Raw genomic sequence first — 54455 nt, forward strand, 5'->3', positions numbered from 1 at the left:
GATCTCCGCTTCACGCAGCTTGCCGATGATCTCTTCCGGCCTGTGCTTCCTTGCCATTCCATTCCTCCTTCGTGACCAATTCTAAAATAGAAATTGGGCCACTCAGAAGGGGGCAGATCATTCGGACCTGCAAAAAGCGACGAAGTCCTGCTGGTCAAGCTTGGCTACGGGCAGCACCACCTGATGATCTCATTCGGAACTGACGAGGTCATCCACGCCCATGCCGGCCTTGGCCGGGTCGTCCGCCATCGGCGGGAAGCCACCAACAACATCTGCGCCAGATGGCGTTTGCCCTCTTCGACAAAAGGCTAGTCTCATGGCGACATTGCTACTTACTGCCCTCGGCACAGCCGTCGGCGGGCCGATTGGCGGTGCCGTCGGCGCGTTTATCGGCCAGCAAGCGGACGCGCTGGTTTTCGGCGGCGGTTCGCGTCAGGGCCCCCGGCTACGCGAACTCAGCGTGAGCACGTCGAGTTACGGACAACCAATCGGACGCCATTTCGGGCGGATGCGCGTTCCGGGCACCATCATCTGGTCTACCGAGCTGATCGAAAGCAAGAACAAGCAGAAAGGGCGCAAGGGACAGCCGTCGACTGTCGTCTATTCCTATTCAGCATCTTTTGCCGTTGCCTTGTCGAGCACGCCAATCGCAAGGCTGGGACGAATCTGGGCCGACGGCAATCTGTTGCGTGGCACGCTGGACGATCTCAAGGTGGCAGGTAAGCTGCGCCTTTATCAGGGCCATGGTGACGATCCGGTCGACCCACTGATTGCCGCAGACAAGGGCATCAATGCTCCTGCTTTCCGCGATTGTGCCTATGTGGTTTTCGAAAGCCTCGATCTGGGGGACTTCGGCAACCGGATTCCGGCTTTGAGTTTCGAGATCTTTGCCGATGGTGGGGACAGCGCGGTATCCCTGTCGCGGTTGATCCCGGGCGCGGAAACAGGGTCGGCAGACGTGGTCCCCGGCGCACGCGGTTTTGCGGACGAAGGGGGATCCCTGGCTGCGACGCTGGCGGCAATCGACGAAGTGATCCCGCTTGTGTGTACCTCAGGACGCGATCGGCTGCGCGTAGCGCCCCGGAGTATCGCGCAAAACACCGTTCAGACCTTGCCCGAAGCATTGGCGGCAGGCGGGGGCTCTGCGGAAGAAAGGCGGCGCAAGCAGCGCGCCGGCGTACCAGGGCGGGCCCCGGCGGCACTTCGGTACTATGATGAGGAACGGGACTATCTGCCAGGGGTCCAGCGCGCGTCGGGATCGCGGCGATACGGGCGGGAATTGATGGTCGATCTACCCGTAACCCTCAATGCGAGCGGCGCCAGGCAACTCGCCAATGAACGCGCCAATCGCGCGCGCTGGCAAAGCGAAACAGTCGTTTGGCGGATTGGTGAAATGGACCCGCGACTGCAACCTGGTGCAATTGTGCGATTGCCAGAGTCAGCAGGCCTATGGTTCACGCGAAGTTGGGAATGGTATGATGAAGGTATCGAGCTTGTTCTCGATAGGCTGACCCCGCACCAGATGGGCCCCCAAACCTCCGATGCCGGACAAGCCAATAGGCCCGCCGATCAGATCATTCCGTCAACAAGCCTGTATGCTCTGGAAGTGCCGGCTGACGGCAGCATCGGGGCGGCAACGCCAGCGCTCTACGCTGCGGTTTCAGCCGAAAACAGCGCGTGGCGCGGCGCGGCGCTCTATTCCGTTCAGGGCAACGGGCTCGTTGCGCTGGGGAGCTCGGGTTCGCAGCGCGCGGTCTTTGGCTCGCTGATCGAGCGTCTGGAACCATCGCATGCAATGCTGTTCGAGCCGGAAGCCTGCTTGATCGTCGAACTGGTCGGCGACGATCTGGGCTTCGAAGATGCCGATATGGCGGGCCTCGCTGAAGGCGCGAACCGGGTTATGGTGGGTAGCGAAGTCGTACAATTCGCGCAGTCAATACCTCTCGGAAACCGTCGCTGGAAGTTGCAAGGCCTCTTACGAGGGCGTGGTGGTACCGAGCATGACGCAGCGCTAGGTCACGATGTGCAAACCAGCGTCGTTCTACTCGACGACAGTCTCGTTTCTCTCGATCCGGCAGAAGTGCCCCCGCTGGGCACATCGCGAATCGCAGCGATCGGCATAAGGGACGAAGAGCCTGTCATTGCGACTCTTGCCAATGCGGGACTTTCGCGGCGCCCGCTGACCCCGGTTCATCCCAGTGTTGAAGTGGCGCCAGACTCTACGAGCGTGTGGTGCTGGACACGCCGTGCACGAGGGCAATGGAGATGGGATGATCCCGTCGATGTTCCGTTGATTGAAGAAACGGAAGCCTACCTAGTCGGTTACGGCGCAGTTGCAGCCCCGTTCGCGGCATGGTCCGTTTCGGAATCGCGGTTCAGGCTTAGCCAGCAAGAGCGTCTTTCGCTTGTTACGGCCTTCGGCCCCGCCCCTCTGTGGGTCTGGCAGATAGGTACCTTCGGCAATTCGCACCCGCTGCTGCTGGACGAAATCAACTGAACCCAAGGAGTCTCGAATGACCGAACCCATTGCCTTTCCTTCGAGCACATCCAATGTCGGACTGCCCCTGCTTTTCGCCGGACAAGCGCAGAAGGAATTTTTCGTCAATCAGGCACTTGTGCTCGTGGATGCGCTTTCGCCCAAAGCCGTTACGGGGTCTATGGCCAAACCACCTGTTAATGTGACGGATGGCGAGTGCTATCGTGTGACGGCTCCGTCGGCGGAACCATGGAGCGCTTATCCTGATCACATCGCAATCGCGATAGGCGGTAGCTGGCACTTTGTCGCGCCAACCGAGGGCATGATGGTGTTCGAACGTTCAGCCGGGCACTGGCTTTGCTACAGAGCTGGCTGGAAAAGCGCCCCCGCCCCGGCGATTCCAGCCAATGGCGCGAATGTCGATGTCGAAGCGCGGGCGGCGCTGCAGGAACTGATCGCTGCCCTCCAGACGCTCGGCCTTTTGGCCCCCGCTACGCTGTGACCCAGAGTTGCCGAGTCGCGACATTCAAGGCGCTCGAGAGGCAGATTTGGCATTTATTCACGATCAGCCGATAGAGGCATTCTTGCAACACTCGGCCGCTATTGACCGCTTGCCTCTTGTTCGGGGAAAAGATAGAGACCGTCGGTGCCTCAAGTCGATAACAAAGGGGAATTTTAGAATGCGCAAACTCGTCATTGGGATGGCGATGGCTTCGACCGCGCTGACATCGCCCGCCGTGGCCCGCGAAGGCCAATGGTACATTCAGGGTGACGGCGGTGTCATGATCGTCGAAGACCAGAGCATCGATGTGAACGGCGTGGACGGCGACGGCCAAGCCGATAGCGGAACCGGGTATGATTTCGGTGCACTGGTCGGTTACGACTTCGGTGCCTTCCGCCTCGAAGCTGAAGCCAGCTACCGCTCGGCTGCCGTGGATGAACTGACTGCAGGTGGGCAAGGTTTCCAGATCGATCCGATCGGTCAGCCCGGCGGTCGCAATGGTCGCCTGACGAACCAGTCCGCCCCTGTTCTCGGAGACGTTAACGCGCTCAGCTTCATGCTGAACGGCCTCTTCGATTTCGGCAAGGATGATGGCCTTCAGGCTTTTGCCGGCGGTGGTATCGGTGTCGCCCGCGTTGATATGGATGCGAACTACGACCTTAACGGTCCGGGCGCATATGACGATTCCGACACCGGTTTGGCGTGGCAGCTGCTTGCGGGTCTTCGCGCTCCGATCAGCAAGTCCTGGGACCTTGGCCTGAAGTATCGTTACTTCAACGCGCCGGACATCAACCTGGTTGATACGCTCGGCCGGACGCTCGACACCAAGCTGAGCACGCACTCGCTGCTGGGGACCATCACCTACAACTTCGGTGGTGAAGAGGCTCCGCCGCCGCCGCCGCCGCCGCCGCCGCCGCCGCCGCCGCCGCCGCCTCCCCCGCCGCCCCCGCCTCCGCCGCCGCCGCCGCCGCCGGCGCCGTGCAACACTGGGCCGTACATCGTGTTCTTCGACTTCGATAAGTCGGACATCACTGCCGAAGCTGCGACCATTCTCAACAACGCGGTTACGGCCTATGCCAACTGCGGTACTGCCAGCGTGATGCTGGCCGGTCACACCGACCGCGCCGGTAGCGTGAAGTACAACATCGGCCTGGCCGAACGTCGTAACGCATCGGTGCGCAGCTACCTGAGCGGTCGCGGCATCCCTGACGGTCGCATCACCAGCGAAGCGTTCGGTGAATCGCAGCCGCGCGTTCCGACCGCGGACGGTGTGCGTGAAGCGCAGAACCGTCGCGTGGAAGTGACCTACGGCCCGGGTTCGGGCATGTAAGTCGACGCTTCAAGCGAACTACAAAGGAGGGGCTGGAGAAATCCGGCCCCTTTTTTGTTTGTCGGCCACTGGCGCCAGTTCAAACTGGTTACTGCGCCCATATTACGCGGGCTTGGTTGAACGAGACACAAACGCGCTCCCTCATGATCGATAGCGATACGGAAATTTCCGGTCACGAAGAGGCTGCTAGCTCGTGATATCCAGCAATCAGGGCAATCAGCTTTGCCTCAGATCGGCCAAGAATTCAGGCAGTGGCGAAGGCAAAGCTTGGCCGCGAATGGCCGGCAGCCGAACGGTCAAAACGGCCCGCGCGCTCCAAACTCAATGCTTTGATCTGACCGCTCGAGGAAGCCCTAGCCGTGGCCTCCGCCTACGCTGGCCGCATTCACGCGCCCGCTGCCGCACGAGCACGCTGATCTATTGTTGCTTCCGCCTCGGGCAGGACGCGATAAGCGTAGATCAGCAACGCAAGCGAGATTGGTGCGACCCCTATCAGCGAGAGCACACCAATCCTCATGCTTCCGGACAGCTCCGAAATCTGTCCGACCATGTATGGTCCGATCGCCAAACCAACGAGAGTAGTCGCCAGAAAGAAGGAGGCGGTGGCGGTGCCGCGCATACGCGGCAAAACCAGGTCCTGTGTTGTGGCAGCAGCAGCGCCCAGTGCGGTCGCCGCGAACATGCCCGCAAGAAAATTCATCGCATAAAACAGCAGCGGGTCATCGGTGGTGAATCCCAGCCAGATCGGAACAACCGGGGCAAGAATGCCGAACATAATGACGACGATTCGACCCGAGGGATTACGCGACCGCAGCCAATCCGACATACGCCCGCCGAGGATCACCCCGAGAAAGCCGGAGACCGCACCGCTTCCGCCGAGTACAAACGCCAGCTCGTCTTTTGGCAGCTTGAGCACGGTCTCGGCATAAGGCGCAGACCAGAACGCCAAGGCGTAGGCACCGAGCGACACAAGCCCATAGCCCAACGCCGTACAAATGAAGGCGGGAGTACCCCATATCAAACGGAAGGTCGCCGGATCATGGCGCCGAAGCGTGGCCGCCCACGAAAACACGGCATAATAGCCAAATGCCATGGCCGACCACTGCGGCAGATTTCCCGTTAGTTCGATCATGATTATCGCCAAGCCAAACATGGCCGCCGCCATTGCCAGATTCGCGAATGCAGCCATTGGACCCCGTCTGATCGCATGAAAAAGCGTGAAAGGCGGCAGCAGCATCGAAAGGTCGACGAAGAAGTCACGCAGCGGGCTATTGCCGCTGGGGTTTTCTTCGGGCGGACGCACAGGTTCACGCAACGAAGCTACCCATAGCGCCAGAAGCACCCCCGGCAAGCCAACTGCTAGAAAGGCGGCCTGCCAGCCCACTAGGCCGGCAACTCCGCCTCCCGGATAGGTCGCGTCCCACACTTGCGAGATCTTCGCTCCGATCAGCAGCGAGACCCCGCCACCAATATAAAGACCGGAAGAATAGATAGCGAGTGCTGTGGCACGCTTGCGGGCCGGGAAATAATCCGAAATGAGCGAATAGGCCGTCGGGCTCGCCGTTGCCTCGCCAACACCGACTCCCATCCGTGCAAACGAAAGCGAGACATAATTGCGAGCCATCCCCGATATCGCGGTCATGGTCGACCACAGCACCAGTCCAATTGTCAGCAGACGCACCCGGTGCCACCGGTCAGCCAGTCTGCCTAGTGGCACTCCGAACAACGCATAAAATACTGCGAAAGCCGCGCCCCCCAGAAACCCAAGCTGGTCATCGGTCAGATCGAAGTGCCGCTTGATGTCGACGGCAAGGATTGAGAGGATCTGTCGGTCGATAAAGTTGAGGATGTAGACGACTACCAGCACGCCGAGCACATACCAGCTGTAGGCAGGCACTGTCTCATCGCTGCGGTCCTTCGCCGCGATCATTTCCTCGCTCAATCCCGATCCCCTATATCTTATGTACGATCCCGCTGCGACGCGCGGGCCGGTCAGACCTTATAGCGCGTGCTATCGACAATCCCCGCCTCGGCAAAACCCTTTTTCCTGAGGCGACAGGAATCGCACAGTCCGCAGGCGAGACCCTCCGATGTGGGATCGTAACACGACCAACTCCACGCCGGATCAAGACCAAGCCGTGCGCACTCGCTGGCAATATCCGCCTTTGTCATGTGCTGCAGCGGCGCATGGATTGTGAATGGCATACCTTCGGCGCCCGCCTTAGTGCCGAGCCGCGCGGTCTCTGCAAAACTGGCGATGAATTCAGGGCGGCAGTCGGGATAACCCGAATAATCGAGCGCGTTGACGCCGATGAACACATCGCGCGCGCCAGCAGCCTCCGCACAGGCAGTCGTCAGGGCGAGGAACACGAGATTGCGGGCAGGCACATAAGTAACCGGAATATCCTCGCCAACACCGCTCTTGGGGACGTCGATCGCGTCGGTTAGCGCCGACCCGCCGAAGGCTCTGAGATCCAGCGCAATCTCGGTGTGCCTGACCAACTCCAGCCGTGCCGCAATCCGTCGGGCAGATTCCAGTTCAAGCCGGTGGCGCTGGCCGTAATCAACGCTCAATGCATGGACCGCAAACCCCTGCTCCTTCGCGAGAGCTGCCGTAACCATGGAATCGAGTCCGCCGGAAAGCAGGACGACGGCAATGGGAGCGGTCTTGGCATTTTCTGGCGGGGGCATGCCACGGCCCTATCATGCCCGCAGGCAAAGGCAATCCACGCCTATCAGCACGACCCGGTGCGACGGGCTTCGGCAATGAACTGGAACGGCAAGCCGGCATGAATCCCCTGGCTTTCCAGCTGGACGAGTGCCGGGGTTTCCCTCCGGATGCTGGTGCGCCCATAGCCATTGCCCTGACAGGTATATTGCACAGTGACCTTGGCCGCACCGTCCTCGACAACGAACCGGTTACAGCCGCTTTCACGGTGACGGAGCTGGATCAGCTCTTCTCCGCTGCGGACGCAGATCCTGCGATCGGGGGTGCCGTCGCGATACTTGACGGTCCATTCACCCTTGGTCAGCGTGCCGAGCATGGCGAGACCGTCGCGCTGCGCAAGACCCGGCATCGCCACGCAAGCCAGCACACCGGCCATAACGCCGTACAGCGCAATGGCCCGGAAATGACTGATAGAGAGGTTTTTCATCGGTTTCTTATGCCTGCTTGTTTCGGCGCTGGCTTGCATATTCTGGCCATTTGAAGGGCATAGGCACGCGGTTTTCGACCAGCGTCTACACCGCGAGCTCGAACAGGCGTGAACAGAACGCACAATCGACCACGACGACGCCATCATCGTTGCGCATTGCCTGCTGCTCTTCCGGGGGGAAGCGCGCAATGATTGTCGCGTAATGCTCGGCACTGCAGCGGCAGCCACGTGTCAGGCCAGCGCCGGATTGCACCCGCACCTCCTGTTCTTCATGGAACAGGCGCCAGACGATAGCTTCGAGCGAAAGGTCCGCGTCAAGCAGCTCGTCGTGGCTGATCGAGCCGGCCATTACCGCAACATGCTCCCAATCGGGATGATCCATCCGAACATGAAGGCGCTCGCGGCCCTCCTCGCCGTCGGCGAGATGCTGCACCAATAATCCTGCCGCCGTGCGGCCTTTGGCCCCGGCACGGCTGGCGACACGGATCAGCGTCGGGATCTGCTCCGACTGGCTGAAATAGGTTTCGCAAGCCTCAGCAAGACTGTCGCCCTCCAGTGGAACGATGCCCTGATAGCGCTGGCTCCCTTCGGTCTCGAAGGTCATCGCGAGATAGCCTTCCCCGAACAGCGCCGAAAGCGACGGATTTGCGCCCAGACTGCCGAGCCGCTCCGCATCGAAATCGCAATAGCCGCGCACCGCGCCGCCACGATAATCGCACACCAGCAAGCTGACGATGCCGCCATTGGTCTGCGCTTGCATGGTCATCTGCGCGGCCTCGCCCTTGAGCAGCCCGCCCATCAGCGCGCCGAGCGTCAGTGCCTCTCCCAGCAAATGGGTGATTGGCGCTGGGTAATCATGCGCCGACAACACTTGCTCCAGCACGCTGTCGAGCCTGACGACGCGCCCGCGCGCGCTACGCCCAGGCACGGTGAAGCCCATCAGCTTGTCGGAATAGGTTTCTGAAACGTCTTGCATGGCGCTTATATGGGGGCACACCTTGCCGGCGCAAACCCCAGACTGCGAGCAACCTAGCTGCCGAGCAGCCCGAAGCTCCAAAGCAACACCGATTTCTGCGCGTGGATGCGGTTTTCGGCCTCGTCAAACACCACCGATTGCGAGCCTTCGAAGACGTCTTCGCTTACTTCTTCACCGACGTGAGCGGGCAGGCAGTGAAGGAACACTGCATCAGACCTCGCTTCTGCCATCAGCGCGGCATCGACCTGATAGGGTGCCATGGCCGCCTTCTTCTCGGCAGCATCGGCCTGACCCATGGAAATCCATGTATCGGTGACCAGCACATCCGCTCCGCGGGCCGCAGCCTTTGCATCCTGTGTCAGCGTAACCGTCGCCCCGCCTGCGCGAGCCTGTTCGACAAACCCCGCGTCGGGCTCAAAGCCCGCAGGCGTCGCCACGCGGACGTTGAACTTGAAAAGTTCGGCAGCCTCGAGGATCGAGTGCAGGACGTTGTTCCCGTCACCGAACCACGCCACCTCAAGCCCCGGCAGAGCCTTGCCGTGTTCTATCACGGTCAGAAGGTCGGCAACGATCTGGCACGGGTGCGAACGATCGGTAAGCCCGTTGATCACCGGAACGCTCGCATGGCGGGCCATTTCCTCGATCTTGGCGTGATCGTCGGTACGCAACATGATGCCGTCCACCATCCGGCTAAGCACCCGCGCGGTGTCTGCGATGGTCTCCCCCCGGCCCAGCTGGCTCGATCCGGAGTCGAGAATCAGGACGCTGCCGCCCAGCTGTCGCATCGCGATGTCGAAGCTGACACGGGTGCGGGTCGAATTCTTCTCAAACACCAACGCCAGCACGCGGCCGGCTAGCGGGGCATCGGCATCGACAGCGCCCTTTGGCTTGTCCGCCCGCGCAGCCTTACGATCAATCGCGTCGGCAATCATCGCCGCAATGTCGTTCGCTCCGGCGTCCCCGAGATCGAGGAAGTGGCGAAATGCCCCACCGCTCCCGGTCATGCCGGTTCCGGAACCTTGAAGCTGGCAGCACCGGCAGACAGCTTGTCGAAGAACTCGTCGATCTCGGCATCGCCGATCACCAGCGGCGGGATGATGCGGATCGTGTTGTCGCCTGCAGCCACGGTCAGCAGCTGGTGATTGTCGCGCAGATGGACGAAGAACGGGCGGCTCTCCATCTTCATCTTGAGACCGAGCATCAGGCCCTTGCCGCGCACCAGTTCAAACAGTTCGGGATAATTGCCGATGAACTGTTCGAGCCCTTTGCGCAGGCGCTCGCCCTTCTCGCGCACTTCGCCGAGGAATTCCTCGTTCGCGACAGCCTCCATCACCGCGGTCCCGGCGGCCATGGCAAGCGGGTTGCCGCCATAGGTCGATCCGTGGGTGCCGAAGGTCATCCCTCGCGCGGCCTTTTCGGTGGCGATACAGGCACCGAGCGGGAAGCCGCCACCGATGCCCTTGGCGGTGGCCATGATATCGGGCTCGATCCCGTAGTGCTCATAGGCATAGAGCTTGCCGGTGCGCGCGACCCCGCACTGCACCTCGTCAAGGATCAGCATCAGGCCATGCTCGTCGGCGAGTGCGCGCAGACCCTGCATGAATTCCTGCGAAGCCGGACGAATGCCACCCTCGCCCTGAATCGGCTCGACCAGGAAACCCGCGGTCTGCGGCCCGATCAACGCCTTGGCGGCTTCGAGATCATCGAAGGGCGCATATTTGAACCCTGCGAGCAGCGGCGAGAAGCCGTGGTGCATCTTCTCCTGGTTCGAGGCGCTGATGGTCGCCATCGTGCGACCGTGAAAGGCGTTGTGGAATGTGATCAGCTCGAAGCGGTTCTTGTCCCCCGCATCGCCGGCGTTCTGGTGATAGGCGCGCGCGGTCTTGATCGCCGCCTCGACCGCTTCTGCCCCCGAATTGGTGAAGAAAACCGTGTCGCCGAAGGTGCTGTCGACCAGCATCTGTGCGAGCCGTTCGCCCTGCGGGCTGCCGTAAAGGTTCGACACGTGCATCAGCGTCGCCGCCTGCTTCTGGATCGCCCCGATCAGGCCCGCATGCGAATGGCCGAGCAGGTTAACCGCGATTCCGCTGGCGAAATCGAGATAGCGGGTGCCGTCCTCGTCGATCAAGTGACAGTGCTCGCCGCGCACCGGCCGGACACCGCAACGCGGATAGACGGGCATGAGCGGGGTGATCGACATAAGATGCTTCCTGATTGGTGGACGCTAAGGGGAAAACGCAAATGGCGGCCCCGCAACAGAGCCGCCACCCGCTATTTTTAGGCTTCCCGCACCCGCGCGTCAAATCGCACGCAAGCCGGGAAAGGCGTTGTCAGCCCTCGACCGGGACGAGGTTGACCGCCGAGTATTTGCCTCGTCGGTCGACCTCGAGATCGAATTCGTAGCGTTCGCCTTCGTTGATGCCGGTCAGGCCCGAACGCTCGACTGCGCTGATGTGCACGAACGCATCCGGCTCGCCATCATCACGGACGAGGAAGCCAAAGCCCTTCATCGCGTTGAAGAACTTGACCGTGCCCTTGGTCCGCTCACCGGTCAGCTCGCGCTGCGGAGCAGCAGGCTTCTGCGGCGCCGCGATCACATCGCCGACAATCTGGAGATCCTGCGCCGACACCTTGCCGCCGCGATCCACGAGATTGTACTGGAGCTCCTGGCCTTCGGCCAGACCTTCAAGGCCTGCACGCTCCACCGCGCTGATGTGCACGAAGACGTCTTCTCCGCCACCTTCCTGCTGGATGAAGCCGAAGCCCTTCTGGGTGTTGAAAAACTTTACGGTACCCTTGCCGGTCCCGACGACCTGTGCGGGCATGCGGCTGAAACCGCCGCCACCGCCGCCGCCAGGGCCACGGGGGCCACCGCCGCCGCCGCCGCCGCGCGGACCGCCGCCGCCGAAGCGATCGCCGCCTCCGCCACCGCCGAAACGGTCATTGCCGAAGTCGCGCGGGGGCGGGAAACCGTCATTCCCGCCGCCAAAAGGATCGAAACCATCTTCGCCGAAACCGTCGCGCTTGTCGCGGCCGCGCCGGCGTCCCCTATCGTAACCCATATATCAGAACGTACCTTGCCACACTGCCCGCCCTCCGATGTGCCGATGGCGTGGACAGTGAGCCGCACCGGACACAGGCGCGCCGAACTCATGAACCGGCGCGCACTTAAGGGCTCAGCATAGCGCACAACGAGTTGCTTTGCGAACGATTTTACCGGAGCGCGGGAAGGACACTGCCAAGCCGGTGGTCCGTGGGTCCCGGCAATGCTTGTGCCTTCTGCTGCTCTTCGGCAAGAACCGGAGGGTAGAGGGTTTCGGAGGCAGGATCAGATTATGAGCGCTTTTCGCAAATTGACAGATAATATCTATGTAAGTCAGCAACTTGTGCTGGACGATGTCGCCACGGCAGCGGCTGAGGGAATGGCGATGATCGTCAATAACCGCCCCGACGGCGAGGATCCGGACGCTCCGCAAGGGGCCGATATCGGTGGGGCCGCGGCGCAGGCCGGGCTCAATTATGTCGAAATCCCGATCGGGCATGCAGGCTTCAGCGAACCGCAGATCGACGCCATGATCGACGCAATGGAACAGGCAGAAGGGCCGATTCTCGCCTATTGTCGTTCGGGCACCCGATCGACCTTTCTTTGGGCGCTCGCCAGCGCAAAGCAAGGCGGCGATCCCGATACCATTGTGCGGGCGGCGATGCAGGCCGGGTATGATGTCAGCCCGATCCGCCCGATGATCGACATGCTCGCCGCGCGCTGAGAACCGCTCGTGGAAGTGCCGCCGCTGTTAGTCCAGACCGCCGGTTCGCTGGTTGCGATTCTCGCTCTCGCTAGGTTGGCGCGATGGATGAAGCTGGGCGGCGCGCCGCGGCTTGACAGCGCGGATGCGGTACGCCGCGCCGCTGGCGAGGTCGAGGACGGGTTTGCGGCTGTCGTTACGACACAGGATTCACGCGGCCTCGCGGCACTGGCACGCAACACCGAGGGCCGGATCATGGTGATCAAGCGCCACGGCAACCGCTTTGCCGGACGCGTGCTCGGCCCGCAGGCCGAGGCACGGCTCTGGCGCGACCATAGCGGCCCGACACTCGAGGTCGATTGCGGTGAGGCCCGGTTCGGTAAGGTGGTTCTCGAAATCCCCGATGCCGAGGCTTGGGCCGACGCGATCAATCAGGTAAACCCGACCCGAGATGCCTGACTTCAACCCCACCCAATATGCCGTGCCGCTGTTCGTGGTGGCGGTGCTGGCCGAGATGATCTGGGCGAAGTTCCGCGCGCCGGAGGCCTATGAACCCAAGGACACGCTCGTCAGCCTTGCCTTCGGGCTTGGCTCGACCGTTGCGGGCGCGCTGCTGGGCGGTTTCGCGGTTGCACTGTTCATCAAGACTTATGATTACCGTATCTTCGATTTCGGCCCGCAATGGTGGGCGGTCTGGTGGGCATGGCCGGTCTGCTTCGTGCTCGACGATCTCAAATACTACTGGGTCCACCGTGCCGGGCATCGCATCCGCTGGATGTGGGCGGCGCATGTGAACCACCATTCGAGCCAGCATTACAATCTGTCCACCGCCCTGCGGCAGACATGGACAGGATCGCTAACCTTCGGCTTCCTGTTCGCGGTGCCGCTGGTGCTGCTCGGCTTCCATCCGGCGATGATTGCGATCTGCGGCGGGTTCAACCTCATCTACCAGTTCTGGATCCATACCGAGGCGATCAAGCGCATGCCGCGCTGGTTCGAGGCGGTGATGAACACACCGAGCCACCACCGCGTCCACCATGCCACCAATCCGCGCTATCTCGATCGCAATTACGCGGGGGTATTCATCATCTGGGACCGGATGTTCGGCACGTTCGAGCCAGAGGTGGATAACGAGCCGATCCGCTACGGCATCGTCAAGCAGCTGGGCAGCTTCAACCTGCTGTGGGCGGTGTTCCACGAATGGATCGGAATGATCGCCGACATCTGGCGCGCGCCGTGGAAGCACAAGCTTTCCTACCTGCTTCGAGAACCCGGCTGGAGCCATGACAACAGCCGCGAGACCAGCGACATGATACGCGCACGTTGGCAGGCGCGTGGGGGCAACGCCGCTGCATCTGCGCCGACATCGGTAGCTGATCGAAACCGGATTGCAGCCGCGGGCGAAGCTGCCTAGTCTCCCTCGCCAAAGGGAGAGAACATGGAAAGCTTCGACTACATCGTGATCGGCGGTGGAAGTGCCGGCAGTGCGGTTGCCGGGCGTTTGGCTGTGGACGGCACGCGCCGCGTTTGCCTGCTCGAAGCGGGCGGGCGCAACGACAATATCCTGGTCAAGACGCCGGGGTTCATGCCCTTCCTGCTCAAGAATGCGAACTACCGCTACGAGACGGTCCCTCAGAAAGGTCTGAACGGGCGCACCGGATATCAGCCGCGCGGTCGCGGGCTTGGCGGCTCGTCGGCGATCAACGCGATGGTCTATATCCGCGGCAACCGCTGGGATTACGACAACTGGGCGGCGATGGGCTGCACCGGCTGGGGCTATGACGACGTCCTCCCCTACTTCAAACGCGCCGAGTCGAACGAGCGCGGGGGCGACGACTGGCATGGCGCCGACGGCCCGCTGTTCGTTTCCGACCAGACCGCCGCCAACCCGACCAGCCATGCCTTCGTCGAGGCCGCTGCCGCGCTGCAACTGCGCACCAATGCCGATTTCAACGGCGAACGGCAGGAAGGTTTCGGGCTCTACCAGGTCACCCAGCGCAAGGGCGAACGCTGGTCAGCGGCGCGCGCCTATGTCGAGCCGATCCGCGAACAGGGCAATTTCGCAATACGCACCAATACGCTGGTCGAAAAGCTGGTGGTCGAAAACGGACGGGTAACCGGCGTGCAGATCCGGCGGGGGGGCAAGAGCGAAACCCTGCTGGCGCGGCGCGGCGTGGTGCTGTCCGCGGGGGCGTTCAACAGCCCGCAGATCCTGATGCTGTCTGGCATCGGCCCGGCCGATCACCTCAAGGCCCACGGGATCGACGTGGTGCTCGATCGTCCCGCCGTCGGCAGCGAACTACAGGACCATATCGACTATGTCTCCGGATGGGAGACCGAAAGCGACGTGCCGCTTGGGCAGACGCTCAAGGGCACGCTCAAGATGGCCGCGGCGATCGTCGAGCATCGCCGCAAGCGCACCGGGGCGATGACCACGCCCTATGCGGAAGCCGGCGGTTTCTGGACGGTGATGCCGGACAGCCCCGCGCCGGACGTGCAGTGGCACTTCGTCCCCGCCGTGCTGGAAGATCACGGGCGCGAGAAGGTGAAGGCGCATGGCTTCTCCCTCCACGCCTGCGTGCTGCGCCCTGAAAGCCGGGGCACTGTGCGGCTGGGCAGCGCGGACGCCGCCGCCGCGCCGGTGATCGACCCCAACTTCCTCGATGACGAACGCGACATGGCTGTGCTGCGGGCAGGCGTGCGCCTTTCGCACCGCATTGCAGAGACCCCGCCGATGCAGGCTTTCGGGCCGAAGGATCGCCACCCGATCGATCTGAATGACGACGCCGCGCTCGACGAGCTGATCCGCCAGCGCGCCGACACCGTCTATCACCCGGTCGGCAGTTGCCGCATGGGCGCGGACGCGGATGCGGTGGTCGATCCGACGCTCAGGCTCAACGGGCTCGAAGGCCTGTGGGTGGCGGATGCGAGCATCATGCCCAAGATCGTCAGCGGCAACACCAACGCGCCCAGCATCATGATCGGCGAACGCTGCGCCGACTTCGTGATGGCGGCAGAGCGGGGATAAGCCCCCAACCCTGATAGTCGCGCTGTAACGGCCTGAAAGGTCGCAAGCGCGACCGCGCGCCCGCAGGCGATCAGGGACCGCAGGGCCTGAAGCTCGCCGAGGACGAGCCCGCGGAGCCGGGGTCGCAAAAAAAGGCCGGAGAGCTTTCGCTACTCCGGCCATATTCAGTTTGTTCGTTCGCAGGAGGAACAAGGTGAGGCGGGGGAAGGGGAGAGGGAGAGACGTCCTCCCCCCGCCAAACTGGTGATTAGTTGTAGGCGCGCTCCCCGTGTTCGGAGATGTCGAGCCCGTTGACTTCGCTTTCCTCGTCGACCCGGAGGCCGATGGTCAGCTTGACAAGGAAGCCGACGATCAGAGTGCCCGCAGTAGCCCAGCCGATCGTCACTAGAACGCTGAAGACCTGCACCCAAAGCTGCTCGCCGAGCGGGGTCGAGCCGTCGCCGGGGCCGCCGAGGAACGGCTGGTAGACCACCGCCGTGCCGATCGCGCCGACGATGCCGCCAACGCCGTGGATGCCGAAAGCGTCGAGCGAGTCGTCATAGCCGAACTTGGCCTTCACCTTGGCGACGAAGACGTAGCAGATGGCCGATGCGAGGATGCCGAGCAGGATCGCGCCGAACGGGCCGCTGTTACCGGCCGCCGGGGTCACCGCGACAAGACCGGCGATGACGCCCGAGCAGAAACCGAGTGCCGAACCCTTGTGGCCCGCAGCCCGCTCGATCACCATCCAGGTCAGCGCGCCGGCAGCGGTGGCGACGAAGGTGTTGATCATGGCGAGGCCCGCGGACCCGTCAGCTTCCAGCGCCGAACCGGCGTTGAAACCAAACCAGCCAACCCACAACAGCCCCGTGCCGACCATGGTCAGCGTCAGGCTGTGCGGCGGCATCGGCTCCGAGGGATACCCGCGGCGCTTGCCGAGCAGGTAAGCAAGCACCAGCCCCGAAACACCGGCATTGATGTGCACGACGGTGCCACCGGCAAAGTCGAGCGCGCCGTCTTCGAACAGGAGTCCGCCGCCCGCCCACACCATGTGCGCGATCGGGAAATAGACGATGGTCAACCAGATCGGCACGAAGGCCATCACCGCGCTGAACTTCATGCGCTCCGCCGTCGCACCGAGGATCAGCGCGGCAGTGATGGCGGCAAAGGTCATCTGGAAACTGATGAAGACATACTTGCTGATGACTTCGTCGGTGAAGGTCGCAGCAGTGCTGCTGGCGTCGGTGCCCGAGAGGAAATAGCTCCCGCCACTGACAAACAGGCCGAGCGCGCCTTCGTAAGACGTATCACCGAAAGCGAGGCTGTAGCCCCACATCACCCAGATCAGCATCGCAAGACAGGCGGTCGCGCCGATCTGCGTCATGGTCGAGAGCATGTTCTTCGATCGGGTCAGGCCGCCGTAGAACAGCGCGAGACCGGGCAGGATCATCATCAGAACCAGGATGGTGGAGGTCATCATCCAGGCGTTGTTGCCCGGATTGGGAACCGCAGGCGCGGCCTCCACGACTTCGGTCACAACTTCGGCGACTTCAGCCACCGGAGCGGCCAGCGCCGGTGCGGCCAACAAGATCGCCCCCGTCGAAAGCGCCGCTGCATTGAGGAAAATACGCTTCATGGACTCGTCCCCTTAGAGCGCGGTTTCGCCGGCTTCGCCGGTGCGGATGCGGGTGGCCGATGCGAGATCGAGCACGAAGATCTTGCCGTCACCGATCGAGCCGGTGCTGGCGGTTTGCTGGATGGTTTCGACCACCTGCGCGGCGATCTCGTCGCTGGCGGCGATTTCGAGCTTCACTTTGGGAAGCATGTTGGTGGAATATTCAGCGCCGCGATAAATCTCGGTCTGGCCCTTCTGGCGACCGAAACCCTTGACCTCGGTGACAGTCATTCCGGCGATGCCGATGCTGCCCAGTGCCTCGCGCACTTCATCGAGCTTGAATGGCTTGATGATGGCGATGATGAACTTCATTCATGCCCCCTGTCCGAGCCGGACCATTCCGGCGCAACAGAGCACTGCAACAAGCGTGCCACATTTGCTTAACGCGACTGCAGCACGGATTTTTCGGGAAATCTTCGCAGTTGCGGAAAATTTCCTGCCTAGGGTTTAATCAAATGATTAGAAATTAGGCAGCGCTTGCCAGTAAGCGGTCGCCTCAGGTGTCCTCGCCGCGAATATAACGGTCGCTTGCCCGGGTCGGCAGGCCGTCGATGCTGCGGGTGCGGCCGGCGACTTTGGTCTCCCATTGCGCGGGATCGGCCTGACGGTGTGCCTTCTTGAGAGTGTCGCGCTCACCCTCGAGCGTCATGAAGGGCACGCCCCAGCCGCAGCTGGTCTGAACGCTCTCCACCGCAATGTCGAAGATCTGGCGGGTGCCGGGCAGGAGCGTAAAATGCTCCGCCAGCGCCGCCCAGCCCTCATCCTGCGGCAACACCGCGCGTCCGCGCCCGTAGATACGCAGAATGAGGGCGGGCTGCTGGAAATTGCAGAACATCAGGGTGATCCGGCCGTCCGCGGCGAGATGCGCATGGGTCTCGTTGCCCGAACCGGCGAGATCAAGATAGGCGACGCGGTCCGGCGAAAGCACGCGGAAGGCGTCATAGCCCTTGGGGCTGAGATTGATCCGCCCTTCTGCCGCCGCCGTAGCGACGAAGAACACCGGCTGGGCGGCGATCATGGCGGTGTGCTTTTCATTCAGCCGATCAGAAAACTCCGCCATTGCCGCCGCCTTCGGTTCAGAGGAAATCGCGCAAGGTCGCGATGAAACGATCGAACTGGTCGTGGTGGAGCCAGTGGCCGGCCTTTTCGAACTCGATCACGCTCGCGGTCTTGAAGTGAGCGATGCGCCCGTCCTTTTCCGGGTTCGATGCCCAGCTGTCCGCGCCGTAGAGCAGCAGCGTCGGACACCGGATCGCGCCCCACAGCGCCTCGATAAATTCATCGCCGATATCCTCGACCGGCCAGACGTTGAGGTGCGGATCGAACTTCCAGCTATAGGTGCCGTCCTCGTTGCGGTTGACCCCGTGAACGGTGAGATGCCGCGCCTGTTCCTCAGTGAGGTAGGCGTTTTCCTCGATCATGCGGGCGAAGGCCGCTTCGATACTTTCATATTTGCGCGGGCTACGTCCGGCGGCCTTGCGCTTCTTCTCGATCCATTCGGCGAGGCGTTCGGGATAGGGCTGGCTGCGCTGCTTTTCGCGCCATTCGGGCGAAGGGCCAAGGCCCTCGATCGCCACCAGCTTCGTCACCATGTCGGGGAAGGCACCCGCATAGCGCAGGGCGACATTGCCGCCCATCGAATGCGCCACCATCCGCACCGGGCCGACGCCCAGCTGATGCACCAGCTGGGCAAGATCATAGACCATCTCGCCGGCGGAATAGACCCCGTCCGACACCCAGTCGCTATCGCCATGCCCGCGGTGATCCATGGCGATGACGTGATAATCCTCGCGCAGCGCCTCAGCAGTCCAGTCCCAGCTGCGGGCATGATCGCGCCCGCCATGCACCAGCACCAGCGGCGGCTTACCCCGCCCGCCCCAGTCGAGGTAATTCAGGCGAAGGCGCTGCGAGATGAAGGTCTGCGATGTCGGGCCGGTGTCGTGCATGGGTGATGCCATGCCGCGAAGCCCGCCACCTCGCAAGTCTAGCGTTCCTTCGTGGCCGAGAAGGTCAGCTGCGGGTTCTTTTCGACCTGATAGCTGACGTCCCATGGGCTCTTGGCCATGAACACGAGGTCACCGTCGCGGTCCTTGGCGAGGTTCGCGCGGTTGAAGCTGGCGAATTCGTCGAGCGCCTTGTCTTCGCCCTTGATCCAGCGCGCCGTTGCGAAGGGCGAGGGTTCGAGCGCGGCCTCGACCTTGTACTCCGCCTCCAGCCGCGAAATCAAAACCTCGAGCTGCAGCTGGCCAACCACGCCGACGATATGGGCCGATCCGATCTCGGGGTAGAACACCTGGATCACGCCCTCTTCGGAAAGATCGTCGAGCGCCTTGCGCAACTGCTTGGTCTTGGTCGGATCTTTCAGCTGGACGCGGCGCAGGATTTCCGGCGCGAAGTTGGGGAGGCCGGTGAAGCGCACCTGATTGCGCTCGGACAGGGTGTCGCCCACGCGCAGCGTGCCGTGGTTGGGGATGCCGATGATGTCGCCTGCCTCGGCGGTGTCCGCCAGCTCGCGATCCTGCGCAAAGAACAGAATCGGCGAGTGAACGGCAATCGGCTTGCCGAGACCGCTCGGCGTCAGCTTCATGCCGCGTTTGAAGGTGCCCGACACCTGCCGCATGAAAGCGATTCGGTCGCGGTGATTAGGGTCCATGTTGGCCTGCACCTTGAAGATGAAGCCGGTTACCTCGTCGCGCTCCGGGCTGATCTGCTCCTCGCCCGCGGGCTGCGGGCGCGGCGGCGGGGCGAAGCGGGCGATCGCGTCGATCAACTCGATGACGCCGAAATTCTTGAGCGCGGAACCAAAATAGACCGGGGTCAAATCGCCATTACGATAGGCTTCGAGATCGAATTCGGGATAACCGCCGCGCGCCAGTTCGATCTCGTCGGCGAAGCGTTCCGGGATAGCGGCATCGGCTTCGCGGGTGCCGAGGAATTCACGGCTGGGGCCTTCGGGGCGGCTGACGGTCTCGGTCGCGAAATCGAGCAGGCCTTCGAATTCCCCGCCCATGCCGATCGGCCACATCTGCGGGCTCACATCGAGCGCGAGCATGTCGGCCACCTCGTCGAGCGTCTCGAACGGATCGCGCCCCTCGCGGTCCACCTTGTTGACGAAGGTGATGATCGGCACGCTGCGAAGGCGGCAGACCTCGAACAGCTTGCGGGTCTGCGGCTCGATGCCTTTCGCCGCGTCGATCACCATCACCGCCGAATCCACCGCCGTCAGCGTGCGGTAGGTGTCCTCAGAGAAATCCTCGTGGCCCGGGGTATCGAGCAGGTTGAAGGTGATGCCGCCCCGTTCGAAGGTCATCACCGAGGACGTGACCGAGATGCCGCGCTGCTGCTCGATCTTCATCCAGTCCGAACGCGCGCGCCGCGCCTGTCCGCGGGCCTTCACCTCGCCCGCAAGGTGGATCGCGCCGCCCTGCAGCAGCAGCTTTTCGGTGAGCGTCGTCTTACCCGCATCGGGGTGCGAAATGATCGCGAAGGTGCGGCGATTGGAGGTCATGGCATGTCGATCCGCACAGGCATCAGCCGCGCAGTTCCGCTCCCAGCTTGGCGGCGGCTGCCACGACCTTGTCAGTAATCGCCTTCAGTTCGGCATCGGTGAAGCTCTTCTCGCCCGGCTGAAGCGTAACTTCGACGGCGATGCTCTTCTTGCCCTCCGGCACGCCTTGTCCGGCGAAGACATCGAACACCCGTGCCGATACGATGCTAGCCTTGTCCGCACCCTGCACAGCGCGCACCAGATCGCCAGCCACAAGCTCGCTCGGGACCAGGAAGGCGAAATCGCGGGTAACAGCCTGCAACGCGGGCGGGGTGAAGCCGGGGCGGGCGAAACCGGCGTTCTTCTTCGCCGGAATGGCATCGAGGAACAGCTCAACCGCTGCGACCGGGCCATCCATATCGAAGGCCTTGAGCGTTGCCGGATGTACCATCCCGAACCGGGCCAGCACCATTTTCGGCCCGAGCCGCAGCGTCGCCGACTGGCCGGGATGGAACTGCGGGCCAGCCTCGCCCATCACCATCAGGTTCTGGACGGGCGCACCTGCGGCTTCGAGCAGCTCGAGCGCCAGAGCCTTGGCATCATAGGCATCGAAGGCGCGCGCCTTGCCGTTCTGCCAGCCGCGCTCCGTCTTCTCGCCTGCTAGGACGATCCCCAACGTAGGCTTTTCGTCGCTTAGACCGTTTCCGCCGCGGAAGTAACGCCGCCCGATTTCGAACAGGCGGGTTGAATCCGCGCCGCGATCGGCATTGCGCTTGGCCGCGATCAGAAGGCCGGGCAGCAGCGCGGGGCGCATCACTTTCAGGTCTTCGCTGATGGGATTGGCGAGCACCCACAGGTCTTGCCCTTCCGCAGCGAAATGTCCTGCCGCCCATTCGGGCAGGAAGGACCACGTAACCGCCTCGTTCAGACCACTGGCCGCCGCGGCACGGCGCAGCCCGCGCTCGAGCTTCTGCTGCGGCGTGGCGGTGGGGCGTGCGACGCCTTCCATACGCGGCAGCGCGATACTCGCGACCTTGTCGAGGCCGTGAATGCGCACGACTTCCTCGACCAGATCGGCCGCGCCTTCGATGTCGTGGCGGCGGAGCGGGCAGGTCACGTTCCAATCGGTGCCCACAGCAAAGCCGAGGCTTTCGAGGATGCGTTTCTGTTCGTCCTCCGGCACCTCCACACCGCCAAGGCGCGTGGTCAGGCCGGGATCGAAGGCGATTACCTTTGCCGCGCTCGGCGGCGAACCGGCGCGGACGGTCTCGCTGGGCGAGCCGCCTGCCAGTTCCACGATCAACCCGGTCAGCAGATCAAGCCCGTCGTCGAGAAATTCGGGGTCTACGCCACGCTCGAAACGGGTGCGCGCATCGGATGAAAGCCCAAGCTTGCGCCCGGTGGCACCGATGCGGGCGGGATCGAAATAGGCGATCTCGAGCAGCACATCCGCCGTCGTCTCCGACACGCCCGAATGCTCGCCACCCATGATGCCTGCGATGTCGTGCACCTGCACATCATCGGCGATCACGACCATTTCGCTACCCAGCGTATAGGTCTTTTCGTTGAGCGCCAGCACCTGCTCGCCATCCTTGGCACGCCGCGCCACGACCGCGCCCGAAAGCTTGGCGAGGTCATAGACGTGCGCGGGACGCCCGAAGCCGAGCATGAGGTAGTTGGTAAGATCGACCAGCAGCGATATCGGGCGCTGGCCCGCGCTGGTCAGGCGCTGCTGCAACCAGTCGGGAGAAGGGCCATTGGTGACGCCCTTGATCACCCGTCCGAAGAACGCCGGACAGCCTTCTGCATCGTCGGTGCGGATTTCGACCGGACACGCGCCTGCAGCCGTGAACGCGGGCATGGCAATCGGTTTGAGCGTGCCCAGCCCCTTGGCAGCCAGATCGCGGGCGATGCCGTACACGCCCATGCAGTCGGGACGATTGGGGGTCACCGCCACCTCGATCACCGGCGAGGCGCCATGATAGGCGGCGAAGTCCGTGCCGACAGGTGCATCATCGGGCAGTTCGATGATCCCGTCATGATCCTCGCCCAGCTCAAGCTCGCGCACCGAGCACATCATCCCGTTGGATTCGACACCGCGGATCGCGCTCTTGCGCAGAACCATGCCGTTGGCGGGTACGGTCGCGCCGGGCAGCCCCAGCACGCCCTTCATCCCCGCGCGGGCATTGGGCGCACCGCAGACAACCTGCAGCGGATCACCCTCACCCGTGTCGACGGTGAGCACCTGCAGCTTGTCCGCATCGGGATGGCGGTCAGCGGTGAGCACATGGGCAACGCGGAAGCCCGCGAGCTTTTCCGCCGGGTCCTCGACACCCTCGACCTCCAGCCCGATGGCATTGAGCGCATCAAGGATTTCCGGAAGGGTCGCCTCGGTATCGAGGTGGTCCTTGAGCCAGGTCAGGGAGAACTTCATGCGCGTGCTCCCACACCTGCCGAAAGCGTCGGCTGATCGAAGGGCGAGAAGCCATAGTGCCGCAGCCAGCGCGGATCGCCGTCGAAGAAGGCGCGCAGATCATTCATCCCGTATTTGAGCATCGCGATACGATCGATCCCGAGGCCGAAGGCAAAGCCCTGCCATTCATTGGGGTCGAGCCCCGCAAATTCGAGCACGCGGGCGTTGACCATCCCGCTGCCGCCCAGTTCCATCCATGCATGGCCCGGCGCATCGCCGTGCCCGCCGACGACGCGGCGGCCACCCTCGGTCGAATAGCCGACATCGACTTCGACACTGGGTTCGGTGAAGGGGAAGTAGCTGGGGCGCAGGCGCAGGGTGATGTCCTCGCGCTCGAAGAAGGCCTTGAAAAAGGTCTCCAGCGTCCACTTGAGGTGGCCGAGGTGAATGCCCTTGTCGACCACCAGCCCTTCGACCTGATGGAACATCGGCGTGTGAGTGGCGTCGCTGTCCGAACGATAGACGCGGCCCGGCGCGATGATGCGGATCGGCGCGCCCTGATCCAGCATCGAACGGATCTGTACCGGCGAGGTGTGTGTCCTCAGCAGGATCTCTCGGCCCTCGGGTGTGCGGTCAGGAAAATAGAACGTGTCGTGCATCGCCCGCGCGGGGTGCGTCTCGTCCATGTTGAGCGCGGTGAAGTTGTGCCAGTCGTCCTCGATCTCCGGACCGGTGGCGACCGCGAAGCCCAGATCGGCGAAGATTTCCGCGAGTTCGTCCATCACCTGCGAAACCGGATGCACCGATCCGCGCGGCGCGGCAGGTGCGGGCAGCGTCAGGTCAAGCGTCTCGCGCGCCAGCTGCGCTTCCAGTTCGGCGACTTCGAGCGCCGCCTTCTTCGCGTCGATCGCATCGGCGATTTCTGCACGGGCGCTCTGGATCGCGGGCGCGACGGCGCTGCGTTCCTCGGGGCTCATGCCGCCAAGCGTCTTGAGGGCGAGGCTGACCCAGCCCTTCTTGCCGAGCGCGGCAAGGCGCTGCTCTTCAAGCGCGTCGAGGCTGGCGGCCGCGGCAATCGCGGCGAGCGCGGCCTGTTTCTGGGTATCGAGTTCGGTCATGACCTGTCGTATCGGGCTGGCGGATGGTGCGCGCGCGTCCGCTAGCGGCAATTCGCGACTTTTGCAAAGCACCAGTGGTGCAAGCGCACTATGCCTGTCCGGTGCCCGGCGGGCGGTGAAGGCCCTGCAAGGCCACGCCGGCAATCGCCATGCGCGCCCGCGCCGCCGCGACGAGGAAGGGCTTGTCCAGCTTGGCATAGGCCGAAGGGCTCATTCTCATGAACCTCCGGAAGTCGCGCACGAAGTGCGGCTGGTCGTGATAGCCCGAATCCAGCGCCCCCAGCCAATTCAGCGAGGGATCCAGCATGAACCGCGCAAGACAGCGCAAAAAACGCTGGCGGCGCAGCAACAGTTTGGGGGGGAAACCGAAGGCCCGCCGCGACATCCTTTCCAGCGAACGGACATTCATATCCAGCCGTTCGGCCAGATCGGCAACCGTCACCAATCCGGGGTCGAGCAGCGCCTCGCTAAGCGCGGCAATCGCCGGATCGACCGGCTGGATATCGGCGAACAGCGCCGCCATATGCTCCTCGATCAGGGCCAGTTCGGTGGCATAGTCTCCGTCGCCCGCCGCCAGCGCACGGGCCAGCGGCACCATGCGGGCGAAGGTCGGATCGGTCATCCCGTCCACGATGCGGTCGGCATAGTCCCCCGCCTGCGCGGCGAAAAGTGCCGCCCAGCCGGCCGGCATGAGCCCGATTCCCCAGCTTCGGCCTGACCGCATCCTGAACCGCGCGGCACGGCTGGTCGCTCCGGTAACGACGAAATCGGGACAACGCGCAAATTCGCCCGGACCGATCAGCGAATAGGCCTCGGTATGCAGCAGGAAGCGCAGGTTGGCCCATTCGGGATGAAGGTAGTCCTCCAGCCATGGCTCGCGCGGGGAACAGACCGCATCGGTGCAGTAATAGGCGGTCACGAACTGACGCAGCGGTTCCGGCGGCAAGGCAAACCGCATATTGACCGAATTGCCCGAAGCCGCGTGCATGCGTGTTCCTGCGTATACCCCCGCCGTGTATAATCGTCGCGCAGCGACGGAGCGTCAAGCCGCCGCCGGACAATGTTCCGCAGATACCGCGTCAGGATCGGGCGCCCGGCGTTCAGCCGTGTTCGTGCGGGGGGTCTAGGGTCTGGGCCGGACTGCCCCAAACCCGCGCGCGCGCTTCCATGAACGACGTCAGGATCGGATGATCTAGCGCGGCGTATTCGCTCGGGTTCATTGTCATGAACTCGCGGAACTCGCGGGTGAACTGCGCCTGGTCGTGATAGTGATCGTCCATCGCCTCGGTCCAGCGGCTGCCGCGATGGAGCATGAAGGTGGTGAGACTGCGCATGAAACGCTGGCGGCGCATAAGCAGCTTGGGCGAAAAGCCGAAATAGCGCACACACACCCGCTCCAGCGTGCGAATGCTCATCGCGCAGGCATCGGCCAGATCATGGACCGAAGCATGATCCCCGCCTACCAATTCGGTGTGCACCCGCATGATCCGCGCGTCATCGCGGGTCGGGCGCATCGCCTGCGCCATGGCCGCGACGATCGCGGCATATTGTTCCTCAAGATCCGCTTCGGGGTCGCACAGGGCTTCGGTCAGATGGGCAAAACGGGTGAATGCGGGGTGGGCGGCGCCGTCGCAGATGATATTGGCGCAGGCCCGCGCATCGGCATCGAAGAACCGCGCCCAGCCCAGCGGCAGGAAACCCACGCCCCACATCCGCACCGGCCCGAGCGTGAAGCGGCACGGCAGCGAGCTGGGCCCTGTCCCGACGAAGCGCGCGCCCGACACGCGCGTACCGGCGATTTCGGCCTCGGGCCCGCCGCCGCAGAAGAAACGGATATTGGCCCATTCGGGCTGGAGATGATCGGTCAACCTTCCTCCGCCGGCGTCGATGTCGAGCGAGAGGTGATAGAAGGTCGTGAAACAGCCTTCGAACATCGCGGGCGGCTCGCGAAATTCGGCCTTCAGCCGGTGCGGCACGGGCGCGTTTGCGGCACCCTGCGTGCTTGTGTGTCGCTCATCCCCCATGCCGCGCATGGTGACGCAATTGGCGAAATTCTACAAGACGCGTGACGGTTTCATACAATTCACGCGAAAAGGGCGGGTCTCCCGCCCGGGAGCCCGCCCTTGTTCGATTGGCTGACCGTTAGGGCAGCGATGCTCAGGCCGGCAGCGCGGCCTTGGCCTGCTGGATCACGGCCTTGAAGGCGCCTTCCTCGTTCATGGCGAGATCGGCCATCGCCTTGCGATCGAGTTCGATGCCGGCCAGCTTGATGCCGTGCATGAACTGCGAATAGGTGAGGCCTTCCATGCGGACGGCAGCATTGATGCGCTGGATCCAGAGAGCACGGAAAGTCCGCTTCTTCACCTTGCGGTCGCGGTAGGCGTACTGGCCTGCCTTTTCGACCGCCTGACGGGCGATGCGGATGGTGTTCTTGCGGCGACCGCGATAGCCCTTGGCCTGGTCCAGAATCCGCTTGTGCTTGGCGCGGGTGGTAACACCGCGTTTGATGCGTGGCATATCAGTATATCCTTATCTTGCAGATCGAGGGGCGATCACGCCCCGATCGGATCAATCCAGCCCGTAGGGCGCCCACTTCTTGATCGTCGGCGTATCATTGGCCGACAGGACAGAGGTGCCGCGGTTGGTGCGGATATACTTCGCGTTGTGGCTGATCAGGCGGTGACGCTTGCCAGCGACGCCGTGCTTGACCTTGCCGGTGGCGGTGATCTTGAAGCGCTTCTTCACACCGCTCTTGGTCTTCAGCTTGGGCATTTTCATCTCCTTGGTCAGAGACACGTCGGAACCGGCCATGGCAGCCCTTGTCGCCAGGCTGGCTGATTGATTCGTGTCGGTGAAGTGCGCGCGCTTAGGCGGGAGGCGCGCGAAAGGCAAGGGGTTTGGGCTATTGCCGCCCGCGAGCGCCAGAACCGGGCGATGGTGATGACCGGCAATCCGATTGCCGCACTCGGGGCCGGCAAATTGACGATTTATTGACGTTGCCGCCGATTGCCCGGAACATTCTCCTGGCGCATTCAGGCAAGGTGCTGGCGATTCGAACAACCGTGCCGCAATCAGCGTTCCGGGGGGTATTATGGACGACGCACGTGTGTTGGCACAGGTGATGCGCAAGATGATGCTGCGGATCTTGCCATTCATCATGCTCGGCTACGTCATTGCCTATGTTGACCGGGTGAATATCAGTTTTGCCGCAATCCAGATGAACGTGGATCTGGGGTTCAGCGCCACGGTCTACGGGTTGGGTGCAGGCCTGTTCTTTCTGTCTTACGGGCTGTTCGAAGTTCCCTCCAGCATGCTGATGGAGCGGGTCGGCCCGAAGCGCTGGCTGGTTCGAATCATGCTGACGTGGGGCGCCATTGCCACCGCCATGATGTTTGTCGAAACCCCGATCCAGTTCTACGTGATGCGGTTCCTGCTCGGCGTGGCGGAGGCCGGCTTTTTCCCGACGATCATGTTCTATCTCTCCGGCTGGTTTCCCGCCGCCTATCGTGGCCGGGCGATCAGCTGGATCTATATCGCTCCACCGGTGGCTTCGATTGTGATGGGCGCGATTTCGGGCTGGTTGCTGGAACTGGACGGCCTGGGCAACTTGCACGGCTGGCAGTGGCTGTTCCTGGTTCAGGGTATGCCCGGCGTTATTCTGGCGCTGGTGATCTGGCGGTTTCTGCCGGAAACACCGACCGAGGTGGACTGGCTTTCGGCAACGGAGAAAGAGCAGCTGGGCGTTGCATTGTCGCGCGATGCCGCCCTGGTGGTGGAGCATGCGCGGCATGATCTGCTGGGCGCGCTGACCAACCCGGTCGTGCTGTTGTTGGGCTTCATCGGCCTGTTCGGCAATCTGTCTGTGGTTGGCCTGATCCTTTCGGCACCGGCGATACTTACGGATGCCGCAGCTATGGACACGATCTCGATCGGTTATCTGGTCAGCGGCAGCGGCATCCTCGGCACCGTGCTGATCCTTGCCGCCGGATGGAATTCCGATCGTCATGGCGATCGCCTGCGGGATGCCATCATTCTGGCCCTGGCATGCATCGCCGGACTTCTGGCGCTTGCCTGGGCGCCGTCCCCATGGCTGGCCATCGGCGGCTATCTCTTGCTCGCCGTCTGCACGTTCCCGGTCGGGTTGTTGTGCGTATCGTCTGCTCCGGATCTTCTGTCGGTCAGACAGCTGGCGGTGGGGATCGCGGCAATCAACACGTTCTGGCAGCTGGGCTCCTTCGCCTCGCCCTACCTCACCGGCATCGCGCGGGACGCGACCGGGGGATATTCCGCCGGGCTTTATGCCGCGGCGCTCGCCGCCAGTTGTCAGGTGGCGCTGATGGTCTATCTCAGACACCGGGTGCGCATTGCCCGGGCGGCGCACAGCCTTGTTCTTGCCGGCAGGGAGTTCAAAGGCGGGACGACCCCGGCATAGATCATGTGACGCGCAAAGCGTGACAGATCCCTAGCCCATCGCCTCCAGCACATCTTCCAGCCGAGCCGGATCGCCGAGCGCGATCACCGTTCCGTCAGACCCCGCATCCAGCGGATTGCCCTGCCAGTCGGCCATCATCCCTCCCGCGCCCTCGACCACCGGCACCAGCGCGGCGTAATCGTGGAGCTTGAGGCCCGCCTCGATCACCACGTCGATATGGCCCGATGCGACGAGGCCGTAATTGTAGCAGTCCCCGCCATAGATGATCTTCTTCTCCGCCACCTGCTTGGCGACCGACATGAAGGCATCTGCCTCTTCATTGGTGAAAATGTGCGGGCTGGTGGTGGCGAGCACCGCGTCGGACAATTCCTTGAGCGGTTTGGCCTGCGCAGGTTTGCCGTTGAACAGGGTCGGCCGGCCGATGGCCCCGACCCAGCGTTCCCCCGCTATCGGCTGGTCAATGATGCCGAGCACCGGCCAGCCGTCCTGCAACAAGGCGATCAGCGTGCCGAAGATCGGACGCCCAGCAATGAAGCTGGTGGTGCCGTCGATCGGATCGAGCACCCACTGGCGGCCCGCGCCCTCGTTCCGGGTGCCATATTCCTCGCCGATGATGCCGTCGGCGGGAAAGGCTTCCTCGATCAGTTTCCGCATCGCGGCCTCGGCGGCGCGGTCGGCCTCGGTGACGTAGGAGCTATCGGCCTTGCGTTCCTGACTCCACTGCCCGCGGAACAGCGGACGGATCGCGGCACCCGCAACATCGGCAAGGCGCAAAGCAAGGGTGAGGTCTTTATCGGTCATGGGGTGTTCCAATAGTCGAAGGCTTCGGCCTGTCGAGCCTTGGTATAGCGGCGCGCCTCTGGCCCCTCCCATTCAAGAGGCAGGTCATCATAGACACGCACGCGGCTGACGAACCAGCCCTGCCCGGGCAGCGCGTCGGACTGGCGCACCACCAGCACGGCAAGGCCCGGTTCGCCCATTACCCGCCCGTCCTCGTCGATCCGGTCCAGCACTTTGCACAGCTGGCGCATCAACGGACGGGTGAAGGTGTGGCCGAGCAAGGCCAACAGCCCGCCATAGGTGAAGGTCGAACGTGTGCGGGCCGCTTCGATCAGCAGGCCGCGCACCTCGACCGGATCAAACATCAGTCGAACAGGCTGGAAACCGAGCTTTCATCCGCAATGCGCCTGATCGCCTCGCCCACCAGCGGAGCCATGGTGAGCACGCGGATACGGTCCGACTGTTCGGTGGCTTCCGTGGGACGGATCGAATCCGTGATCACCAGCTCCTTGAGCGCCGAGCCGTTGATCCGCGCCACCGCGCCGCCCGAAAGCACGCCGTGGGTGATGTAGGCCGCAACCGACTTCGCGCCGTTCGCCAGCAGCGCCTCGGCCGCATTGCACAGCGTGCCGCCCGAATCGACGATGTCGTCGATCAGGATGCAGTGGCGGCCCGACACATCGCCGATGATGTTCATGACTTCGGATTCGCCGGGACGGTCGCGCCGCTTGTCGACAATCGCCAGCGGGGCATTGTCGAGCCGTTTGGCCAGCGCGCGGGCGCGCACCACGCCGCCGACGTCGGGCGACACAACCATCAGATCCTGATCGCCGTAACGCGCCTGGATATCGGCCGCCATGACGGGCGCGGCATAGAGATTGTCGGTCGGAATATCGAAGAAGCCCTGGATCTGCCCGGCGTGGAGATCCACCGCCAGCATACGATCAGCCCCCGCTTCCGTAATCAGATTGGCGACGAGCTTGGCCGAGATCGGCGTCCTCGGGCCAGGCTTGCGGTCCTGCCGGGCGTAGCCGAAATAGGGCACCACCGCGGTGATCCGCTTGGCAGACGCGCGGCGCAGCGCGTCGATGCAGATCAGCAGTTCCATCAGGTTGTCGTTGGCCGGAAAGCTCGTCGGCTGGACGACGAACACATCCTCGCCGCGCACATTCTCGTGAATCTCGACGAAGACTTCCTCGTCGGCGAAGCGCCGCACGCTCGCATCGGTGAGCGGCATTTCCAGATAGGCCGCAATGGCCCGGGCGAGCGGCAGGTTCGAATTGCCGGACATGATCTTCATGACGCGCGAATCCCCGAAGGCAGGTGGTCCGTCCCGCCTAGCGGCACGTCACCAAATTGCAACGCGAAGCGGCGCGGTTGTCGTCAGACGCGACGGGATCGTTCCGGGGGCGACGCGCAGCGGCGTGAAGCGGTGCTCGAAAGCTTTGTCGTAAATGTCACGGGAATGACATGAAACGAACATAGAGGCGCCTCGCCGGTTCAGCCCGAGCCAGCCGACCAGACAGGCGAGTTTATCATGTCCCGTATTGCCGGTGGATTTTCCATCGCCCTTCTCACTGCCGCTTTGCTGGCAGGCACCAGCACCCCCGCGCTGGCCCAGTCCGAACAACCGCAGGCCGAAGCCTCCGAGACCGATCAGGCACGCATGATTGCCGACCTGCAGCGGCAGATCGACGAGCTGAAGGCGATGGTGACGACGCTTCAGGCCGCGCAGACCGCTGCCGCGCCCGCTGCGTCTCCGGCACCCGTCACTCAAGCCGCTCCGATGCTGGCGCAGGGAACGCCGGGTGCGGCTCCCGCAGCGACGCAGCCCGGTATCGTCCAGCAGCCGGCGCAGCAGGTGGCTGTCGCAACCCCGCCCAGGTCCAAGCAATGGTACGAAAAGCTGCGGCTGCGCGGATATACCCAGATGCGGCTAAACGAGATCGTGTCGGGCGATGCCTCTGCACCCGCTGGCGAATCGCGCCTGCGCACGATCGGCGACAGCGGCGTGCGAGCCGACAATAATTTCAACTTCCGCCGGATCCGTCTGATCCTTCAGGGCGACCTCAACGACTACGTCTCGATCTATTTCCAGCCCGATTTCGCGGCCGCGGTTTCGAACCAGTCGGTCGGCGAGCGGCGTGAAGGCACGGTTTCGCTGCGCGACATGTATGCCGACGTCTACCCGACCGGCGACAAGTCGATCCGCATCCGCCTCGGCCAGTCGAAGGTGCCGTTCGGGTGGGAGAACCTCCAATCCTCCTCCAACCGGCTCGCGCTCGATCGTACCGACGGCATCAACAGCGCGCTGCCGGGCGAACGCGATCTGGGCATCGTTGCCTATTACACGCCCGCGCAGGTGCAGGAGATCTGGGACCGTCTGTCCGCCGACGGGCAGAAGCTTTTCGGCAATTACGGCGCTTTCGGTGTCGGGGTCTTCAACGGGCAAGGCATCAACCGGACCGAGACCAACAACAGCCTGATGAAGGTGGCGATGGCAACCTGGCCGTTTGAACTCGACGGCATCGGGCTCGACGGACAGGTGTTCGAGCTGGGCGGCGCGGTCCTGCGTAACCGGGTCAATCCGGAAGTGCGCACCGGCGGGGTCAGCCCGGTTGCCTACAAGGATAATCGCGTTGGCCTTCACGCCATTCTCTACCCGCAGCCGTTCGGCCTTCAGGGCGAATGGAACTGGGGAACGGGGCCGGAATTCGATCCCGCCACCGGCCGGATCGAGGAACGCCCGCTAAGCGGCGGTTATGTCCAGGCGATGGTCAAGGTTGATGAAAGCCCCATCGGCCGGATCTACCCCTTTGCGCGCTGGCAATATTACCGCGGCGGGTTCAAGGGCGCGGTCAACGCCCCGCGGCTGGAGACCGAAGAGCTCGAACTGGGCCTCGAAGTGCTGCTGAACTCCGCGCTCGAACTCACCGCCACCTATGGCTGGGCTTCGCGCAAGGAAGCCGACGAACGCCGCTTTGGCCAGGCCGAGGGCCAGTTGCTGCGGGTGCAGGCGCAGTGGAACTATTGACCGGACGGCCCGCCGACACGCGGCGGGCCTATTCCCCGGTCAGCATGTAGGACACGTCCCCGGCGATGTTGGTGGCATAGTCGCCGACCCGTTCGAGCTGCTTGCCCATCAGGATTAGCTGGATGCCGTCACCGCTACCTAGACTGCCCTCGTCGATCCCGGCGCGGCAGGATTCGGTCAGCCTTGCGTTCATGGCGTTAAGCTCCGCATCGGCGGCGATCACCTCCTGCGCAAGCGTGTGCGAGGCGGTGTTGAAGCTTTCGATCGCCTTGGCGACCATCGCGCTGGCATAGCGTTCCATCGCCCGCACCTGCGCAAAGCGCGTGCCGAGCGCCGCGCGGTCCACCGTGTCAAACCGCCGCGCAATGCGCTTTGCCTGATCGCCCGTGCGTTCCAGCATCTTGCCGATCCTGATTGCCGCGATGAGATAGCGCAGATCCTCCGCCATCGGCGCGCGCGACATGATGGTGAGCAGCGCCAGCCGTTCAAGCTGACGCTCTAGCTCGTCGATCGCCTTGTCCTGCGACACGATCTGCATCGCGGCGATGGCATCGGCATTCTGCAACGCATCCAGCCCGCCCGACAGCAGCCCGCGGGCCATGTCGGCCATGCGGTTGATGATCGCGCTGACTTCCGACAGCTGCAGATTATACGAGGAGACCGTGTGGGGGCGGTCGATCACGGGGTGCGCCATGCACCTAAAATGACACTTTTGTTACAAAGTGCAAGTTTTGTTACAGCGCCCGCGATCAGCCGATGCGGTGTTCGCCCCGGATCCAGCGCACCGTTCCGGAGCTCGCGCGCATCACCACGCTTTCGGTGGTCATGTACACTTCACCGGTCGGCTTGCGGCGGCGCTTCACCCCGTCGAGCAGAGAACCGCTGGTCACGCCGGTTGCGGCGAAGATGCAGTCGCCCTTGGCGAGATCTTCCAGCTTGTAGATCCGGTCGAGGTCGGTGATGCCCCACTTGCGCGCGCGGGCCTTCTCGTCATCGTTGCGGAACACAAGGCGACCGTTGAACTGCCCGCCGACGCAGCGCAGCGCCGCTGCGGCCAGCACGCCTTCGGGCGCACCGCCCTGGCCCATATACATGTCGACCGTGGTTTCCTCGTCCGTCACCGCGATCACCCCGGCAACATCCCCGTCGCCGATCAGCACCACGCCGCAACCGATGCCGCGCAGTTCCGCGATCAGTTCGGCATGGCGCGGGCGATCGAGCACGCAGACATTGATCTGCGAGGGTTCGCAGCCCTTGGCCGCAGCGACCGCCAGCACGTTTTCGGTCGCCGATTTGGCAAGGTCGATAATGCCTTCGGGATAGCCCGGGCCCACCGCAAGCTTGTCCATATAAACGTCGGGCGCGTTGAGCAGGCAGCCTTCTTCCGCCGCCGCAAGCACGGCGAGCGCATTGGGGCCGGCCTTGGCGGTGATCGTCGTGCCTTCGAGCGGATCGAGCGCGATGTCGATCTTCGGGCCTTTGCCCATCCCGACCTTCTCACCGATATAAAGCATCGGTGCCTCGTCGCGCTCGCCCTCGCCGATCACCACGGTGCCGTCCATGTAGAGGGTGTCGAAGGCCTTGCGCATCGCTTCGACGGCGGCCGCATCGGCCGCCTTTTCGTCGCCGCGCCCGATCAGCTTGGCCGCGGCAATCGCAGCCGCCTCGGTGACGCGCACCATTTCCAGCACCAGCACGCGCTGGATGGCATTGTCGCTGGCGGCTTGCTTGGCCGCGCCGAGGTCGGTATCGGGTGAGGAGTTCATGCGCAATTCAGCCCCTTATCGCTCTGGTGGTCACCAGACTTCGTATTACCCCGGCGCATAAGCGGATGGAGACGGGTTTGTCGAGCAATGCTACTCCCGTCGTGCCGGGTTTTCGCACGCATCCGATGCTTCCGGCCTTGACCGCTGTCGTGTTGGCGTTTGCCGCGCCTTTGGCCGCACAGGATGACACGGGCGCGACACCGGCGCCCTCCGGCCCTGCCGAAATACAGCAGGACGAAAGCCCGCGCGTCAACGTGCTGGTCACGATCCCGCGCGGCGACGTCAATCAGGCACAGGCGCAGGAATGCGTGGACCGCGCCGATGCCGGAACGATCAGCGGCGAAATCGTCGTGTGCCGCCAGATCGGCGAGGACAATTCCAATTCCTTCTCGGGTGACCGCGAAAGGGCGCAGAAACGCTACGCGCAGGAGACCATGCTGAAGGGCGCCCCGCGCGCGCCCGAAGCCTTCGGCATCCCCAATCATGGCAATCCGATCGGCTTGGGCGGTGTCCCGCCGCCGGCGGTATTCATTGACGTCGAGGCATTGCCGCAGGCGCCCGCCGGATCGGATGCCGACCGGATTGCGCGGGGCCTGCCGCCGCTGGGCAGGGATGGCGAGCTGTCCGAAGAAGAAGAACGCGCCCGGCGCGAGGCGGCGGGGATCAAGACCGTCGTGCCGCCGCGTTCCTCGAAGAAGAAAAAGTGAAGGCGGCACGGATAACACGATCCGCGCTCGCCCTTGCTCCACTGCTTGCGGGAGGATTCCTGCCCGCTGCATCTCTGGCGCAGGAACGCGTGCCTATCGATCTCGGCCCCGATGCGGCTGCCGGCACACCGCCGCAAAGCATCGACCTGACAACGCCTTCGCCCGCCCCGGCAGACCCGGAGGCGGAAAAGGAATGCGTGGTTCAACGCGATGCAGGCATTGTCGCTGGTGAAATCGTCGTTTGCCGGTCTACCGGAGAGCTCTCAGACGGCGCGTGGGATCAGGATGATTTCCTGCGGCGTTATGCCGAAGTCACACAGGGCACCAAGGCGCCAGATGTCGACGGAACAGGACTGCCCTTCGGCATGTACCCTTACATTGATATTCGCGGCTGCTTCATTCCGCCTTGCCCGGCACAGCCCGCGCTGATGATCGACGTCACGGCCTTGCCCGAGGCGCCGCCCGGTTCCGATGCAGACAGGATCGGGCGTGGCCTGCCGCCGCTCGGCTCCGCAGGTGCCGGCCGGTCCGTACAGGCTTCGGCAGAATAGGCGCTCAGAGCGGCAGGATCGGCAGCACCAGCGGATCGCCGGTCAGGCTGTCCGATCCTTCGAGCAATGCCAGCGCGCGGGCGACATTGGCTTCCGGGCCTTCGTGCGTCACCATCGCCACCATCACATCAGTGCCCTCTGCCCCGCGACCCTGCTGGATCAGGCTTTCGATCGACACATTGCCGTCGCGCATCGCGGCGGTGATTTCGGCCAGCACGCCGGGGCGATCCTTGACCATGAAGCGGATATAGGTGCGTTCGGTCCGATGGCCTGGTTCGGCAGGGGGGAGCGCGGCGAGCTGCGCCACGGGGATCGAGAAAGGCGCGCCCACTTCGTCGCGGGCAATGTCGATCAGATCGGCGGCGACCGCGCTCGCCGTCGGCCCGTCACCCGCGCCCGCGCCCTGGAACAGCAGCCTGCCCGAGAAATTGCCCTCGGCCACCACCGCGTTGGTCGGCCCGTCGACCGCACTCAGGGGGTGCCCCCTCGCGACGAGACAGGGCCGCACGCGCTGGAGCAGGCGTTCGCCATCGGGCGTGTTCTCGACATCGGCCTCGCCGATCAGGCGGATGACAAAGCCCAGCGCATCGGCCTGCGCGATATCGGCGGCGCGGACCTGAGTGATGCCGTTCACCCGCACACCCGCAAAATCGACCCGCGTTCCGAAACCGATCGCGGACAGGATCGCCAGCTTGTGCGCCGCATCCACGCCTTCGATATCGAACGCCGGATCAGCCTCGGCGAAACCCAGACGCTGCGCATCGGCCAGCACCTCGCCAAAGTCGGCACCGGTGCGCTCCATGGTCGAAAGGATGTAATTGCAGGTGCCGTTGAGGATGCCGTAGACCTTGGTCAGCGCATTTGCGCTGGTGCCTTCGCGCAGCCCCTTGATCACCGGGATGCCGCCCGCCACGGCCGCTTCGAACTTGAGCGGGGCGTTGTTGGCCTCGGCCAGTTCGGCCAGTTCCAAGCCGTGATGCGCGATCATAGCCTTGTTGGCGGTGACAAGGCCCTTGCCCGCCGCCAGCGCCGCGCGCGAACAGGCCAGTGCCGGACCATCAGAGCCGCCGACCAGTTCCACCACAACATCGACATCGTCGCGGCGGGCCAGCGCGGTCATGTCGTCTTCCCACGCGAAGGGAGCGATATCGACACCGCGATCCTTGCCTCGGTCGCGCGCGCTGACCGCGACAACCTCGATTCGCCGACCGGCGCGCGCGGCGATGATCCCGGCATTGGTGGCGAGCAGCCGGATCACGCCCGCCCCCACCGTGCCGATGCCGGCAATGGCGATACGCAAGGGTGCGGATTCGGATTCGGTCAAGCGGGCCTCCATAGATAGCGGTGAAGGCGCTTAACTGTCAGGCGCGCGCGGTCAAGCGGCGAGGCGCGCCTAGGGGGTTTGCGTTATCCGCCGCTCGCACGGCCCCAGCGCCTCGATCACGAAAGCATAATCGCGCGCGGCCAGCCGCCGCGCCTCCGGATCGCGCGCGAGATTGGCGTTGCTCGGCAATTGCGCAGGCAGCGAACAGGCGAGGCGATACCACCGCAGGCTTTCGGGCTGCGGCGGGCGGGCCGACGAATCGATGATCTCGCCCCAGGATACGCCCCACCGCACCGGCTGGCCGGGACGACGCAGAATAGTGAGCGAGACCGGCGAGCGATCTTCGGTGGCGACGAAAATCTGCGTTTCCGATTCGCCCGCAAGCGTGCCCGGTACAGCCAGCGCATCGCTGATTCCGGTAATTGTCGGCGGAATATCGGGCGCATAGAGCTCGGTCAGGATCGGACGCACCCGCGCGACAAGATCGGGCGTGAAGGGCAGCTGCGCGCCGGGCGCAACCAGCCGCACCTCGCCCGGACGACCCGGGACAGGGTCGGCAAACAGCAGCATTTCGCGATTCTTGAGCTTGGGGGGCTTGCCCTTGGGATCAAGCGGTACGTCGACAAGATAGACGATACTGCCGCCAACCGCGCTGCGCCCGGCGATCAGCGCGACCGTGTCGGCCTCAATATAAAGCCTCGCGAATCCGGACGCGAGGCCGGGTGCACGCTCGGGTTTAAGCGCAGTCTGGCGGCGAATCTGGACTCTGATCACAAGGTCCGCAGCGTCCGAGAGGGTCGCAAGATCGGCATAGGTCGGCCCCGCAGGCGCATTGGCGGAAGGGATTGCGGCAGATTGCGCAAACGCCGCGCCCGAGACTGCGCCCACCCCTGCAAGAGCCATTGAGAACGCTGCCAGACGCTTGAAAAACCGTCTTAAATTGCCGTTAACCTGTTTTTGCATCACTGCCTTCACCTGCACGAATATTGCCCGTCTTCTAGCAGGCCTGATAGGACATTGCGCGCAGTGAATCCGTCATGAACCGATAAAGCGTTTGATTGGGTTGGGGTTGCCCGTTAAAGCCGCCATGACTGACCGTACGGGACTGGGGACATTCCTGCGCGGGCAGCAAGGTTTTGCGCTGCGCGGACTCGGGCAGCGCTTGCCAGTCGGGGATGAACAATTGCGACGCGTGCCGATGTGCGCTCGCCGTATCAGTCCCTGGCGTGGGAGGACCGAAATCTACGGGATCCGCCAGCCGACGTGCCTGGTCGGCGGGTGGTAAGTGTGCCGGCCAGTGAATGCTGTCCGGCCTGCAATTGGAGAGAAAGCGCTGGATGTCCTACGCTAGCCAACAACAAGGATTGACCGGCACCAAGCTCGTCGCACTGATCATCGCGCTCGCGATCGTCGGTGGCATCGGCGCGGTTATGGTCATCGGCCTGGCGATCAACGCCATCAAAAAAGAAATTGAACGGGTCACTACCGTCAACATCGAAGAGCCGCCGCCGCCGGAAGAGCCCGACGAGCCGCCGCCAGAGCAGCCGCAGGAAGTGGCACCGCCGCCGCCGGTCGCTCCGCCGCCGCCGATCAACATTGCCCCTGCTCCGCCGCCGATCCAGACGCAGCCGACCATTCCGCCGCCCGCTCCGCCGGCACTGCGGATTCCGCCGCCTGCTCCGGTCGCGCCGCCTGCACCCCCGCCCGCGCCGTCCAAGGCCCGCGGCGCGCGCACCAAGAACGAGCGCAGCTGGGCATCGCGCATTCAGGAAAACTACCCGGCTCGCGCCCTGCGCGAGGAAGTCGAGGGCACCGTGGGCGTACGCGTCACCGTTACGCCCGATGGCCGCGCCACCGGTTGTTCGGTTACCGCAACCAGCGGGTCGGACATCCTCGATGCGGCCGCGTGTCAGGGGATGGAGCGCTATGCCCGCTTCGAACCGGCGCTCGATGATGCCGGCAATCCGACTACGGGCAACTATTCGACCCGGATTACCTATCGTTTGAACTGATGCACGAATCCGGTCTCGGCCTTGCGCAAGGGGCCGCGACCACACAGGACAATTCTTTCAAGAGGACTACTCGCAATGAACCTTTACACTCTTGCCGCCGCTGCCGGTGAAGCGCCCAAGAACCAGTTCGGCTTCATGGAAGCCATGAAGGAAGGCGGCCCGGTCGCCTGGTCGATCCTCGCGGTCATGATCATCATGTCCGTCGGCACCTTCTACATCATGTTCACCAAGCTGTTCGAGCAGAACAAGATCATGAAGCAGTACAAGACGGTGCAGACCAGCTTCTGGCGCGCGTCGAGCCTCAAGGAAGGCGCTGTCAAGCTCGAGAAGGACGGCGCATGGCGCCAGATCGCCGACGACGCGGTCAAGGCCCAGGAAGATCACGGCAAGATGACCGACGCGCTCGAATCGCATGACTATATGCACGGTTCGCTGCGTCGCTCGGAAGATTCGATCAACGCGGTGCTGGCCGGCGGTCTGCCGTTCCTCGCGACCGTTGGTGCGACTGCGCCGTTCGTCGGCCTGCTCGGCACCGTGATCGGGATCTACCGCGCGCTGATCAACATCGGCATCGAAGGTTCGGCATCGATCGACAAGGTCGCCGGCCCGGTCGGTGAAGCGCTGATCATGACCGCGATCGGTCTGCTCGTGGCGGTTCCCGCGGTGCTCGCGTTCAACTGGCTGCAGTCGCGCAACCGTCGCATCGCCGAGCTGCTCGACAGCTTCGCCACCGACATCCTCGCCTACATCAACTCGAACGGTGCGGTGAAGCCGTCGGTTCAGGCGGCTCCGGCAGCCAAGCCCGCTGCCAAGCCGGCTGCTCCGGCCACCAAGGCCTGATCGCCATTGTCGCAAAGCGGCGGGAACCAGCTCTCACGGGCCTTCCCGCCGCCTACCGGCACCAGCCCCGCCTGAGCAGGGCCTGAAGCCGGGATGCCTACGGGCAGACATCTGAAGTCATTGCTTTGACAAGGTAGGAATTCACAATGGCGATTTCGACGGGAGGCGGGGGCGATACCCCCATGTCCGACATCAACACCACGCCGCTGGTGGACGTGATGCTGGTGCTCCTGATCATCTTCCTCATCGCGGTCCCGGTGGCGATCCAGACGATCGAAAAGCTCAAGATCCCCGTGTTCGAATCGGTTGAATCGAAGAACAAGGTGGAAAATCTGCTGCTGACCGTCAGCACCACCGACGCCGCAGGCCGCAGCGCCGGGGAACCGGGCTTCGAAGGCGCGTCGCGCCAGGGCGAATGCCGGGTCTACTTCAACAACATCACCCCTGTGAGCTCGGAAGAGCTTTACGATCAGGCGTTCAACCGCCTTGATGCGATCGTGAAGGCTGCGGGCGGCGTTGAAGCGATCATGGCCGACCCCGAGCAGATCCCGCAGGTGCACATCCGTGCCGACGTGAACGCCCCGTGGCGCTGCGTTGCCGGCACGATCTACAACGTTCAGGCCGCCGGCTATCCGACCGTCGGGTTCATCTCGAACCCGGTCGAGCCCGGCATCTGAGCCTGAGGAAGAGGAGTAACTGACATGGGTATGTCCGGAGGCAAACTCGACGGCGAACCTATGATGGACATGAACATGACGCCGCTGATCGACGTTCTGCTCGTTCTGCTGATCATGTTCATCATCACCATTCCGGTGGCGACCCACTCGGTCGATATCGATCTCCCGCAGGGCAACCCGCCGCCGCAGGACATTCAGGTCGATCCGGTCAAGAACAAGCTGGTGCTGACCTCGCAGGACCAGATCCTGTGGAACGGGACCACGGTGGACTCGGGCCAGCTGGTGACCTTGCTGAGCGAGACCACCCGCATGTCGACCGAGCCCGAATTGCAGTTCGAGCCCGAACCGCTCGCGAGCTATGACATCACCGCCAAGGTGCTGCAGATCATCAAGAGCTCGGGCGTGACCAAGTTCGGCTTCGTCGGCAACGAGAAGTACCGGACCTTCGGCAAGTAAGCTTCAGAGACCTTTCGGGGTCTCCAGAGTAGTTCAAAGGGGCGCTGCGAGAGATCGCGGTGCCCCTTTTCGTTTGTCCGACCAAAATGTTTCACGTGAAACATTAGGTGAACGAGGGGCGGTCAATCGCCTTCCAAAGGCTCGTCGGGACGCATCGCTGCCGCAATCAGCCCCTCGGCCTCCAGCAGCAGTTCGTCGTCCACCGCACCCTGCGGCACAGCCTCGCGGCCGATCATGGTCATCACCGGCACGGCAAGCGGCGAGACCCGTTCAAGCTCGACATGCACCAACTCGCGCTCCGACCGTTCGAGCAGGTCCGCAAGCCGGCCGACATCGGTCATCCGCGCGCGGGCATCGGCCCATGCGGCCTCGATCAGCACGTGGTCGGGCTCGTACTTGCGCAGCACGTCGTAGATAAGATCGGTCGAAAAGGTGACCTGCTTGCCGGTCTTGCGCTGGCCCGGATGCTGGCGCTCCACTAGGCCGGAGATCACCGCCACCTCGCGAAAGGCGCGGCGCAGGAGGTGGCTTTCGGTCACCCACTCGGTGAATTCGTGCGTCAGAATATCGGGCGACAGCAGGGGCGCAGGATCGGTGACCGGCTTCAGCCCCCAGACCGCCAGACAATAATCATTCGCCACGAAACCGCCCGGCAACAGGCCGCGATCCTCCATCCGCCGAGTGATCAGCATGCCCAGCGACTGGTTCGCGTTCCACCCCTCGAAGGTATAATAGGCGGTGTAGTGCTTGCCGCCGTGCGGGAAGCTTTCGACCAGCAGCTCGCCCGGAGCGGGTAGGCGTGAACGATAGTCCTGCATCTCCAGCCATTCGCGCACGTCGTCCGGAAAGCGCCCCCACCCCGCGCGGTCAGCCAGCAGCGCCTGCACGCGGGTGGACAGGTGCGTGGTAAGCGGCAGGCGCAGGCCGCCGTATGACGGGATGGTGGCGCTCTTTTTCGCGGCGCGGACGGTGACGTCCATGTCCTTCACGCCCTCGACCTCAAGGCTCATGCCGGCGAAGAAGAACGTGTCGCCGGGGGAGAGCTGGGCGGCGAACCGCTCCTCGACCTTGCCGAGGCTGCGGCCGTTCCTGAACCGCACGGTGAGCATCTCGCTATCGACGATGATCCCGGCATTCATCCGGTGCCGCTGCGCCTGGTTGGGGTGCGCAAGCCGCCAGACGCCGGACTTATCGCGCACGATCCGCTGGAACCGGTCATAGGCCTTGAGCGCGTAGCCGCCGTTGGAGACAAACCCCAGAACGCGGGCAAAGGTCGCTTCGTCCACCCAGCTATAGGCAAGGCTGGATCGCACTTCGGCCAGCAATTCATCCTCGTGAAACGGCCCTGCACAGGCGCAGGCCATCACATGCTGGGCGAGAACGTCGAGGCTGCCGGGCCGGAAGGCCTCGCCGTCGCGCTGGCCCTCGTCGACCGCCTGCTTGGCCGCGATCGCTTCGAGGAATTCGAACCGGTTGCCCGGCACCAGCACCGCGCGGCTCGGCGTATCGAGGCGGTGGCCGGCCCGCCCGATCCGCTGGAGCAGGCGCGAGGAACCCTTGGGCGCCCCCATCTGCACCACCAGATCGATATCGCCCCAGTCGATCCCGAGATCGAGGCTGGCGGTGCAGACCAGCGCGCGCAAATCCCCTCGCGCCATCGCCTCTTCTACCTTGCGCCGCGCCTCTGTGCTGAGCGAGCCGTGGTGGATGCCGATGGGCAGGTGATCCTCGTTGGCCTCCCACAGGCACTGGAAGATGAATTCGGCCAGAAAGCGCGTGTTGGTGAAGACCAGCGTGGTGCGGTTGGCCTTGATCGCTTCGTAGAGCTGCGGGACGGCCCAGCGCCCTGCATGCCCGCCCCATGGCACACGCTCTTCATTGGGGAGCAGGATCTCGACCTCCGGCTCAGCGCCCTCCTCGCCGATAACAAGATCGGCCGCGGCGATCTCGCCTGTGTCGCCCGCCTGCGGGGCAAGCCATTCCTGAAAATCGCGCGGGGCAGCGAGTGTGGCCGACAGCGCCACCCGCTGCGCCTGCGGGGCCAGTGTGTGCAGCCGCGCGAGGCTGAGCGCCAGCAGATCGCCGCGCTTATCGGTGGCAAAGGCGTGCACCTCGTCGATCACGATCCGCTTCAGCCCCGCGAACAGATCGGCGCTTTCCGGGTAGGACAGCAGCAGCGAGAGGCTTTCGGGCGTGGTCAGCAGGATATGCGGCGGACGTTCGCGCTGGCGTTTCTTGCGGTCGGACGGGGTATCGCCGCTGCGGGTCTCGACCTTGATGGGCAGACCAATCTCGTCGATCGGGGTCAGCAGGTTGCGCTTCACATCCTGCGCCAGCGCCTTCAAGGGCGAGACATAGAGGGTGTGCAAGCCATCCGGCGACAACGCGCCGGCGGAAGGTGCGAAGTCGCACAGCGTCGGCAGGAAACCCGCCAGCGTCTTGCCCGCCCCGGTATCCGCCACCAGCAGCGCGTGATGCCCCTCGCGCGCCTTGGCGAGCATCTCGGTCTGATGCCGCCGCACCCGCCAGCCGCGCGCATCGAACCATGCGGCGATTTCGGGCGGGATGGGAGGGTCGGCGTCGGGCACGGATCAGATGTGGTCGCTGGCGCGACGCGGAGCAAGCACGGGCGTACTATTCGCTCCCGCCGGCCATCGCCGTGATTTCGTCCACGCTGTAGCCGGTTGCCGCGGCGACTTCGCCTTGCTCGGCGGCCGAAAGATCAGCGAAGCTGCGCGGGGCGGGAAGATCGGCTGTGGCTTCTGCCATCTTGCGCTCCAGGTCGGCGAAGGCGCCCATCATTTGCGGCATCGCCTCCATCGTCGCGCCGATGATGCGCGGATCGCTCGACATGGTGAAGCTCTTGCGTGCGTAGGCGGCACCGATATCCGTCAGGAAGAAGCTTTCGATTCCGTCCAGCTCGGTGCTCGAGAAATGGATCGCATAAAGCTCCGACATGGCCTTGCGCATGGCCGGCTCCATCGCCGTCATCATGTCGCGCATCATGGCCGGAAACAGTGCCTTTTCGCGCTCGTGACGCTCGGCATAAGCGGGATCGAACAGAGCCGCGATCTGTGCGGCCTGTTCGGGGGTGAGGTCCAGCGCGGAGTCGCTGATCCCGGTAGCCCGCGTCACCGTGCCCTTTGCCGGCGCATCGACAGCAGCGAGCAACGGCCCGAGCATGTTGTCGAACATAGAGCCCATCATCTCGGACATCGTGCCTTCGGGAATCATCAGGGCGACGATGCCCTGCGCCTGCGGCAGGCGCGCCTGTTCCTCGGCGGTGAGCGGCTCGGCCGGGAACATCTGGCCCAGCATCGCCATCGCCTGATCCATTTCCTCGGCCTCGCTCGCCCGCTCCTGCGCGGCGAGCGGCTGAGGGGCCATCGTCAGCGCGGCCAGCGCGGTGGTGGCGGCAAAAATCCTGCGACGAATCATGGTGATGCTCCCCTGTTGATGCGCAGGCTTAATGCCCGACACTTTCGCCGCGCTCCAGCCCCGATGCGGCAAGCTGCGCGTCGATCTGTGCCAGCAGCCGCTCCAGCCCTTCCTCGCTGTCGCTTTCGGCGCGGGCCACCAGCACATCCTGCGTGTTCGAGGCGCGCAGCAACCACCAGCCGTCGGCGGTGTTCACACGCACGCCGTCGGTGGTGTTGACCGCCTCGACCTCGGGGCCGGGGTTGCCTGTCAGCCGTCCGGCGATTTCCGCCATCGCGGCGAATTTGCGCGTCTCGTCCACCTGGAAGCGCATTTCCGGCGTATTGAGCATCGCCGGGATCGCGCCGCGCAGCTCCGTCACCGACTTGCCCAGCCGCGCCGCTGCCGCCAGCAGCCGGACACCGGCGTAAAGCGCGTCGTCGAAGCCGTAATATTCGTCGGCGAAGAACACGTGGCCGCTCATTTCGCCCGCCAGCGGCGCGCCAGTTTCCTTCATTTTGGACTTGATCAGCGAGTGGCCGGTCTTCCACATCAGCGGCTCCCCGCCCAGCTCGGCGACGCGGTCAAACAGCGCACGGCTGGCCTTCACGTCGGCGATCACCGTCGCACCGGGGCGAGTTTTCAGCACATCCTCGGCAAAGATCATCAACAGCTGGTCGCCCCAGATCACCCGCCCCTCGCCATCGATCGCGCCGATCCGGTCGCCATCACCGTCGAAAGCCACTCCGAAATCGAGCTTCTTGTCCGCGACGAGCTTCCGCAAGTCGGCCAGATTAGCCTCCACGGTCGGATCAGGGTGGTGATTGGGAAAATGTCCATCGACTTCGGTAAAAAGCAGATGGTGTTCCCCCGGCAACCGGGCGGCCAGCGCTTCGAGCGCGGGGCCGGCGGCACCGTTTCCAGCATCCCAGCCGACGCGCAGGCTTTCGAGCCGGGCGGCATCGATTCCGGCCAGTCCCTCGAGCAGGCGCTCGACATACTCGCCCATGATGTCCTTCGTGGTGACTTCGCCGGTGCCGCTGGCGAACGCCCCGTCTGCTGCCAGTTTCCCGAGCTTCTGGATATCGGCGCCGAAGAACGGCCGACCAAGAAATACCATCTTGAAGCCATTGTAATTGGGGGGATTGTGGCTGCCAGTTATCTGAATGCCGCCATCCACCTGTTCGCTTGAGGCCTCGGCATAATAGAGCATCGGGGTCGCCCCCATGCCGATCCGCACAACGTTGCACCCGCTCCCGGTGAGCCCTTCGACCAGCGCGTGTTCGAGCATCGGCGAACTGACCCGCCCGTCATAACCCACCGCCACCGTTTTCCCGCCCGCTTCGCGCAGCAATGTGCCGAAGGCCCGCCCGATCGCGCGCGCATCATCCGCGCCCAGCGTTTCGCCGATAATCCCACGAATATCATATTCGCGCAGCACGGTCGGGTGGAATTGGTGTTGCATGAAAGGCTTATCCTGTTGCTGCTGGTTGCCGCCCGCCTGCGACTGGACGGGAAATGTGTCAATCCTGCGATGGCGCCGGACGGCCGGTCATTGCCCGTCCCCCTGTCCCGGCAGGGGCAAGTCGCCGAGCAGCAGGTCGCGCGCCGCATTGGCTTCCTGCATCGCCGCGTTAGTGCCGCCCCGATCAGGATGGACCAGCGTCACCAGCCGCCGGTGCGCGGCGATCACCTCCTCGCGGCTCGCCCCGGCTTCGACCCCCAGCAGCTGGCGTGCGCGGTAGATCGCCTGACTGCGGGTTGGCGCGGGACGCAGATATTCCCACGGCCACTTGCCGAAGGCCCAGCGGCACAGGAAGCATACCGCGGCGATGATGATGACGTAGCGCAGCACCGGATCAGGCCAGTTCCAGCTCGTTCTGGGCGCGGGCGAATTCGGGCAGGTTCAGCGCCTTGACAAGGCTGCGCAGCTCCTGCCGTGCGACAAGGTGGCTGGTGCCCAGTTCGCCCAGATGACCCTTGTCGAGCAGGGTCAGCCCCGAAGGGAACAGCTCGCGGTAGATCACGCGTTCGGACAGCCCCTGCGTCACCCGGAAACCGACCCGCTTGGCCATCTCCGTCAGCGCCTTTTGCAGGCGGGCCTGGTTGCGCGCCTCGACGTGGCCGGTGCGGTTGCGCACCACGATCCAGTCCATTTCCGGGCGCTGCTGTTCGATCGTCATGCGGCTGCGCTTCAGCCGCGCTTCCCAGATCAGTTCGGCGAAGAACGACAGCTTCTTCACCTTGAAGCTTTCCGCGTCGACCTGCCCGATCAGGTCGAAATCGACAAAGCTGTCGTTCATCGGCGTGACCAGCGTATCGGCATTTTCCACCGCGGTGCGGGCGAAGGGATCATCGCGCCCCGGATTGTCGATGATCAGGAAATCGCAGGTCGCCTCCAGCCGGCTGATCGCGGCCAGCAGTTCCTCCTGCGTGTCGCCGCGAAACACCTCGCAATCGGGGGTCGGCAAGGTCAGACGCCGCTTTTCCAGCGTGGCGAGCCGGTTTTCGATATAGCGGTGCATCGTGCGCTGGCGCGGATCGAGATCGAGCGAGGCGACCCGTGCCCCGAGATAGGCGAGCGCCACCGCGACATGCACCGCAGTGGTCGATTTGCCCGTGCCGCCCTTTTCATTGGCGAAGACGATGCGGTGGGCCTTGCCGGGGATCCGCCGCGCGGGGGCAGTGCTGGCCATGATGAACGAAAACCTCTTGTTCGTGCCGCCGCGTTCCGGGCCGCCTTGAAAAGCGCGCCCGCGCGGCTAGGGAGACGTCCGGTTCTATCGGCAGGGGAAGGCCCGTGCAAATTGCGAAGACGCGCGATGTGTTGAGAAATTCCCTCGCGGCGTTGCGGCGGCGGGGGCCGGGACTTATCGCGCTGGTGCCGACCATGGGCGCGCTGCACGAAGGCCACCTGACGCTGGTGCGCCGGGCGCGCGAGGAAGCCGATCACATCGTCGCCTCGATCTTCGTCAACCCGAAGCAGTTTGGCGCGAACGAGGATCTGGACGCCTATCCCCGCCAGCTGGCCGAAGATGCGGCGATGCTGGAGGCCGAAGGATGCGCGCTGCTGTGGGCACCGACTGTCGAGGAAATGTATCCGGCAGGCTTCGTCACCAATATAAGCGTCGCGGGCGTGAGCGAGGGGCTGTGCGGCGCGGCGCGGCCCGGCCATTTCGACGGGGTGGCGACAGTCGTCTGCAAGCTGTTCAACCAGGTGCTGCCCGACATGGCGTTTTTCGGCGAGAAGGACTTCCAGCAGCTTGCCGTGATCCGGACGATGGCGCGCGATCTCGATCTGACGCGGCCGCACGCGGATGCGATCATCGGCGTGCCGACCGTGCGCGAGGCGGACGGATTGGCGATGTCGAGCCGCAACCGCTACCTTTCGCCCGAACAGCGCGCACATGCCGCCGCCCTGCCCCGCGCGATGCGGGCCGCAATCGCCGCGATCGAAGCGGGTGCGCCGGTGGCCGGAAGTCTGGCAGCGCTCGAAACGGAAATCGTCGGGGCAGGTTTTTCCAGCGTCGATTACGCCGTGCTGGCCGACAGCACCTCGCTCGCCCCGCTGGCGTCGCTCAGGGATACCCCCGCCCGGCTGCTGGTCGCGGCACGGATCGGCGGCACGCGGTTGATAGACAACATGGCGGTGGGGCCTGCGCTCTGACAGCGCGGTGAACGCACAGAAGGCACATTGCGCGCGAGAATCGTTGACGCGCCCCCATGCGTGATGGCATTGGCTCGCCTCACGAGCGGGCGGGTATAGCTTAGTGGTAAAGCTCCAGCCTTCCAAGCTGGCTATGCGGGTTCGATTCCCGCTACCCGCTCCAATCTCCCCCCTTACCGAGATCGGCTCAGGCCGACCCGCTATTCGTCCGGGAACCAGCCCGGAGCGCCTTCTTCAGGTGCTTTGTAGGTGGCCCATTCGCTGCCGTCGCGCGGCGCGGCGGGTGGTCCGGCGGGGCCTGACTGCTCGCCAAGGCGAAGGCGGTGGAGATGCACCTTGGCGATCATGTTGGCTGCAATCGGCGCGGTGACGAACAGGAACAGCGAGACCAGCAATTCGTGCGTGGTCCATTCGCCTTTCACCAGCTGGAAGAAGATGATCGAGCCGACCAACATCGCGCCCAGCCCCAGCGTGCTCGCCTTGGTCGGGCCATGGAGGCGCTCCATCAGCGAGGGCAGGCGCACCAGCCCCCAGCTGCCGATCAGCGCGAAGCTGGCGCCCAGCACGATCAGCGCGCTCGCCAGCAGTTCGGGCAGTGAAACGGAGCCGATCATTCGATGATGTCCCCCCGCAACAGGAATTTGCAATAGGCCACCGTGCCCACGAAGCCGACCATCGCCAGCAGCATCGCCGCTTCGAAAGAAGTGCCCTCGCCATTGGCAATCCCGGCCAGCACGATGATGCCGATCGCGTTGATCACCATCGTATCGAGCGCCAGGATGCGGTCCGCCACCCCCGGCCCCTTGAACAGGCGCCACAGGTTCAGCGCCAGCGCAAGGCCGAGCGCGGCAAAGCCGAAGCCGAGCGCCCAGGTGATAACCGGCCCGGTCATGCAAAAATCCTCTTCAGCCGTGCTTCGTAACGCGCCTTGGTGCGGGCGATCTCGCCCGCCGGATCGGGCGCATGGAGCGCGTGGACCAGCAGGTAGGTTCCGCAGGCCGAAACATCGGCGGAAACCGTGCCGGGGGTGAGGCTGATGGTCCCGGCGAACACGGTAATCGCCTCGGGGCTTTCAAGCTCCAGCGGGATTGCCAGCCATGCGGGTTGCAGCTTGTGGTTCGGCTTGAACAGGATGATCGCCGCGACTTCGAAATTAGCGACGATGATGTCCCAGACGACTAAGCCGACATAGGCGGTTCCCGCCGCGAACCTTATCGGCGGCCGCTCGGGCCAGTAGGCGTCGGTGAACAGCGGCACGACGATGCCGATGACCAGGCCGAGGAACAGCGTCCCGAAGGTCAGATCGTTGACCATCACCATCCACACGATCACCAGCAGCGCGGAAAGGCCCGGATGCGGGATAAGGCGGCTCATTGCACGTCCTCCCCCAGCACGGCGCGGGCAGCCGCCGCACGATCCAGCACCTGCGCTGCAGCCTCGTCGGCATAGGTGGTGGCCGGGCCCGCGCCTGCTGCCAGCGCGGCAAGCAACACCAGTGCGATCGCCGGAGCGACCAGATCGGAACGGGGCGCGGCAGCGGCGCCGCTGCTGACCCCATCGTCGGACTCGCTTTCTTTCCAGAACACCACGCTGCCTGCCCGTGCGAACCCGATCACCCCAATCAGCGTGGTGACAAGGATCACACCCCACGACCAGCCCCAGTCGGGCTGTCCCGTCACCGATTGCAGGATCAGCAGCTTGCCGATGAAGCCCGACAGCGGCGGCAGGCCGGTCGTCGCGATGGCGGCGGCCATGAACATCAGCGCGATAATCCCGCGCTGCGCGAAGGCAGGCGCAGGGCTGCAATTATCCGTTGCACCCGCGCGCCGCCGCGCAACGGCATCGGCCACCAGAAACAGGGCCGCCCCCGCGATGGTCGAATGGACGAGATAATACAGCGCCGCACCCAGCGTCGCCTGCTCCCATCCCGCCACCGCGATCAGCAATGTGCCGGTCGATCCGATGATGGCATAGCTCGCCTGTTCCGATAGGGTGCGCGCGGTGAACACTCCGGCAAAGCCGACCGCTGCGGTCACCAGCGCGGCGGGCCACAGGAACGGATCGGGCGTCCACGCCGCCGCGCCTGCCCCGTCGCCGAACACCTGCGGCACCACCCGGATCAGCGAATAGACGCCGACCTTGGTCATGATCGCGAACAGCCCCGCCACCGCCGGGGTGGCGACGTCATAGGTGCGCGGCAACCACAGGTGCAGTGGCACGATCGCCGCCTTGATCGCGAACACGCAGGCCAGCAGCAGTGCGGCAATGCGCAGCAGCCCCTGATCGGCGGGCGCGATTTCGGCCACCCGCATCCCCATGTCGGCCATGTTGAGCGTGCCGGTGAGCGCGTAGAGCAGCCCGAGTGCAATCAGGAACAGCGAGGATCCGACAAGGTTGACGACCACATATTGCACCCCCGCCTTGAGCCGCGCCGGACCCTGCCCGTGCAGCAACAGGCCATAGGAGGCGATCAGCAGCACCTCGAAGAACACGAAAAGGTTGAACAGGTCACCGGTCAGGAACGCGCCGTTGAGGCCCATCAGCTGGAACTGGAACAGCGGGTGGAAATGCCAGCCCTTGCGATCAACCCTTGTCACAACCGCGTGCAGCAGCGCCACCAGCGCGAGCACGCTGGCAAGCGTCAGCATGATCGCCGAAAGGCGGTCGGCCACCAGCACGATGCCGAAGGGCGCGGGCCATTCGCCCACGTCATAGACATGCACGATCCCGTCGCCGGCATAACCTAGCAGCGCCAGCGCCGTGCCCAGCATCGCGAAGCACGATGCGAAAGCGACGCCGATGCCCCATGCCGGATGGCGGCGCAGCAGCAGCAGCGTGGCCGGTGCGGCCAGTGCCGGAATGGCGACCGGCAGCAGCGGGAGATGATCGAGCCAGCTCACTCGCCCTTCTCCGTATCGCTGTCGTCGCACGGCACGCTATCGCCATCGACATGATCGCTGCCGGTTTCGAGGAAGCTCCTGAGCGCGAGGATCACAACGAAAGCCGTCATGCCGAAGGTGATGACGATTGCAGTCAACACCAGCGCCTGCGGCAGGGGATCGGTATATTCGCTCACCGCCTTGTCCCAGATCGGCGGGCGGTTCAGCACCAGCCTGCCGGATGCGAACAGGAACAGGTTGACGGCATAGGACAGCAGTGTGAGGCCCAGCACCACCTGAAAAGTGCGTGCGCGCAGGGACAGATAAATGCCCGCCGCCACCAGCACGCCGATGCTGCTCGCCACGAGGAATTCATAGGTCATGACGCATCCTCCTGCGCCGCAAGGCTCGCCTGTGCCTCGGCATGGGCACGGGCAGCGCGCTGGGCGATGTGACTGAGCTGCGCCAGCGTCAGCATCACCGCGCCGAACACGGTCAGGAACACGCCGGTATCGAACAGCATCGCGCTCGCCAGCTCGAACTTGCCGATCAACGGAAGGTAGAAATAGCCGAAGGTGGAGGTGAGGAAATTCGCGCCGAAGGCCAGCGCGCCCAGCCCGGTCGCCATCGCCGTCAGCACGCCCCAACCGATCATCTGGTGTTCGCCGAAGCGCCGCCGCGTATCCGTCCAGTCATAGCCGGCGGCGAGATATTGCAGCAGGAAGGCGATCGCGATCACCAGCGCGGCGATGAACCCGCCGCCCGGCTGGTTGTGACCGCGCAGGAACAGGTAGATGCCGACGGTCAGCGTCAGCGGCAGGGCGATACGGCTGGCCATCACGAACATCATCGGGTGGCGTTCGGGCGAGTGCGGCATGTCTTCCTGCCAGCTGCGCAGCCGCGCCCCGGCACTGCCGCGCGCGGTGGAATAGAGCAGCGCGTAGATGGCAAGGCCCGCAATCCCCAGCACGATGATCTCGCCCAGCGTATCGAAGGCGCGGAAGTCGACGAGGATGACGTTGACGACGTTGGTGCCGCCCCCGCCGGGCTTGGAATTGGCCAGATGATAGGCCGAAATGCTCGCCCCCGGCTCACGGGTCAGCATGGCCCAGGAAACGCCGCCCACCAGCACCCCGCCGACCACCGCCAGCGCCCCGTCGCGCCACTTGCGCGGGGTGGAGGACAGCACCGGCGGCGCCTTGGGCAGCAGGTTCAATGCCAGCAGCAGCAGCAGGATCGTCACCACCTCGACCGAGATTTGCGTCAGCGCCAGATCGGGTGCGGAGAAGCGCACGAAGGCGAGGCTGACGACAAGGCCGATGACGCTCACATAGATCAGCACGCGGAAACGCTGGCGCGAATCGTTCACCACCGCCGCTGTGGCCGCGATCAGCAGCGCCCAGGCCATGATCGCCGGTGGGGAAGCGGTGATCCCGGGGCGCGTGCCGGTAAAGGCGCCGCCGCCCGCCAGCGCACCGTCGATAATCAGCGCCACGATCACGGCAACCGTCGCGAACAGCATCCGCTGGAGCGAAGGCGTGTGGACGGCAATAATGGCCTTGCGCACCCAGGTGTCGGCAAAGCCCAGCACGGCATCGAACATCCGCTTTGCATCGCGGTGGGAGACGCTTTCCCATGCGCGCAGCAGCGCGGCATGACGCCACAGCATCAGCGCCCCGCCCGCCACCGCGATGGTGCTGAGGATCAGCGCAAGGTTGACCCCGTGCCACAGCGCCAGATCGAATTCGGGCGCTGCGCCGCCGATCACTGCCCCCGTCACCGCGCCCACCAGCGGCGCGGCAAGCAGCATCGGCATCAGCCCGAGCAGCACCGCCAGCACCGTCAGCAGCGCGCTGGGCGCCCACATGCCGGTGGCCGGATCATGCGCGCGGGCAAAGGGTTCGGGATCGCGCGGTTCGCCGAAGAACAGGTGCCATGCGAGCCGCAGCGAATAGCCGACCGAAAAGGTTGCCCCGATGGTCGCCAGCACCGGCACCAGCCACGGCAAGCCGAACAGCGCAACCTCGGGCGTTTCATACAGCATCATCTCCTTGGAGATGAACCCGCCCAGCGGCGGCAGCCCCGCCATGGATGCAGCGGCAAGCGTGGCGATCACCGCCGTCACCGGCATCGCTTTCGCCAGCCCGCCCAGCCGCCGGATATCGCGCGTGCCAGTTTCGTGATCGACGATACCCGCCGCCATGAACAGCGCCGCCTTGAACGCGGCGTGATTGAGGATGTGCAGCACCGCCGCCAGCGCCGCCATTTCGAGCGAGAAGCCCAGCAGCATCACCAACAGGCCCAGCTGGCTGATGGTCGAATAGGCGAGGATGCTTTTCAGATCATGCCGGAACAGCGCCACGATCGCGGCGAACACCATGGTGATCAGCCCGACAGAGGTGACGATCACGGTATAGAGATCGGTCCCCGAAAGTACCGGCCACAGCCGCGCCAGCAAGAACACCCCCGCCTTCACCATCGTCGCCGAATGCAGATAGGCGCTGACCGGCGTGGGCGCCGCCATCGCGTGGGGAAGCCAGAAATGGAACGGGAACTGCGCCGACTTGGTGAAACAGCCCAGCAGGATCAGACCGAGGATCACCGGATAATGCGGCGAGGCCTGCACCTGCGCCCCGCGCTGGAGGATCGTTGCAAGGTCAAAGGAACCGGCCACCGTCCCCAGCAGCACCATGCCCCCGATCAGCGCGAGCCCGCCGCCGCCGGTAACGGCCAACGCCATGCGCGCACCCTGCCGCCCTTCGGCTTTGTGTTGCCAGAACCCGATCAGCAGGAAGGAAGAAAGGCTGGTCAGTTCCCAGAACACCAGCAGCAACAGGACGTTGCCCGCCAGCACGATGCCCAGCATCGCGCCCTGGAACAGCATCAGGCTGGCGAAGAAGCGGCCCGTATCCTCGCCCTTGTAGAGATAGAAATGGGCAAAGATCACCACCAGCAGACCGATCCCGAGGATCAGCCCGGCAAACATCAATCCCAGCGGATCGACCATCAGCGTAAGATCAAGGCCGAGCGCAGGCACCCAGCTCAGGGTAGCCGAAGGCACCTCGCCGCCGATCACCGGCGCGGCCAGCCCCGCCAGCAGCGCCAGCCCGCCCGTGCTGGCCGCACCCGCCAGCCCCGAATGCAGGCCGCGCGACGCGCCATGCACCAGCGCAATCAGCAGAGCCGCGACAAAGGGCAGCGCCACCAGCGTATATAGCGTCAAGGCATAAGCCATTGGCGGCCCCGGTGGTCCCCTATCGTCAGAATTGACATTGCGATCGCGGCACTTGCGCGCGGCCCCGCCATAGCCGAGGGATTTGCACAAGGACAACCTCTGGCGCAAACGCAGCGTATGCACCGCGCGTTCCCACCGAAGTAAGCCTTGCCGGACTTGACGCCCCCCAAAGAAAACTAGCCCCCCCGAAACAAAACCGGGGTTGTGTTGCCGGGCGCAAGGCGTAGCTCAATCAGCATGCGTTCTCTCACCCATCTCGAACGGCTCGAAGCCGAAAGCATCCATATTTTCCGCGAGGTCGTGGCCGAGGCGGAAAACCCCGTCATGCTCTATTCGGTGGGCAAGGACAGCTCGGTCATGCTGCATCTGGCGCGCAAGGCCTTTTACCCCTCGCCGCCGCCTTTCCCGATGCTGCACGTGGCAAGCGGGTGGGACTTTCAGGACCTTATCGCCCACCGCGACCGCACGGTGCGCGAATACGGCCTGCGCCTGATCATTGCCGAAAACGAAGACGCCGAGGAACAGGGCATCAATCCCTTCGACACCGGCAGCGCGCTCTATTCGCAGGCGCAGTTGACCGATCCCCTGAAACGCGCGCTGACCGCGCACGGCTTCGACGCGGCCTTTGGCGGCGGGCGGCGCGATGAGGAAAAGGCGCGCGCCAAAGAGCGTATCTTTTCCTTCCGCACGGCCGCGCACCGCTGGGACCCCAAGAACCAGCGGCCCGAGCTGTGGAACCTCTACAACGCCAAGAAGAACAAGGGCGAAAGCATCCGCGTCTTCCCCCTGTCGA

53 protein-coding genes and 1 tRNA gene are annotated in these 54455 nt (G+C 64.2%); 18 read left to right on the forward strand and 36 right to left on the reverse strand.

Translation table 11 applies throughout. The features are described 5' to 3' along the window. Window positions 1-220 precede the first annotated feature (220 nt). From OIK40_RS14445 to OIK40_RS14455, 3 genes are all read left to right on the forward strand, one after another. Window positions 221-2497 (forward strand): phage tail protein, encoded by a 2277-nt coding sequence (locus OIK40_RS14445; RefSeq protein ID WP_273679065.1) that lies wholly within the window; start codon window positions 221-223, stop codon window positions 2495-2497. A 16-nt stretch (window positions 2498-2513) separates the two neighbouring features. Beyond that, window positions 2514-2978, forward strand: a complete 465-nt coding sequence (locus OIK40_RS14450) for a DUF2793 domain-containing protein (protein ID WP_273679067.1) — start codon at window positions 2514-2516, stop codon at window positions 2976-2978. A gap of 178 nt (window positions 2979-3156) precedes the next feature. Next, on the forward strand, window positions 3157-4308 hold the full coding sequence (locus OIK40_RS14455; RefSeq protein WP_273679068.1) for an OmpA family protein: 1152 nt from the start codon (window positions 3157-3159) through the stop codon (window positions 4306-4308). A gap of 385 nt (window positions 4309-4693) precedes the next feature. On the opposite strand, the gene OIK40_RS14460 is transcribed toward OIK40_RS14455, so the two are convergent. The 7 genes from OIK40_RS14460 to OIK40_RS14490 all read right to left on the reverse strand — a co-directional run bounded on the left by OIK40_RS14460 (window position 4694) and on the right by OIK40_RS14490 (window position 11501). Then, a complete protein-coding gene (locus tag OIK40_RS14460) occupies window positions 4694-6238 on the reverse strand; it encodes a spinster family MFS transporter (RefSeq protein WP_273679117.1) in 1545 nt (514 codons plus the stop codon). A gap of 62 nt (window positions 6239-6300) precedes the next feature. Next, window positions 6301-6999, reverse strand: coding sequence for a 7-cyano-7-deazaguanine synthase QueC (queC, locus tag OIK40_RS14465; protein WP_273679069.1), 699 nt, complete (start codon window positions 6997-6999; stop codon window positions 6301-6303). 44 nt (window positions 7000-7043) lie between these two features. Beyond that, on the reverse strand, window positions 7044-7463 hold the full coding sequence (locus OIK40_RS14470) for a hypothetical protein (RefSeq protein WP_273679070.1): 420 nt from the start codon (window positions 7461-7463) through the stop codon (window positions 7044-7046). Window positions 7464-7548: 85 nt separating this feature from the next. Next, window positions 7549-8439, reverse strand: coding sequence for an Hsp33 family molecular chaperone HslO (gene hslO / locus OIK40_RS14475; RefSeq protein ID WP_273679071.1), 891 nt, complete (start codon window positions 8437-8439; stop codon window positions 7549-7551). Between the two features lie 53 nt (window positions 8440-8492). Further along, complete coding sequence (gene argF / locus OIK40_RS14480) at window positions 8493-9443, reverse strand: ornithine carbamoyltransferase (RefSeq protein WP_273679072.1); 951 nt, start codon at window positions 9441-9443, stop codon at window positions 8493-8495. Next, window positions 9440-10639: an aspartate aminotransferase family protein gene (locus OIK40_RS14485; RefSeq protein ID WP_273679073.1), complete on the reverse strand. Its 1200-nt coding sequence runs from the start codon at window positions 10637-10639 to the stop codon at window positions 9440-9442. Before OIK40_RS14485 ends, argF begins: the two co-directional genes overlap by 4 nt. A gap of 130 nt (window positions 10640-10769) precedes the next feature. Next, complete coding sequence (locus tag OIK40_RS14490) at window positions 10770-11501, reverse strand: cold-shock protein (RefSeq protein ID WP_273679074.1); 732 nt, start codon at window positions 11499-11501, stop codon at window positions 10770-10772. Window positions 11502-11774: 273 nt separating this feature from the next. On the opposite strand from OIK40_RS14490, the gene OIK40_RS14495 reads away from it, so the two are divergent. The 4 genes from OIK40_RS14495 to OIK40_RS14510 are packed head-to-tail and all read left to right on the forward strand — an operon-like array spanning window position 11775 to window position 15213. After that, window positions 11775-12206, forward strand: coding sequence for a protein tyrosine phosphatase family protein (locus OIK40_RS14495; RefSeq protein WP_273679075.1), 432 nt, complete (start codon window positions 11775-11777; stop codon window positions 12204-12206). Window positions 12207-12215: 9 nt separating this feature from the next. Then, window positions 12216-12644: a hypothetical protein gene (locus OIK40_RS14500; protein ID WP_273679076.1), complete on the forward strand. Its 429-nt coding sequence runs from the start codon at window positions 12216-12218 to the stop codon at window positions 12642-12644. Next, complete coding sequence (locus OIK40_RS14505) at window positions 12637-13599, forward strand: sterol desaturase family protein (protein WP_273679077.1); 963 nt, start codon at window positions 12637-12639, stop codon at window positions 13597-13599. Before OIK40_RS14500 ends, OIK40_RS14505 begins: the two co-directional genes overlap by 8 nt. A 24-nt stretch (window positions 13600-13623) precedes the next feature. Further along, window positions 13624-15213, forward strand: a complete 1590-nt coding sequence (locus tag OIK40_RS14510; RefSeq protein WP_273679078.1) for a GMC family oxidoreductase — start codon at window positions 13624-13626, stop codon at window positions 15211-15213. 247 nt (window positions 15214-15460) lie between these two features. On the opposite strand, the gene OIK40_RS14515 is transcribed toward OIK40_RS14510, so the two are convergent. The 11 genes from OIK40_RS14515 to rpmI form a co-directional block, all read right to left on the reverse strand. Further along, entirely contained in the window at window positions 15461-16828 is a 1368-nt protein-coding gene (locus OIK40_RS14515) for an ammonium transporter (protein WP_273679079.1), read from the reverse strand. A gap of 12 nt (window positions 16829-16840) precedes the next feature. Then, window positions 16841-17179, reverse strand: coding sequence for a P-II family nitrogen regulator (locus OIK40_RS14520; RefSeq protein WP_273679080.1), 339 nt, complete (start codon window positions 17177-17179; stop codon window positions 16841-16843). Between the two features lie 184 nt (window positions 17180-17363). Further along, window positions 17364-17927, reverse strand: coding sequence for a pyridoxamine 5'-phosphate oxidase family protein (locus tag OIK40_RS14525; RefSeq protein ID WP_273679081.1), 564 nt, complete (start codon window positions 17925-17927; stop codon window positions 17364-17366). 16 nt (window positions 17928-17943) lie between these two features. Then, on the reverse strand, window positions 17944-18813 hold the full coding sequence (locus tag OIK40_RS14530; RefSeq protein WP_273679082.1) for an alpha/beta fold hydrolase: 870 nt from the start codon (window positions 18811-18813) through the stop codon (window positions 17944-17946). 38 nt (window positions 18814-18851) lie between these two features. Beyond that, the gene (locus tag OIK40_RS14535; RefSeq protein WP_273679083.1) at window positions 18852-20375 is read right to left on the reverse strand and encodes a peptide chain release factor 3; all 1524 of its coding nucleotides are present in this window, start codon (window positions 20373-20375) and stop codon (window positions 18852-18854) included. A 22-nt stretch (window positions 20376-20397) separates the two neighbouring features. After that, window positions 20398-22788: a phenylalanine--tRNA ligase subunit beta gene (gene pheT, locus OIK40_RS14540; RefSeq protein ID WP_273679084.1), complete on the reverse strand. Its 2391-nt coding sequence runs from the start codon at window positions 22786-22788 to the stop codon at window positions 20398-20400. Beyond that, window positions 22785-23885 carry a phenylalanine--tRNA ligase subunit alpha gene (gene pheS / locus OIK40_RS14545; protein ID WP_273679085.1) on the reverse strand — a complete coding sequence of 367 codons (1101 nt, stop codon included), beginning with the start codon at window positions 23883-23885 and terminating at the stop codon, window positions 22785-22787. The genes pheT and pheS overlap by 4 nt, the downstream gene beginning before the upstream one ends. Before the next feature lie 88 nt (window positions 23886-23973). Then, window positions 23974-24873: a helix-turn-helix domain-containing protein gene (locus tag OIK40_RS14550; protein WP_273679086.1), complete on the reverse strand. Its 900-nt coding sequence runs from the start codon at window positions 24871-24873 to the stop codon at window positions 23974-23976. Window positions 24874-24985: 112 nt separating this feature from the next. Beyond that, window positions 24986-25861: a helix-turn-helix domain-containing protein gene (locus OIK40_RS14555; RefSeq protein ID WP_273679087.1), complete on the reverse strand. Its 876-nt coding sequence runs from the start codon at window positions 25859-25861 to the stop codon at window positions 24986-24988. A 181-nt stretch (window positions 25862-26042) separates the two neighbouring features. Then, window positions 26043-26402: a 50S ribosomal protein L20 gene (rplT, locus tag OIK40_RS14560; protein ID WP_273679088.1), complete on the reverse strand. Its 360-nt coding sequence runs from the start codon at window positions 26400-26402 to the stop codon at window positions 26043-26045. Between the two features lie 51 nt (window positions 26403-26453). Further along, a complete protein-coding gene (rpmI, locus tag OIK40_RS14565) occupies window positions 26454-26657 on the reverse strand; it encodes a 50S ribosomal protein L35 (protein ID WP_026092007.1) in 204 nt (67 codons plus the stop codon). Window positions 26658-26976: 319 nt separating this feature from the next. Here rpmI and OIK40_RS14570 point away from each other — a divergent pair, with 319 nt between their 5' ends. After that, the gene (locus tag OIK40_RS14570) at window positions 26977-28317 is read left to right on the forward strand and encodes an MFS transporter (RefSeq protein ID WP_273679089.1); all 1341 of its coding nucleotides are present in this window, start codon (window positions 26977-26979) and stop codon (window positions 28315-28317) included. A 30-nt stretch (window positions 28318-28347) separates the two neighbouring features. Here OIK40_RS14570 and hisN read toward each other — a convergent pair whose 3' ends face one another. The 3 genes from hisN to OIK40_RS14585 are packed head-to-tail and all read right to left on the reverse strand — an operon-like array spanning window position 28348 to window position 30397. After that, window positions 28348-29118 carry a histidinol-phosphatase gene (gene hisN, locus OIK40_RS14575; protein ID WP_273679090.1) on the reverse strand — a complete coding sequence of 257 codons (771 nt, stop codon included), beginning with the start codon at window positions 29116-29118 and terminating at the stop codon, window positions 28348-28350. Beyond that, window positions 29115-29462: a ribose-phosphate pyrophosphokinase gene (locus OIK40_RS14580; RefSeq protein WP_273679091.1), complete on the reverse strand. Its 348-nt coding sequence runs from the start codon at window positions 29460-29462 to the stop codon at window positions 29115-29117. Before OIK40_RS14580 ends, hisN begins: the two co-directional genes overlap by 4 nt. Beyond that, entirely contained in the window at window positions 29462-30397 is a 936-nt protein-coding gene (locus OIK40_RS14585; protein WP_273679092.1) for a ribose-phosphate pyrophosphokinase, read from the reverse strand. Before OIK40_RS14585 ends, OIK40_RS14580 begins: the two co-directional genes overlap by 1 nt. A gap of 237 nt (window positions 30398-30634) precedes the next feature. Here OIK40_RS14585 and OIK40_RS14590 point away from each other — a divergent pair, with 237 nt between their 5' ends. Then, window positions 30635-32131: a porin gene (locus tag OIK40_RS14590; protein ID WP_273679093.1), complete on the forward strand. Its 1497-nt coding sequence runs from the start codon at window positions 30635-30637 to the stop codon at window positions 32129-32131. Between the two features lie 28 nt (window positions 32132-32159). Here the strand turns inward: OIK40_RS14590 and phoU are convergent, their stop codons facing one another. Beyond that, a complete protein-coding gene (gene phoU / locus OIK40_RS14595; RefSeq protein WP_273679094.1) occupies window positions 32160-32813 on the reverse strand; it encodes a phosphate signaling complex protein PhoU in 654 nt (217 codons plus the stop codon). Window positions 32814-32880: 67 nt separating this feature from the next. Then, a complete protein-coding gene (gene glpX / locus OIK40_RS14600) occupies window positions 32881-33897 on the reverse strand; it encodes a class II fructose-bisphosphatase (protein WP_273679095.1) in 1017 nt (338 codons plus the stop codon). Window positions 33898-34034: 137 nt separating this feature from the next. Between glpX and OIK40_RS14605 the strand changes: the two genes are divergently transcribed. Further along, complete coding sequence (locus tag OIK40_RS14605) at window positions 34035-34604, forward strand: hypothetical protein (RefSeq protein ID WP_273679096.1); 570 nt, start codon at window positions 34035-34037, stop codon at window positions 34602-34604. Window positions 34605-34693: 89 nt separating this feature from the next. Then, a complete protein-coding gene (locus OIK40_RS14610; protein WP_273679097.1) occupies window positions 34694-35155 on the forward strand; it encodes a hypothetical protein in 462 nt (153 codons plus the stop codon). A 4-nt stretch (window positions 35156-35159) separates the two neighbouring features. Here OIK40_RS14610 and OIK40_RS14615 read toward each other — a convergent pair whose 3' ends face one another. Next, window positions 35160-36479 (reverse strand): homoserine dehydrogenase, encoded by a 1320-nt coding sequence (locus OIK40_RS14615; RefSeq protein ID WP_273679098.1) that lies wholly within the window; start codon window positions 36477-36479, stop codon window positions 35160-35162. A gap of 69 nt (window positions 36480-36548) precedes the next feature. Beyond that, on the reverse strand, window positions 36549-37382 hold the full coding sequence (locus OIK40_RS14620) for a hypothetical protein (RefSeq protein WP_273679099.1): 834 nt from the start codon (window positions 37380-37382) through the stop codon (window positions 36549-36551). 434 nt (window positions 37383-37816) lie between these two features. On the opposite strand from OIK40_RS14620, the gene OIK40_RS14625 reads away from it, so the two are divergent. The 4 genes from OIK40_RS14625 (at window position 37817) to OIK40_RS14640 (ending at window position 40464) form a co-directional block, all read left to right on the forward strand. Beyond that, window positions 37817-38491, forward strand: a complete 675-nt coding sequence (locus OIK40_RS14625) for an energy transducer TonB (RefSeq protein ID WP_273679100.1) — start codon at window positions 37817-37819, stop codon at window positions 38489-38491. A gap of 75 nt (window positions 38492-38566) precedes the next feature. Next, complete coding sequence (locus OIK40_RS14630) at window positions 38567-39331, forward strand: MotA/TolQ/ExbB proton channel family protein (protein WP_273679101.1); 765 nt, start codon at window positions 38567-38569, stop codon at window positions 39329-39331. A 146-nt stretch (window positions 39332-39477) separates the two neighbouring features. Continuing rightward, window positions 39478-40008: an ExbD/TolR family protein gene (locus OIK40_RS14635; protein ID WP_273679102.1), complete on the forward strand. Its 531-nt coding sequence runs from the start codon at window positions 39478-39480 to the stop codon at window positions 40006-40008. 24 nt (window positions 40009-40032) lie between these two features. Beyond that, window positions 40033-40464, forward strand: coding sequence for an ExbD/TolR family protein (locus OIK40_RS14640; RefSeq protein WP_273679103.1), 432 nt, complete (start codon window positions 40033-40035; stop codon window positions 40462-40464). 122 nt (window positions 40465-40586) lie between these two features. On the opposite strand, the gene OIK40_RS14645 is transcribed toward OIK40_RS14640, so the two are convergent. The 5 genes from OIK40_RS14645 to OIK40_RS14665 all read right to left on the reverse strand — a co-directional run bounded on the left by OIK40_RS14645 (window position 40587) and on the right by OIK40_RS14665 (window position 46577). After that, window positions 40587-43052: a ligase-associated DNA damage response DEXH box helicase gene (locus tag OIK40_RS14645; RefSeq protein ID WP_273679104.1), complete on the reverse strand. Its 2466-nt coding sequence runs from the start codon at window positions 43050-43052 to the stop codon at window positions 40587-40589. 46 nt (window positions 43053-43098) lie between these two features. Next, window positions 43099-43902: a DUF2059 domain-containing protein gene (locus OIK40_RS14650; RefSeq protein ID WP_273679105.1), complete on the reverse strand. Its 804-nt coding sequence runs from the start codon at window positions 43900-43902 to the stop codon at window positions 43099-43101. A gap of 28 nt (window positions 43903-43930) precedes the next feature. Next, window positions 43931-45346, reverse strand: a complete 1416-nt coding sequence (gene pgmG, locus OIK40_RS14655; RefSeq protein WP_273679106.1) for a phosphoglucomutase/phosphomannomutase PgmG — start codon at window positions 45344-45346, stop codon at window positions 43931-43933. An 87-nt stretch (window positions 45347-45433) separates the two neighbouring features. After that, complete coding sequence (locus OIK40_RS14660) at window positions 45434-45736, reverse strand: J domain-containing protein (protein ID WP_273679107.1); 303 nt, start codon at window positions 45734-45736, stop codon at window positions 45434-45436. Window positions 45737-45740: 4 nt separating this feature from the next. After that, a complete protein-coding gene (locus OIK40_RS14665) occupies window positions 45741-46577 on the reverse strand; it encodes a division plane positioning ATPase MipZ (RefSeq protein ID WP_273679108.1) in 837 nt (278 codons plus the stop codon). 104 nt (window positions 46578-46681) lie between these two features. Here OIK40_RS14665 and panC point away from each other — a divergent pair, with 104 nt between their 5' ends. Both panC and OIK40_RS14675 read left to right on the forward strand, forming a co-directional pair. After that, complete coding sequence (gene panC / locus OIK40_RS14670) at window positions 46682-47548, forward strand: pantoate--beta-alanine ligase (protein ID WP_273679109.1); 867 nt, start codon at window positions 46682-46684, stop codon at window positions 47546-47548. Between the two features lie 89 nt (window positions 47549-47637). Next, a tRNA-Gly gene (locus OIK40_RS14675) sits at window positions 47638-47711 on the forward strand. 37 nt (window positions 47712-47748) lie between these two features. Here OIK40_RS14675 and OIK40_RS14680 read toward each other — a convergent pair. The 6 genes from OIK40_RS14680 to OIK40_RS14705 are packed head-to-tail and all read right to left on the reverse strand — an operon-like array spanning window position 47749 to window position 53662. After that, a complete protein-coding gene (locus OIK40_RS14680) occupies window positions 47749-48162 on the reverse strand; it encodes a Na+/H+ antiporter subunit G (RefSeq protein WP_273679110.1) in 414 nt (137 codons plus the stop codon). Continuing rightward, on the reverse strand, window positions 48159-48440 hold the full coding sequence (locus OIK40_RS14685; protein ID WP_273679111.1) for a K+/H+ antiporter subunit F: 282 nt from the start codon (window positions 48438-48440) through the stop codon (window positions 48159-48161). Before OIK40_RS14685 ends, OIK40_RS14680 begins: the two co-directional genes overlap by 4 nt. After that, window positions 48437-48922 (reverse strand): Na+/H+ antiporter subunit E, encoded by a 486-nt coding sequence (locus tag OIK40_RS14690; RefSeq protein WP_273679112.1) that lies wholly within the window; start codon window positions 48920-48922, stop codon window positions 48437-48439. Before OIK40_RS14690 ends, OIK40_RS14685 begins: the two co-directional genes overlap by 4 nt. Further along, window positions 48919-50448, reverse strand: coding sequence for a monovalent cation/H+ antiporter subunit D (locus OIK40_RS14695; RefSeq protein WP_273679113.1), 1530 nt, complete (start codon window positions 50446-50448; stop codon window positions 48919-48921). Before OIK40_RS14695 ends, OIK40_RS14690 begins: the two co-directional genes overlap by 4 nt. Next, window positions 50445-50810 carry a Na+/H+ antiporter subunit C gene (locus OIK40_RS14700; RefSeq protein WP_273679114.1) on the reverse strand — a complete coding sequence of 122 codons (366 nt, stop codon included), beginning with the start codon at window positions 50808-50810 and terminating at the stop codon, window positions 50445-50447. Before OIK40_RS14700 ends, OIK40_RS14695 begins: the two co-directional genes overlap by 4 nt. Next, the gene (locus OIK40_RS14705) at window positions 50807-53662 is read right to left on the reverse strand and encodes a monovalent cation/H+ antiporter subunit A (RefSeq protein ID WP_273679115.1); all 2856 of its coding nucleotides are present in this window, start codon (window positions 53660-53662) and stop codon (window positions 50807-50809) included. The genes OIK40_RS14700 and OIK40_RS14705 overlap by 4 nt, the downstream gene beginning before the upstream one ends. Before the next feature lie 237 nt (window positions 53663-53899). Between OIK40_RS14705 and cysD the strand changes: the two genes are divergently transcribed. Further along, window positions 53900-54455 (forward strand): sulfate adenylyltransferase subunit CysD (gene cysD / locus OIK40_RS14710; protein WP_273679116.1); only part of this gene is annotated, 556 nt, incomplete at its 3' end.

This window comes from Erythrobacter fulvus (assembly GCF_028595285.1).
GTDB classification, from domain to species: domain Bacteria; phylum Pseudomonadota; class Alphaproteobacteria; order Sphingomonadales; family Sphingomonadaceae; genus Erythrobacter; species Erythrobacter fulvus.

What these genes read in the sequence shown, in the direction of transcription:
- pheT (WP_273679084.1), bottom strand. Translation starts at nt 22,788, where the DNA reads ATGAAGTTCTCCCTGACCTGGCTCAAGGACCACCTCGATACCGAGGCG.
- hslO (WP_273679071.1), bottom strand. Translation starts at nt 8,439, where the DNA reads ATGCAAGACGTTTCAGAAACCTATTCCGACAAGCTGATGGGCTTCACC.
- OIK40_RS14530 (WP_273679082.1), bottom strand. Translation starts at nt 18,813, where the DNA reads ATGCACGACACCGGCCCGACATCGCAGACCTTCATCTCGCAGCGCCTT.
- OIK40_RS14505 (WP_273679077.1), top strand. Translation starts at nt 12,637, where the DNA reads ATGCCTGACTTCAACCCCACCCAATATGCCGTGCCGCTGTTCGTGGTG.
- OIK40_RS14510 (WP_273679078.1), top strand. Translation starts at nt 13,624, where the DNA reads ATGGAAAGCTTCGACTACATCGTGATCGGCGGTGGAAGTGCCGGCAGT.
- OIK40_RS14515 (WP_273679079.1), bottom strand. Translation starts at nt 16,828, where the DNA reads ATGAAGCGTATTTTCCTCAATGCAGCGGCGCTTTCGACGGGGGCGATC.
- OIK40_RS14640 (WP_273679103.1), top strand. Translation starts at nt 40,033, where the DNA reads ATGGGTATGTCCGGAGGCAAACTCGACGGCGAACCTATGATGGACATG.
- OIK40_RS14470 (WP_273679070.1), bottom strand. Translation starts at nt 7,463, where the DNA reads ATGAAAAACCTCTCTATCAGTCATTTCCGGGCCATTGCGCTGTACGGC.
- OIK40_RS14625 (WP_273679100.1), top strand. Translation starts at nt 37,817, where the DNA reads ATGTCCTACGCTAGCCAACAACAAGGATTGACCGGCACCAAGCTCGTC.
- OIK40_RS14630 (WP_273679101.1), top strand. Translation starts at nt 38,567, where the DNA reads ATGAACCTTTACACTCTTGCCGCCGCTGCCGGTGAAGCGCCCAAGAAC.
- glpX (WP_273679095.1), bottom strand. Translation starts at nt 33,897, where the DNA reads ATGAACTCCTCACCCGATACCGACCTCGGCGCGGCCAAGCAAGCCGCC.
- OIK40_RS14690 (WP_273679112.1), bottom strand. Translation starts at nt 48,922, where the DNA reads ATGAGCCGCCTTATCCCGCATCCGGGCCTTTCCGCGCTGCTGGTGATC.
- queC (WP_273679069.1), bottom strand. Translation starts at nt 6,999, where the DNA reads ATGCCCCCGCCAGAAAATGCCAAGACCGCTCCCATTGCCGTCGTCCTG.
- OIK40_RS14450 (WP_273679067.1), top strand. Translation starts at nt 2,514, where the DNA reads ATGACCGAACCCATTGCCTTTCCTTCGAGCACATCCAATGTCGGACTG.
- OIK40_RS14700 (WP_273679114.1), bottom strand. Translation starts at nt 50,810, where the DNA reads ATGACCTATGAATTCCTCGTGGCGAGCAGCATCGGCGTGCTGGTGGCG.
- OIK40_RS14460 (WP_273679117.1), bottom strand. Translation starts at nt 6,238, where the DNA reads ATGATCGCGGCGAAGGACCGCAGCGATGAGACAGTGCCTGCCTACAGC.
- OIK40_RS14525 (WP_273679081.1), bottom strand. Translation starts at nt 17,927, where the DNA reads ATGGCGGAGTTTTCTGATCGGCTGAATGAAAAGCACACCGCCATGATC.
- OIK40_RS14620 (WP_273679099.1), bottom strand. Translation starts at nt 37,382, where the DNA reads ATGGCTCTTGCAGGGGTGGGCGCAGTCTCGGGCGCGGCGTTTGCGCAA.
- hisN (WP_273679090.1), bottom strand. Translation starts at nt 29,118, where the DNA reads ATGACCGATAAAGACCTCACCCTTGCTTTGCGCCTTGCCGATGTTGCG.
- OIK40_RS14485 (WP_273679073.1), bottom strand. Translation starts at nt 10,639, where the DNA reads ATGTCGATCACCCCGCTCATGCCCGTCTATCCGCGTTGCGGTGTCCGG.
- argF (WP_273679072.1), bottom strand. Translation starts at nt 9,443, where the DNA reads ATGACCGGGAGCGGTGGGGCATTTCGCCACTTCCTCGATCTCGGGGAC.
- pheS (WP_273679085.1), bottom strand. Translation starts at nt 23,885, where the DNA reads ATGACCGAACTCGATACCCAGAAACAGGCCGCGCTCGCCGCGATTGCC.
- OIK40_RS14455 (WP_273679068.1), top strand. Translation starts at nt 3,157, where the DNA reads ATGCGCAAACTCGTCATTGGGATGGCGATGGCTTCGACCGCGCTGACA.
- OIK40_RS14580 (WP_273679091.1), bottom strand. Translation starts at nt 29,462, where the DNA reads ATGTTTGATCCGGTCGAGGTGCGCGGCCTGCTGATCGAAGCGGCCCGC.
- OIK40_RS14680 (WP_273679110.1), bottom strand. Translation starts at nt 48,162, where the DNA reads ATGATCGGCTCCGTTTCACTGCCCGAACTGCTGGCGAGCGCGCTGATC.
- OIK40_RS14635 (WP_273679102.1), top strand. Translation starts at nt 39,478, where the DNA reads ATGGCGATTTCGACGGGAGGCGGGGGCGATACCCCCATGTCCGACATC.
- OIK40_RS14705 (WP_273679115.1), bottom strand. Translation starts at nt 53,662, where the DNA reads ATGGCTTATGCCTTGACGCTATATACGCTGGTGGCGCTGCCCTTTGTC.
- OIK40_RS14665 (WP_273679108.1), bottom strand. Translation starts at nt 46,577, where the DNA reads ATGGCCAGCACTGCCCCCGCGCGGCGGATCCCCGGCAAGGCCCACCGC.
- rpmI (WP_026092007.1), bottom strand. Translation starts at nt 26,657, where the DNA reads ATGCCCAAGCTGAAGACCAAGAGCGGTGTGAAGAAGCGCTTCAAGATC.
- OIK40_RS14590 (WP_273679093.1), top strand. Translation starts at nt 30,635, where the DNA reads ATGTCCCGTATTGCCGGTGGATTTTCCATCGCCCTTCTCACTGCCGCT.
- OIK40_RS14490 (WP_273679074.1), bottom strand. Translation starts at nt 11,501, where the DNA reads ATGGGTTACGATAGGGGACGCCGGCGCGGCCGCGACAAGCGCGACGGT.
- OIK40_RS14685 (WP_273679111.1), bottom strand. Translation starts at nt 48,440, where the DNA reads ATGACCGGGCCGGTTATCACCTGGGCGCTCGGCTTCGGCTTTGCCGCG.
- OIK40_RS14445 (WP_273679065.1), top strand. Translation starts at nt 221, where the DNA reads ATGCCGGCCTTGGCCGGGTCGTCCGCCATCGGCGGGAAGCCACCAACA.
- OIK40_RS14650 (WP_273679105.1), bottom strand. Translation starts at nt 43,902, where the DNA reads ATGATTCGTCGCAGGATTTTTGCCGCCACCACCGCGCTGGCCGCGCTG.
- OIK40_RS14520 (WP_273679080.1), bottom strand. Translation starts at nt 17,179, where the DNA reads ATGAAGTTCATCATCGCCATCATCAAGCCATTCAAGCTCGATGAAGTG.
- pgmG (WP_273679106.1), bottom strand. Translation starts at nt 45,346, where the DNA reads ATGCAACACCAATTCCACCCGACCGTGCTGCGCGAATATGATATTCGT.
- rplT (WP_273679088.1), bottom strand. Translation starts at nt 26,402, where the DNA reads ATGCCACGCATCAAACGCGGTGTTACCACCCGCGCCAAGCACAAGCGG.
- OIK40_RS14585 (WP_273679092.1), bottom strand. Translation starts at nt 30,397, where the DNA reads ATGAAGATCATGTCCGGCAATTCGAACCTGCCGCTCGCCCGGGCCATT.
- OIK40_RS14495 (WP_273679075.1), top strand. Translation starts at nt 11,775, where the DNA reads ATGAGCGCTTTTCGCAAATTGACAGATAATATCTATGTAAGTCAGCAA.
- OIK40_RS14535 (WP_273679083.1), bottom strand. Translation starts at nt 20,375, where the DNA reads ATGACCTCCAATCGCCGCACCTTCGCGATCATTTCGCACCCCGATGCG.
- OIK40_RS14550 (WP_273679086.1), bottom strand. Translation starts at nt 24,873, where the DNA reads ATGCACGCGGCTTCGGGCAATTCGGTCAATATGCGGTTTGCCTTGCCG.
- OIK40_RS14570 (WP_273679089.1), top strand. Translation starts at nt 26,977, where the DNA reads ATGGACGACGCACGTGTGTTGGCACAGGTGATGCGCAAGATGATGCTG.